The following is a 53,803-nucleotide window of genomic DNA, read 5'->3' as shown; positions in this document are numbered from 1 at the left end:
GCTGGTTGAGATGGTTCTGATCCCAACTCTTGTAGGCATGGGAGTTGAGTCGAATCCAAATCGGTTCGATCTGCAGCACCGAAAGACCCAGCGGATGCAGCAGGTTGAACTCGTACTGCTTGCCCAGCGGCATGATGTTGAGAATGCCAATACGCAGGGGCCGGATGTCCTGGCGTTCGGCCTGTTCAGGCTCAATCCAGGAGATCCGGTTGCGTTCAACCTCCGCGATTTTGTGGTAGCTGCGAGGAAGGATCAGCGCCATGGGGGCTGTGTTGGCATTCAGCTGAGAACGGCGAGGGCCTGCTCGAAGTCGGCCTTGATGTCGTCGATGTGTTCGAGTCCGACGGAGACCCGCACCATCGTGGGCGTGACGCCAGCAGAGGCCTGTTCAGCCTCACTGAGTTGCTGGTGGGTTGTGGACGCGGGATGAATCACCAGCGTTTTCGCATCGCCCACGTTGGCGAGGTGGCTGGCCAGCTTGAGGCTGTCGATGAAGCGCACGGCATCGTCATAGCCGCCGTTGAGGGAGAACATCAGCATGCATCCCATGCCCCGTCCTGTCAGGTATTTCTTGGCGGCAGCGTTGTAAGGATCGTGCGCCAGGCCGGGATAGCTCACATGGGTGATGGCGGGATGCGCATCCAGCCAAGTGGCCAAAGCCATGGCGTTTTCGGTGTGGCGCTCCACGCGCAGACTCAGGGTTTCCAGACCTTGCAACAGCAGGAAGCTGTTGAACGGACTGACGGCCGGGCCCCAATCCCGCAGACCTTCCACCCGGGCCCGCAGCGCGAAGGCGATGTTGCGGTCTTCCGGCAGGCCCAGCATCTTGCAGACGTCACTGCCGAAGCCAAACGCATCCCAATGCACCAAACCGTGATAAGCCGCACTGGGCTGGCTCATCAGGGGAAACTTGCCGTTGCCCCAATTGAAGGTGCCGGCATCCACGATCACGCCCCCCAGGCTGGTGCCGTGGCCCCCGATCCATTTGGTTGCACTCTCCACCACCACATCGGCGCCATGCTCAATCGGTCGCAGCAGAGCACCACAGGCTCCCAATGTGTTGTCAACGATCAGGGGGATACCTTTCTCTTTGGCGAGTGCTGAGAGACCCTCGAAATCAGGGATGTTGAAGCGGGGATTGCCCATCGCTTCGACATAAAGCGCTTTGGTGTTGTCGTCTATTTGTGCCGCAAAACTCGCGACGTCGTCGCCTTCTGCAAAACGCACGTTGATTCCCAGCCGCGGGAACTGCACCTTGAACTGGTTGTAAGTGCCGCCGTAGAGATAAGACGTTGAGACGAAGTTGTCTCCCGCCTGCATGCAGTTGGTGATAGCGAGAAACTGAGCCGACTGCCCTGAGGCGGTTGCTAGAGCTGCCACTCCGCCCTCGAGGGCGGCGACGCGTTTCTCAAACACGTCTGTGGTGGGATTCATCAGTCGGGTGTAGATGTTCCCGAATTCCTTCAGACCGAAAAGGTTGGCCCCATGTTCGGCGTCATTGAAGACGTACGAACTGGTCTGATAAATGGGAACCGCCCGCGCGTTGGTTGCACTATCGGGCGATTGCCCGGCATGAAGCTGCAGGGTCTCGAAGCGGTGAGACATCGTCCTCGGCGTTGGGCACTGCCCCTGTTCTAGTCGTCAGCGAGCTCAGGTTTGTCCGTTTCCGCCAGAGAAGGAAACGTGCTGCGAATGAAAGCCTGGATGTCGCGGTGGGCTTCGCTGCGGAATCCAGCCACGCCGTCGGCACTGAGCAGGGGGTAGGTGCGATCACTGGCATCCACCTCGCGTAGGTGCTTCCACCGGTTGCTGGTGTCTTCCGCTTTGAGTGCGATGAGGGGTGCCTGGAAGTCGTAGGCCTTGGTGTTGCCGAGGGCGGCCACCTGGGCTGTGAGCTTTTCACGCACTGGGCTGAGGGCTTTGGCCTTCAGCGTGTCCGGCAAGCCAAGCACAGGCTCGTAATGGTCGAGAAGACGGAGTTCGGCCTCCAGCAGCACGGGCCATGCACCGCGTTCGCCTTCGGCAAGGCCCATCGCCGCCTCGGCCTCGGTCATTGCCTCCAAATGGAAGCGCAGCCATCGGTAGTAGGTCTTGTCTTTGATTGGTTTCTTGGCCGCAGCTCTTCCAGACAAAATCGCCGGGAGAGCTTTTTCGGCCTTACGCAGGAAGAGACGATCCTCCCGTTCCAAATTCATGGCCCCCCAGCGCTGCCGGTATTCCCAGAGCTCGATGTAGCGAGCCACATCAATCTCGGACCATCCGAGACCTTTCAGTTCATCACCGCGATGGGAGGTTTCCTTGGACACCCGCTTCCTGGATCACGCCAGTTCTCAGCGTAGGTGTCGATGCTCACCGGTTTGGTGATCTGCTGGCGGGGTTGGTCTGCAGATACTCCTGAACACTGATGCGCTGCGGCTGGTTGTAGCCCACCGGCAACCAAAGATCACCGGCCGCAGCATTGAAGTGGATTTCCCAGTGATACAAACCGGTGTAGGCCGCGGGATCCTCCCTCATCAGCGAGGCATAGAGGAGCACCGCGCGGCCGTAGTAATCGCTGTTGTTGTAGCCCCAAAGGCCGCGGCGAATGTCCTGAAGTCCGCCCCGACGCACCAGATATCGCGCCGCAGCCTGGATGGCGTCGTGGGGATCGCGGATGCTCCCGGCGCCAATCCCCGGTTCTGCCCAGGTGGTGGGCAGAAACTGCATGGGCCCCTGGGCATTGGCCACGGAGACGCCATCGATCCGCCCCATGCCGGTTTCCACGAGGTTCACTGCAGCCAGCACCTCCCATTCAATTCCCGTAGCCGCCTCGGCCTTGCGGTAGTAGCTGAGCAGCTTGTCCGCTGCTTCGGGCTGAATGATCCGCCAGGCGGGGAGCATGGACGGTCCATGGCCACGGCTCATACGCACGAATTCGCGCCGTGCTGCGAGGTGCCTTTCTGCCACGCTGCGCCAGCGCGGAGGCAGGCCGTTGATGACCTCTTGGGCTCTGGGCTGGTCCGTGGACAGCACCCGGTAGATCACCTGTTGTTGATGCCCAAGATCTGGCAGTGCATCGGCCGGCGTGGCTGGGTCCCGTAACGCCTGTTCAACAGCTGCCAGCAGCGTTGCCAGTTCGGTTGTGTCGGCTGGCACAAGGGGGTATCGCCTGCCGTCTCGTGTTTTGGGTTGGGTCGCTTGGGCTGGAAGTGCTACCGGCACCGTCATCACTGCCGTAGTCACCACCGGTGCGGTCACTAACGCTTCTGCTTCGGCCCGTGGCTGTTTCGGTTTAAGCCAAAGCCCTCCAAGCAGGGTTGCCGTGAGAGCCGAGACAACCAGCACGTTGCGGCTGCGCATGGTGAGGCAGGGGCGCTGTGCTGACACTACCGGTGCGGTTCAGGCCGCAAGGAAGGTGCTGCGGTCGTGAAAATCCGGCTTGCGTCCGTGGCACAGAGCCCAATGGCTTAGCCCCTCGTGACCGCGATCGATCACAGCCGTCAATGCCAGGTCTGGGCAGCTCCCTTGCGTCCACCAGGGCTCCAAAGAAATCCGGGCGTCCAGCCGCAGTTGATGCGCCCCGCGTTGCAGCCGCACGGTTGGGGGTGTGCTGAGCTCTTGATGGGTCTGGCCACTGCGGTAATGATCGAAGCGATAAACCGCCCAATCACCATTGGGAGCCAAATTTATTTCCCAATAACCTTGCTCGCCAGGGGCGGCGAGAAACGCCTCGAAGCACGTGGTGGTCCAGAGATCATCCCTGCGTTGTCCCTGTTGTGACCCAGCATTCAGCCCCGTCGGCAGACGCAGCGCATTGATGCCTGTGGCCGCGCGGGCCAGGACTCCATAGCTGAGCTCCAGCCATCCCTCGCTCGTCCAGACGAGCTCGGCGCTGATCTGGAGTCCTGGAGGAATGGACCGTTCAAAGGGGATCAGGCGGCATGCCTGACGCAGCATCACTGCAGAACGCGCCATCTCAGTGGCTTGGACACTGCTGATGCTGCAGTCGCTTGACCAGGTCTTCCAAGGCGCTGAATTGTCGTTCCACCGCTTCGGTGAGTCGGAATTGCACCAGAGCCCGTTGCAAATTGTGCCCAGGCCGATCGCAGCGGAAATACACGTCGCCTTCCAGATGATCCGTGAGGAACCGCAGCCCCAGTTCCAGTGGAATCAGACGGATGCAGTGGGGCAGATAGTGCAGGTCCCAGTCATTCAGGAACCCACCAGCAACTGATAGGTAGCCCTTGAGAATGGCCTCACAGAGGTTCATATCGAATTCCACGTCGTCCAGGGTGAGGGTTTCTTCTCCAGCTGGATTGCAACAGGACCGTAAACAGTCGCCGATGTCGTAGTGGACGAGTCCCGGTTTGACTGTGTCCAGATCAATCAGTCCAATGGCCTGGCCGCTGGCCTCGTCAATCATCACGTTGTTGATCTTCGGGTCCCCGTGGATGGGACGGTGATGGAGTTCGCCGCGCGATAGAGCTGCTTCCAGAACATCCACGCCCTCGCGGCGCTGGTCTACAAACGCGCAGGCATCACGTTCGGCAGGGCCCAAGCGGCCCGTGGCCGTGGCGGCGACATCGAAGCGTTGGAGATAGGCCGGTGTGACATGGAAATTTTCCAGGGTGTCAGCCAGTTGATCGGTAGGCAGGTCACTGATCAGGTGGTGGAACATCCCGAGCCCGTACCCCACTTCCTTGGCGTGGGCGCTGTCCCTGATCACATCACTGGTGGTGGCTGCACCGATGTAGGTGATCGAGCGCCAGAACTCTCCGTTCTGTTCGATCCAGGGGGAGGCTTCTCTCCGACAGGGAACCACTCTGGGTACTTCCCAGCGGCGTCCCTTCAGTTGCGGCGGTGGAGACGCGAGGCGGCGTTCCATGTGGTCACCCAGGGCCTGCAGGTTCTGCATCACCAGGTCGGGACGATCGAACACGCTTGTGTTCAGGCGTTGCATGACAAAGGCACCGTCCTGTCCTTCGTGAGTCACAAGGAAGGTTTCGTTGACGTTGCCGGAGCCAAGGGAGCGGATGGCTTTGATCCCTTCGCGAGGATGGAAGCGATCAGCGATGGCTTCCAGGGCCTCAGTCATGAACGGTCGCATGGGTCTCAGGCCGCACCTTGCCGTTCTTCCGGTGCTCTGCCCCGTTCAGGTGTGCAGAACAGCAGCCGACTTAGGCCTCGAGCTGGCTTTCGATCACGTCCATCAATTGCAGGTAGGCCGGTGTTCCGGTCTCACCGTTCTCGTCGAGGGCCATCTTTCTGCGCATGGCCTGATTGGCATTGTCCGCAATCACGGCGTTCACCACGAGGTCGAGAGCTTTGGGGACATCCAGGTTTTGCAGAGCTTCTGCATACCGACGGCTATGGCTTGGTCGTACTGATTCCTGGCAGTAGCTGGAGAGTTCCCGGCTTTCCGTCATCACCTGATAGGCGGTTTCTTTTACGCCACCACGTCCATAAATCGCCATGTACAGCAGATTCACCATGGAAGCGTCGTGAGCTGGGATCGCGTATTTGCGGGCGATTTGAGGCCAATACCGTAGTGATTTCAAGCCCTCTAGTCCGCCTTTGCGCAGGCCTGCGGCTTCACACCACTGTTCCAGCTCCTCCATGGAATGGGGACAGCGGCCCTGATCGCGCATCTCCTTGGCCATCACTTGCCCGGCCTGGAAATTACGGGTTGGGCTGCCGGAGACGGGCAGCATCATGCTGCCGCGCACATCGGCCACCATGGCCGTGAGCTGGCTAAAGGTGTGGTCCCGTACCCGCTCGAAGTCGCCGTCACGCACCAGGGTGGATTCAATCCTTGGTACGGCGTAGCCCAGTTCTGTAAGAGGAAAGGGCTGACGGTGGTACAGCCGTTGCCGGTCGGGTCGTGCCATGGACACGGTGGCCGCTTGATCCAGACACTGGTTCAGCAGCAGGGTTAGGAGCGTTGGCAACACGCCTGGGTTGTCTTGATGGAAGCCGTAGCCGAACCCGGCGAACACCGACGCCATGTTTTTGGCGGCTTTGATGAACTGCCCTTCCACGTTGTGAACACCAGCGGAGACCTGGATGTTGGGGGACAGTTGGTCCATCAACTGGGCACCCAACATCGCTGTTAGGGCATTGGGATGGCAGAAGTTGGCCGTGAAGCTATCGAAAGGATTGCGTAGAGCTCCATGGCGGTGGAAGCCGGAGAAGAAGGCGAGCTCAGGTTGTTGTTCACAGAGCACATAGGCGCTGTTGCTGATCGGGTCATGGTTGAAGGATCCCGCCAAACAGGCCAGCACCACCTGCTCACGATTGAGCTCTTCCTTTAAACGACGGGCTTCGTGGAGGTCTTCCTCGATGTGATTGCTGTTGGCGCTAAGCACCACGAGCTCACAGCGCTCGATGAGATCGCTCAGGGTGTTGGCCACCAGTTCACCGCCGCTGCGATGGCCACCCATCTCAAGCACGGTCTCCACGTGCTCGTCATCCATGTTTGCAATCGTCTCTTGGGGGAAGGCTCCTAGGAGGTCCCGTCCAGGGCGGGGGGCGAGTAGCAGGCGCCCTTCCGTGTTCTGCATGGCGCAGTTGTACGCCAGTGAGGCGGGGTAGAGCCCGACGCTGTAGAAGCCGACCTTTCCGTTCGACAGCTCCTGCACACGCCGCCGTATCGCTCCGGCATCCAGGCTCTGGTCGAAGAAGGAGTTGCGCATCTGGCAAGACTAAGCAGCGCCCTGGGTGAAACTGCTCACAGCAGACAGATACTGTTTCCAATCACGATGAGGAGGTCTTTCGGCATCGTTTCTGGGTGGGATTGGGGTGATGAGTGACGGTAGAAGCGGGTTGGTTGAATTCACGCCAAAGACGATCAATAGAAGCTTTGACATTGGGTGATTCTCTTCGGAACTTTGGTAGATCCAAATTTTGGAATGTTTGAACGCAATCAATGATCTGACTGGAGTTTCAGGTGAATTCCTTGAGGGCGGCACCGTGCGCCTTTCTTTTGTTCTGTGCTTGGTTGGGCCCAGAGTCGGACATTGACGCCGATGACGTGCAGGTTGATGGGTCTGGTGTGGTCGGTCATCAGCTTTGAATTTGTTATAGAGCAATTTTGCAATCATGTGGATCTCATATTGCTTCTTAATCTTTAGGCTCTGGGGTGAATATTTTGCTGGTTTTGAAGTTTGAGTTTTGCTCCCTTGTTAACAAGTTAGCCTCAGATCAGGGTGGGTCAAAGGCCCATGATCAGTCTGTAATTTTGGTTGGAGCGTGTCCGCTCATTGAGGGACTGGATTTCTGGATAGGCTGAGAGATCTTCGTTGGGATAAAAAATGGGGAGGTAGCCGAGATATGCGTTGACTGCACAATCGGCGGCTGTCCAGCAATCCCCCACCAAAAACTTTTTCTTGCTGTAGAGGTCATTCAGTGTCGCCATCAGTCTTGGAAACTCCCGCTCCTTATTGGAGGGAACGAATAAAGCGATCGCCAGTGTGGAGTTGGCGAAAAGAATCCACTGGATGATGGAGGCGCGTGTTGCTGGGTCTTTGACTTCGTTGGTGTAATTCTCGGAGAGATACTGAAGAATGGCGCCTGACTCAAACAGCACTAATCCATTGCTGTCGTCTTTAAGGGCAGGTAGCTTGCCGAAAGGATTCACCTCCAAATAACTCGGCTCAAGATTTTGACGAGCTGCCAGGTCAATGTTGACGTAATTGTAGGAAATACCTTTTTCTGCCGCGTACCATTTCGGCATTGATACACGGGTCTTGGGGCCGCCGTAGAGATAAAGCGTCATCACTGGTTAGCGATCAAAACTATGCTAGCTCTTGTGATGCTCCCCGGCATTTTCATTGCCTAGCGGGTTGGTTTTTTTCGGGAGTCGTGATGGGTTTGCTGGGCAGGATTATGTTTAAAAGGGATTCAATTTTTAGTTTTAACCTGGCACTTCGAAGCCTTCAAAAGTTGCCCTTGTTTGATGGTTTTATGAATTTCTCTGTCGCCTGATTCCCCTTGATGTATCGATCGAGAGGTGGTGATGGCGTCTGGGCGGGCGTGTTCACTCCAAACACGTTGTAATGCGCTCAAGTCATTGTTCACATGCCTGTGTCCAGCCGTGATCTGCTGATGGCGTACCGCTGGCCTGCGGCGGTCGTCTTGTCCAGCCTGGTTTTGGCGGCCACGGCAGTCAAACTGCTGAGTAGGCCCATTCCTATCTCCATTGAAGGTGGGTTGCAGGTGGACAAACTTGTCCTTCCACCCAGCGTCACCATCCGCTCAGATACGCCTTTACCGGTGGTGGTGCAGGAGCAGGTGACCATCTCCGGAGATGTCCCTCTTGCGATTGAAGGCCCCGTGTCGGTGAAATCGATTGCGGGAGCTGTGACGGTGAATGCCGATGCACGGGTCAGCGGCCTTGACGGCGAGGTGTCCGTCAAGGCGGATCAACCGCTACCTGTGCGAGCCGATGTGTCTGTCGACAACAAAGTCACCATCGGCGGCAAGGTCGACATTCAGGGCAAGGTGAAGCCGACCTTGCTTCCTGTTCCAGGGCTCTGATCAGCGGTTGCGGGGGGGCTGGCCGTTGCCGACGGTCAGGCCCTGCTCCCAGCGGTTGAGTTGTCGCAGTCCTAAGGCCGACAGTGCAGCGGTCATCAAGCCGACGCTGCTCCAAATGTTGCCTTGTTCGATGCCCACAAGAACGGCGGAGCCCCAGAGCAGCGCCCAGGTCCATGGACGAGCCTTTTGAATGTTCGCCAAAGCTGCAGAGCAGCTGCGGCAATGGATGGTGTGGCTGAGGTACCGATCCATGAGCTCTGTTGTGCTTTGCCTGGGTGGTAGGCGTTGCCCTGCAAAGGGCTCGCCGCCGTTGGCGTTCAACCAGCGATGCAGGGCAGCGACGTAGACGTCTGAAGTTGTGGGCATAAAAAAGCTGCGCTCCACGGCGGAGCTACCGCCGGCCCGTTCCAGCACTCGTTCCTGCCAGTGCAGGAACACCTGATCGTCTTCCAACACTTTGTGGTTGCCGATGTGCTGCAACCATCGGGGACGTAATCCGATCAGCAAGCGGGGGATGGCTGATTGGAACTGGAAGGGGAAGCGGGCGAACAGGCGGCACTCGCCGCGTCGGATCGGGACGGCATACACAACGGTGAGGATGCGGCCGAACCCCTTGGCGGTGAGGTCGTGCCACATCAGTTGGGGCGCCCGAAAGCAGGTGGACTGGGCGCCGAGCTTGCCCCGGCGAGGCCCCTCCTCCCAGAACGCTTCGAAGCCATCAGCGTTTTCATGCGTGACGTTGGCTTCAACGGGGGCAGCGTTGTCCCGCTTGCCCACGGTTTTGTGGTGGGTGAAAGGAACGTGACTGACGTCGAGCACGTTTTCCAGCAGGGTCACCGCATCCATAGGGAGATCCCGGAACGTGTCCTGCACCGTCCAGCTTTCAGGGTTGTCTTCAAGAGCTGGAACCAGGGGGAGCTGACTTGGGTCTGCGGCATCGGGGGCACCCATCCAGACGAACAGCAGTCCCTGCCCTGTAGCTGTTGGCAAGCTGGCGCAGCGGGAGCGCCGGTTGTTGGGCTGGGTGTTCTCGAGCGCTTGCGGCACGCGCTTGCACTGGCCGCTGCCATCGAAACTCCAGCCGTGATAAGGACATTCGAGGAGCCCTTCGTCGTTGATCCGGCCTTCGCTGAGGGGAACCAGACGGTGGGGGCAGACATCGGGGAAGACGCGCCAGCTCGATTGGCCGAGATCCCACCAGATCACCAGATCCCGCTCTAGCAGGGTGAACCGACTCGGCTTCTTGGGGTCGAGGTCCTGCACATAGCTGATGGGCCACCACTGTTCGGTCCAGGTGGGGTGCATGGCGGGAGCTAGAGGAACGACATGTTCGCTAGCGGGGCGCTGGGGTGCGGTGTTTCGCTGCAGCGGGTGGCCATGGATCAGCCAAGCAAAGGGATTGTCGACTCCTCTGCCATCAGTTGTTCCCTGTCTCCGCCACTGGACTTCTCACTCGTTTGGAACTAAGGAGTTGCGCGAAGAAATTGCACTGTTGTGCATTCGTCTGAAGCGACATCTCTGAATCTCCATGCCCCGTCTGACGCCCGACCAGTTCCTGCAAGAGCTCACAGGTGCTGAAGACCTGTTGATCGTGCAGGACCTCGATGGCGTCTGCATGCAACTCGTGAAGGATCCACTGACACGGTGCATGGATCCTGCCTATGTGGAAGCAGTCGCTGCCCTGGATGGCCAATTCGCAGTGTTGACCAATGGTGAACATGAGGGCCGTCGCGGGGTGAACCGTCTTGTGGAACAGGCCCTTGCGGATCCTGATCTACCCAAACGCGTGGGCCGTTATCTGCCTGGTTTGGCGGCTGGAGGAGTGCAGTTGCAGGATCGCTTTGGCGACCTGAGCCATCCCGGCGTCTCGCAGGAGGAAATGACCTTCCTTGCTGAAGCCCCCAGCAGGATGGAATCCCTGCTGATGGAGCGGCTGCCGGCCCTGCTTCCGCAGCTGCATGGTGACGACCTGGCTCAGGTTGCCAAAGCCGCCGTGTTGGACACCCAGGTCTCACCGACGATCAATCTCAATGGGATTTTTGCTTTTGTCCCCGGTGATGTGACTTGTCAGCAGGCTCTTCAGGCGATGCTGTCGGAGCTGATGCATCAGTTGCTTGCCGAAGCTTCAGATCAGGGCTTGGAGGGGTCTTTCTTTCTACATGTGGCTCCCAACCTGGGCCGTGATGCACAAGGGGATGAACGGATCAAACCCGCTGCTTTCGGGGATGTCGGAACCACCGACATTCAATTCATGCTCACAGGCTCCATCAAGGAGGCTGGCCTTCTGGTGCTGCTCAATCAGCACATCAAGCGCCGTTGGGGTGAATCCCCCTTAGGTGATGCCTTCAATGTGAGAACGGCTCCCCACACCCCCGGTGCGCTGTTGGCCTTGGTGAAGGAGCGGATCCCCGCGGAACGGATGCCGTTGTTGGTGGGGGTGGGCGACACCGTTACCTCCACGGCATCAGCTGATGGCAAGGGTTGGCTGCGAGGCGGCAGTGATCGAGGGTTCCTCAACCTGTTGCAGGACCTCGGGGCCTGGTGTGGTCAACCCAACCGCGTTGTTCTCGTCGACAGCAGCCATGGCGAAGTGGATCGGCCCAGCCACGCCGATGGGAGCTTGCAAGGCATCACCGATCCAGAGGATTCCCTTCGGATTGACGTGCTGATGCCCGACGGTCCGGACCAGTACATCACCTGGTTCCGCCAGCTTTCCGCGCGTCGCTCTGCGGATCCTGTGCGCTAAATCACAACTGCGCTTGACCGGTGTCATCGGGGATCAACCCTGATTTGAGGAGGGTTGCTTCAGCACCAACTCACTTCTCATGTTTGCCAAAACCTGCGTTGTTCTCGCTGTCCTCAGCGGTACCGCCTTTCCGATCGTCGCCTTGTCGATTCATGCGGTGATGGAAGCTCAGATTGCCCCCTGCACTATTGATTTGCCAGCTTCAGAACCCATCTGTACGGATGCGGTTGCCGGCCTCAAGTTCGACCATCAGTTTCGCCGCAGTGGGATGTTCGCCTCCGCCGGTGAACGCAGCTGATTAAGAGAAGACCCGTTGATTGTGTCGACAAGCACCAACTCCACTCCGATCTGCTGTCTGGAAGAATCAGCGTTATCTGTTAGGTGCCGGTGACTGTCGTTGAGAGGGTTTTCCCGCCACTGAAGCGCGGACAGCTCACAACGTTGCAGGTCAATCTTGGGTACCGCTGCAACCAAAGCTGTGCCCATTGCCATGTGAATGCTGGGCCGACCCGCACCGAGATGATGACTGCGGATCTTCTGGCGTTGATTCCTCAGATTCTTGAGCGCCATGGGATCGCCTGCCTCGATCTCACGGGGGGAGCACCGGAGCTGCATCCGGGCTTTCGTGATTTGGTGCGGCAGGCACGATCACGCGGAACCGCGGTGATTGACCGCTGCAATCTCACAATCCTGAGTGAACCGGATCAGGAGGACCTGGCTGAATTCTTGGCGGATCAGGGTGTTTGCATCACAGCCTCCTTGCCCTGTTACAGCGCTGAGAATGTCGATCGCCAGAGAGGTGATGGCGTGTTTGAACGCAGCATCAGCGGCTTGCGGCAGCTCAATGCTCTGGGCTACGGAACGGGCGATCCCAATCGGCAGCTGGATCTCGTTTACAACCCCCTTGGCCCGGTTTTGCCTCCCCCCCAGCAGGCCTTGGAGGCTGATTACAAGACCGCATTGGCTGGGTTGGGGATCCGGTTTGATCGTCTACTGACGCTGGCCAACATGCCCATCCAACGGTTCGCCAGGCAATTGGAAATCAACAGCGAATTGCAGTCATATCAAGCCCTTCTGGAGGAAGCGCACAACCCCGAAAATCTGGAGTCTGTGATGTGCCGCCAGCTGATCAGTGTGGACTGGCAAGGCCATCTGTATGACTGCGATTTCAACCAGCAGCTCGGACTGCCCTGTCCCGGGGAGCTCCGTCACCTTCGTGATCTGATGCGCCTCTCAACCGTTCCAGCGGATCAGTCGATCCACACGGCTCAGCATTGTTTCGGCTGTACCGCTGGCGCAGGGTCAAGTTGTGGTGGAGCACTTCAGGGCTGATTCTCTCTTCATGGGCATAGTGGGGAGATATGTGTCGAGGCCATGCCGCTGAATCGCATTTGTTTCGCTGCAGTTGTTCTTCTGATGTCTGCGACGGGAGCCATGGCTGAGGCGCATGGCCAACCCAAACAGGCGATGTTCAGCACCAAAGCCGAAGCCGAAGCGGCTGCCCCAGGATTTGGTTGCACGGGTGCGCATCAGATGGGTGAGATGTGGATGGTTTGCGATAAGCACGGTGAGGCGGATCACCATGGAGCGCACTGATTCATGAGTGAAGGTGGGCACTGCGGCAGCAAGCCGAAGCGAATTGCGATCGGGGTAGCTCCTCTGGGCACCATCTCCATCGGCATCGTGCCGATGGGGGTCATCTGCATTGGGGTGGTGCCGATGGGGGTGGTTTCGATCGGTGTGGTGGCGATGGGCGTGATCAATGCAGCCATCGTTGGGATGGGATTGGTAGCGGTGGGTGTCAACACCATGGGTGTGATCACAGCAGGCCCGATGAGCATGGGGTTGATTCAGATTCGCTCCACGACCAACCCGCGCTATCTGGCCTATCCAAGTCGAGAGGAGGCGGAGGAGCAGGCACGCAAGTTGGGCTGCAAAGGAGTGCACCGCATGGGCGATCGCTACTGGATGCCCTGTAACGAGCACCCTCAGTAAGGCCGCCAAAGGAAGCTCCCCAAGGCTTCGCTTCACAAAAGCTTCGGAAGACTTCTGTTGCAGGCACCTTCTCAGAGGTCGTTCTGCTGGCTTCAGTGTGACAAAGAGGGGCGTACCCGATGTCATCGTCTCCACGTGAGCGTCTTCAATCCCTACTCAGTGCCCGATGGCTGGAGATGGGTGAGGTGTCGTTGATGCATCATCGCCAGGTTCAAGTGTTGTTGAACACCTTGAGGCGCGAAAAAGAGCTTGTTTCCGTGCAGCTCATTGACCTCCTTGTGACAGATCTCTACGACAGGGAATTTCGCGCTTAATGATCGGCTGTTAAGTGCTTATCCCTGGCACTTGGGGCAGATCGCGCGCACATTCAGGCTGGCTTCAATGAGTTGAAAGCCAACATGTTCTGCTGCAGCAGCCCCTGCTGCAAGAACGGATTCGCTTTCAAATTCTTCTGTCCGTCCGCAGCGGATGCAGACCACATGGTGATGTTGACGATGATCTTCGACGGCTAGCTCGAAGCGTCGTCCTCCCTCACTGAGTTCCAGTTCTTGGAGCAATCCCATGTCGGCCAGGAGGCGCAGGGTGCGATACACCGTGGCCAGGGATACCTTCATGTCGAGTGCCGCCAGCTGCTGGTGCACCTCCTCGGCACTGAGGTGACAACCGGATCCACAGTGTTCAAACAGTTCAAGAACACGTTTGCGCTGCGGGGTGAGTCGACGCCCGTCCTGATGCAGTCCCCGCTGCAAAGTTGTGTCAGTTGCGGCAGGCGCGGAGGACGATGTCACAGCTTCTCCTCGCTTGTTCTCAATAGTAGTCCTTAATGAGAGTGCCGTCTCGCCTCTATTTCATTGTCGTGATCTAATCCCATCGGTTGCCGATGAAGCAAGACGAATTCTGGTGATAACGTCCGCCAACGATGTCGTTCTGGTCGATGGAAACCCACGTCCTCACCTTCACGATCACCAAGTCATTTGCTGAATGGGTCGCCACCTATGACGCATCTCTGCCGCTTCAGAAAATCGCTGGTATTACTTCCCTCTACCGGGGAGTCAGTAAGGAGGACCCCACCAAGGTCTGCGCCGTGATGCAAGCCTCTCCCGGTGTGATGGAGCAATTCATCGCCGACAACACCGACATGATCGAGGCTTCAGGGCATGTGATTGAGAGCACCATCAGCCAGGTGTTCGTCGCCAGCTGATGGTTTGGCGTCCTGCGCGGGCCTGGACCAGCCAGAGCCCGGTTGCCGGTTATCGCCATTTCGAGTTGATCACGCAGGGTGGGAGCGGTGATCAGCGCTGGGTGGAATTGGCCGCTGTCCTGAAGCCATCCCATCGGGAGCGGGTGCTCTGGAGCGAGCTCAAAGATTCAAATCGCTGGAGCAGCGGCTGGCAGTCCATTCCTGAGGACGATGCGAATTCTCCAACTGAGTGATCCACACCTGGTGGCAGCTGATCAGGGTCTGGTGCGGGGAAGGCTGGCCCTCGCACGCCTGGAGCAAGCTCTGCGGGTTGGCTGCGCCATGGACCCCGATCTGGTTCTGGTCACGGGTGATCTGTGCCAGGACGAAAGCTGGGGTGGCTATGTCCGGCTGCGAACAGCCCTGACCAACCACGTGCGCTGCAAGGTTGCTCTGGTGCCCGGTAACCACGATCACCCGCTGTTGCTGGATGCGGTTTTTGGGAGGGCGTGCGTGACAGGCCCCGCTGATTTTGTGGTCAGAGGAGTGCGCTTGGTACTGCTGAACAGCCACAAGGTTTCTTCTGCAGCCGGTCAGCTCGGCTTGGCTCAGCTCCAGTGGCTGGAACGGCGTTTGCAGCATTCAGAGCGCCGTGATCTGCCCCTTGTGGTTGCTCTTCATCATCCTCCGATCGCCATCGGTGATGACGGCATGGATGCGATCCGGTTGCTTGATCAAGATTCTCTTGAGGCTGTGTTGCGTCCCCATCTCGCTCTGCGGGCGGTTTTGTTTGGCCATATTCATCAGCATTGGCTAGGCCACTGGGCGACGCGTCCTGATGTGTCACTCCTGGGCTGCCCTTCCACGCTTTGCAGTTTCAAGGCAGTGCAGGCTTGTCCCCTCGACCGAGCTGCTGATCCAGGCGGAAGGCTTCTCGACCTGTCGTCTGATGGAGATCTTCAGCATCAAGTGCTGCGTTGGTCTGACGTCAGCCCATCCCTTTCTGGGATGCGCGGAAGGCCTTGAGCTTGTCGATGTCTTTTTCTTCGTCGATGGAATAGTCCGTCAGGATCAAGGCCTTGCCAATGGTGCCCAGGGCATACTCGATCCGGTCGAGATCCCGACGTCCCTCTTGATCCAGCCTCGCTGAGCGAATCACTTCAGGGCGCAACTGATCGGCCAACTGCTCCAACGCCGATGCGATCGCTTTGGCCTGCTCGAGTGGCTCTGTTTGACCCATGAATCCTGAACAGATGCAACCAGTTGACTCTGGCAGCTCTTCTCAGAATCCCTTGGCGGTGGGGCGCTGACTCGAGAGGGAGACGTTGCCAAGGGGGTGCTGCTGGGCGGGCTGTTGCATTGCGGTTGGTGCAGCACCAGGTGCTGCCATGGCATTGAAAGCGAGGGACCAGCGCTCCCCTTCACCACGGAAGGGCATCACCGAATGGGGTTGCCAGGCCGGGAACACATAGAACTCTCCGGGGACGGGCAGCACGTAGTGCGCCATTCCGGTGCGGAACGATTGCAGATGCCAGTCTTCCGGACCGTGGAAGCAGAGTTGGCCATCAAAACTATTGGCATTGATCTGGGGTGGCACCTTTAGAAAGATCACCCCGGAAAAGCTGCCGCCATGGGTGTGGGTGGGGTTGTAGTCGCCTGCGGTCTGGCAATTGAGCCAGAGATCAATCATCTGCAAGCGGTATCGACCGGGAACCCAGGGGCCGCGACCTTGGGGAGGCTGACGGTCCATCACATGGCGGATCCAGCGATCACAGGCAGGCAGCAGGTGGTTGTTGCTGAGGTCCTGCACGCCTGGTTGGTCCGGCCGTAGTTCGCGTTGCTGACGCAGTTGACCGGCCAGCTTCGCTGATGCATCGGGGCTGGAATCAGGATTGGCGAGAACGCTTTCGCTTAGATCAATCAGCTGCTGGAGCAAAGGGTCCGGCAGGGTGCCCCGAAGGATGGAGCGTGGAAACAGATCGAGAACGTCCACCAATGACTGGTCTGCTGCAGGTCATCGTGGCAGCCCCAAAGTGGGTGGACTGTTCATGCCGATCGTGATGCTGCGCCACGCACTCCTGCTGCCTTTGGTGCTTGTGGGCTCCGTTGCTGTGGCGGCTCCTGATCTACTGGGGCAACAGGGGCCCACGACAGCCTTGCTGCAGGGAGGGACACTGCAGCTCAGTACCCGCCGAACTGCTGAGCGGTTCCCTGACGGCAACCGCATCTGGAAGGTTGAGCTGCATCGAGGCTCTCGACTCCTGGCCAGTTGGCCAGCAGCCAGTGGTGTTGCCGGGCGCCAAACCGCTGATCGCCGCTGGAGTCCCGGCAATGCTGCCCCCTTACCCGCCGGCGAGTACAGCTTGGGACGTCCCGAACCTTGGGGTAACGATCTTTGGTTTGACCTGACCCCTCGCTTCGACACCACTCGCAGTGCTCTGGGAATCCACCGCTGTTACCCCGGCATAGGGTGCATCTGCATTCCAAAGAGGGCTGACATCGATGCACTCGCAAGTTGGGTTAAGGCCTCGGGAATTCGCACTCTGAAGGTGGTGAACTGACTTTTTGCGGCCTTAATCAAAAATCGACTCTTGACGGGTCAACTCGGTTTTCAGCGAGATTGTTGAGCAATACAGACTGCTTCTTGAAACCAGCAGACGTATTGAATTCATCGTCACAGGGCTTTGGCTCATTTGAACAATGTCGTTGACTCATCGGAACGCCATCGAACATTTCACTGAGAGATATTCGTAGTGGACGCTTGGAGAAGCATCCAAATCGATGATTGATCGTGTCATCGGGCGCTGGTACACCAACTGACTTCTTCGTCGTAGGGGGAGTCGGTCCAGCGTTATCTCACCCTGATGAGTCGTCTTGCAACTTGCTCCCGTCTCATTTGGTCAAAGTCACTGCTTCATCGGAACGGTAATTGCCACTTTTCAAGGTCATCGTTGCTTTGAAGGGCAGCTTGACGGCGCCTCTTCACCCGATGATTCTGGCGAGCCATCGGGCGCTGGAGCAGAACTGACTCTTCTTCATGAGCGATGGAGAGTCAGTCCAGCGTTACCGCATTTGTCTTCGGCAGCTTTGAAACGAGACCTGGTTTCATTTGAGTGATGCCAACTTCTCATTTTTATGCAACGCCTGCGTGAGCCGGAGGCAAGATGAAATTTGAAGGTTCTCGCGAGGCACCTTCAATTCGATGACTTATCCGGGTCATCAAGCTGGGGTTACAGCTGACTCTTCTTCATGAGCGACGGAGAGTCAGTCCAGCCAATTTTGTTTTGATTGCAATTTTATTTTCATGGCTAAGAGCAAAGGTGTTCGAATTGTTGTCACTCTTGAATGTACAGAGTGCAGAACAGCTGCAACTTCCGAAAAACGCTCGCCAGGTGTATCCCGTTATACGACCACAAAAAATCGGAGAAATACTCCCGATAGGCTTGAGCTCATGAAGTTCTGCCCGCAGCTCAACAGAATGACATTGCATCGTGAAATCAAGTGATAAGAGAAAGAGTTTATCTGTGCTGGTTTTGGAATAATTGAATTGCTCAAAAGCTCTAATGTGAGATAGGAAGATGCACGCTTATAAGCAGTTTTATCTTCCTGATGTAACTTTGCCTAGGTGTCGCTGATGAGCTCCCATGAGCACAATTGGCGATGAGGGGATAGCGGATTCGATTCATGCCAGCGTGGCTCTTCTCTCTTGGTTCCAAGTGAATACCATGGCAATGCTCATTGTCAATGATTGGCGAATTATTGATTGATCAGCTCTTAGGCGTTTGAATGTTTTTGCGTATCAATACGATTGGCCATTGGTAGAATTTAAGACGACCCTTGAGCAGCAATCAGGCTAATTTCTAGGCAACTGCATTCTAGTCATGACAAACATCGAAGCATTTGCCCATATCATTGACTTGGCAAACCGAACCACTGATAAGACTACCTATGACTATTTAATGCAGGAGGCTCAGGAGATCATGAGAGATAAACAGACAGAAGATATAAGCTATTGTGATTTTGCGGAGTTGGTGAAAGAGCGGCTTGAAAATGAATCGCAAAGACTCAAGATTGACTGATTTTGACTCAACCCAAAAGGGATTGCGGCATCGGTGGATATGGTTGGGTGAAGCTAATGGCAGTCACTGAAGCGCATTGTGAGGGAACTGTTGTTGCTTCGGCTTGGCACTGACTCGTCAATCCTGTTCTTGGCAGACCAGCCAGTCAGGCTTCATGTTTAGGCGCTAGCCGAGAATGACTTGTGGATTCCATGGGAACCAGCCTGAGAACCCACTTGTGGTTTGTCACACCGTTCTCAAGCCTTGCCACTCCACCACCACTGATTCATGGAAGATCGAGAGAGTTGATCCCTCAGTCTGGGGTTGCATTGGTCACGTTGTCATTGCTCAAAGGAATCTCGCTGTAGCGGCATTGGAAGCACATCTTTCCAGGGAGCCAGCGAATATTTGTTTGAACAGTTCATTCCAGCCGGAGCTGTTCCTGCAATGGATTCGCTGCTGTCGAATTCATTGGCGTCGTCTGGCCCTTTTCCCCTCCAGGTTCAAGGGTCAGTCAGACGTGCACTAAAAACAGTATTAATGTCGGTGCTGATTGGGTTGCTTTTTGCGCTAATCAATCGCCTGCATGAGTCTTTCCCACTCTGGCCCTGCTCTCTGATGTCCCGTAAGACAACTCGTCTCACCAACCTTGATGCATCAGTTTTAGAAGCAGAGATGCGTTGTGGAACTGAATGGCCGATTGGTCTTATTGATGCTATTGCACAAGCCCATCAGACCACAGTTCGATGCGTTACTGAGCGGCGTCGAGTGTTGCGTCCCACCGTTTGGCATGATCCCTATAATCCACACTCCACCAGTAATTCGTAATGCTGATGTTTTGCTAGGTCTCAGGAGCAAAAAATAATAGGCAAAATATTGCTCCATTGTTTTGATGCCTTTTTTTGGCTTTGATATGAACGTTGGTGGAATTGCCCATAGTCTTCAATCTGGTGGTAAGGATGGTTCGAAGTCATCGCATATGCATTGCCTTCTGGATGGGCATCACTAAAGGTGTCGCTCTTCCTTTCGATCAATTGACTCGATCAACGTTTTAGATTTAACATGCTCTTGATGCGTTAATTACGTGGCTGTGCTGTCAAGTCTTGATAATAGTTAGGTCGCCCTTGGACGGGGTTCGGCAAAAACATAAGTGATTTACTCCTCGTCAATAATTTCGAGGGGTAGATCTCTTTTTTATTCTGTATTTAAAAGACAAGCCATGGGTGGATGAACCATGGCTCGCCTGAGCCTGCAAAACCCCTGCAGGCTCAGGCAAAATCTAAAGACTCTTCTTCTGTGCCTGCGCATTCATTTGATACTTCGAATGCTCTCAATTGCTTTTGTGATTTGTTGTGGATGCCGGTGGATTTTTGCAGCTAACAGGATCCAGCATGTTCTTGATTGATCCACTGCTTGCTACAATTAGTCTTTCCTGCTGTCTCCATTGATGCGGTCAAGGTTTAATTTGTGCAAATGATTCTTTTTCTGGTTAAATAAGACCTACCCCTAAAAAGTAATGTAAAAATAAGGCGAATTTGATCGGGCCAATTCTTAAGTTGCGAATGCCACATTTTTTTGAAAATGCAGTCTTATGGAAGTTCGTCAGTCAGTTATGACTGGTGGGCTGGAAACTCAGGCGTGGCTAAACGCAGCGGCTCTTTTATTGCAGCCCATGCAGCCCATGCAGGCTTGATCATGTTTTGGGCTGGTGCCTTCACCTTGTTTGAGTTGGCCCGTTATGACGGAACACTGCCAATGGGAGAACAAGGGCTGATTTTGATTCCACATCTTGCCGGCCTTGGCTTCGGCGTAGGAGAAGGTGCTGTAATCATTGACCAGCAACCCCTCATCGCGATCGCAGCATTCCATCTGGTTTCATCTGCTGTACTTGGAGCAGCTGGAATCTGGCATACGCTTCGAGCTCCCAAAGACCTTTCAGAAGCTGAGGGCCGCGCCCAAAAGTTTCACTTTGAATGGAGTGATGGCAAAAAGCTCACTTTCATCCTGGGTCATCACCTGATTTTTCTCGGCCTCGGAGTCATCGCCTTCGTTGAATGGGCAAAGCGCCATGGAATTTACGACAGCGCCATCGGATCTGTTCGACGGGTTGAACCAAACATTGACCTTGGCATGGTGTGGGGTTATCAGGCTAATTTTCTTTCCATCAGCAGTCTTGAGGACGTGATGGGTGGCCATGCTGTATTGGCCTTCATTCTCACGATTGGTGGTGTTTGGCATATCATCTCCAGCCCTTTCGGTCCCTTCAAAAAGGTCTTGATCTACAACGGGGAGTCAATTTTGTCTTACTCGCTTGCAGGTATAGCTCTGATGGGATTTGTGACCGCCATTTGGTGTGCTCAAAACACAACAATTTACCCCGTTGAGCTGTATGGCGATCCATTGAAATTGAATTTCGCTTTCTCTCCCTACTTCAGCGACGCAACTACTCTTGAAGGTGGTGCCCACTCAGCCCGGGCTTGGCTGGCCAATACGCACTTCTACCTTGCATTCTTCTTCCTGCAGGGGCATTTTTGGCATGCCTTGCGCGGCATGGGCTTTAACTTCAAGCGCGTTTCTGAGGCGCTTGACAACATGGGAAATTCCAAGATCAGTGCCTGATTGATCTGCCGTTTCTGATGTACCCCTCATCTCAGTGAGATGGGGGGATTTTTTTGTTTCGTGATTCGGCCGAACGTCCGCCTTGTCTGATTATTTCTGAAACCACATCATCCTTTTCCTGGATTATTTCGTCTTGTAGGTAACCTTTTAACGATATTTTTTCAGGCTGCTGTGCAGATATCCACTTCGTCATCATGAGACCCATCGACCGTCTCGCATCAAACATTTCAAGGGCTGAAGGAGTAATGCAAGGCCTTGTCGAGCTCCTGCCTGGCCTGTTGTGTATTGGATGGATTCTCTAGATGAGGACTTTTGTCTTTGTGTGTGTCGACAAAATGTCGCCCTATCGCCTGCGATTTTGTTCTTTGTGTCTCGTTTTGGTTGCCTCAATCCTTTGATCGCCGCTTTGGGTGATGCCTGCCAGCAGCTGGGATTTGCCCTTGGTTTTGGCTTGTGTCAATCCTCTTCGTCCCTTAAGAAATTTGGTGGGGTATCGGTAGACACGGATGTGTCCGTCAACGTATATCCGTGGTCGAATCGCTCCGGTGGTGCATCACCGTCGATCACACAACATTCATCGTCGATGCGCAGATTGCAGCGAACGGATCAGATGGCATCCGATGACGGGGTGGTCTGTAGCACCGACGTTCCTCTGGCAGAGCACTACAACGGAGTCAATCCAGCACCTTCATCGGTTTCATGGACGTCAGCTTCTGGATGATTGTCGGCTTTCTCCTTGCGGCGTACTCCGTCGTCGCGAACGACTCTCTTCAGACTCTCGGCACCTACATCTCGTCCAACAAAAAACGCACGCCAAAGCCGGTGCAGATGTTTTTCATCTGCACGGTGACAAGCGCGGTGTTGATGCTGGGCTGGGCTCTCTCAAACGGCGATCCCGCCTGGGGAAGGCTCAGTGTTCCCGGCAGAGAGTTCCCTTTGCCCGAACCTTTTTCCTGGGTGTATGTACTCCCACCCCTTGCGGTTTTGGCATTAACCCGATGGGGGGCGCCAGTGAGTACGTCGTTTTTGGTGTTGTCCTCCTTCCAACCGGCCAACATCGGCACCTTGATCAATAGCTCTCTGACGGGCTACGTCCTCGCCTTCTCCGTTGGCCTTGCCGCCTATGGCCTGGGCATGTGGTTGCTGGAGCGCTGGGTGTTCCGCTGCTCTGAGGAGGGCAAGGATCCCAGCAAAGTCTGGTACTTACTTCAGTGGTGCTCCACCGGTTTCCTCTGGAGCATGTGGTTGGTGCAGGACTTGGCCAATATCTTCGTGTTCCTGCCCCGTCAGCTTGGGTTCGTCCCGATGCTGATCTCCACGCTGGTGCTCTGCGTGGGCCTATGTGTTCTGGTAGCCACTGGGGGTGGACCTATTCAGGCTGTACTCCGCTCGAAGACCAACACGTCCGATCTTCGTTCGGCCACGGTGATCGACTTCTTTTTTGGCCTTTGTCTGCTCTACAAGGCGTTTCTTTCGACGTTCCCTTTGAGCACCACCTGGGTGTTTTTGGGGCTGCTCGGCGGTCGAGAGATTGCCCTGAGGATCAAGGAAAGGGAATTCGAGTACGTGTTCACCAACCAGGAAAGCGGCACTCTCGCCAAAATCATTGGTAGTGATCTTTGGAAAGCCGCCATCGGCGTGGTGGTGAGTCTGGTGATTGCCCTCAGCATCCAGCCTCTCGCTCAGTTCACTGCAGGTTGACCGCTTGATCTCATGGCAGTTCCCAGATCCACGTCCAGAGATTCCGGTGGTCGCTTTCAGGCCAGCAAGGAACCCAAGGCCAAGCCGGTGCAGGTTTGGTTGAAGCCTGATGTCTTGCAACGGCTCGACACCTACTGCGCCTTTTACGGCGTCGGTCGTGGTCGGGCCATTGGCCACCTTCTGCAGGGTGCTCTGCCTGACCCCAACTGGTTGCCCCCGGTGATTGATTTGCTGGAGGAAGCTGAGCCTGCTGCTGCACGTGGAAACGAGCCTGATCATTCACAACATGAACATGAACATGAACATGAACAGGGGCAGGCGTTGACGCCGATGCCTTGTTTTCATGTGGGTGATCGTGTGTGCAACAAGGCCAGCGGCCGTTGCGGTGTGATTGCTGATGAGCCCCTTCTTTGGGTCGAGCCGGGGCCATCTCCCACCGGAATGCGCGGTGAAGGGCATTGGAGTTACGCCGTGTCCTGGGACGGTCAGCTGGGATTAACGATCCGTTATGCGGAGTATCTGCTTGTCTCAGAGGGTGTGGCCTGAGTCGCCTGATCCTGTGGTCAGCCGATGAATCCATGGCTAGGGCAGAGAGGGATGAGGCTCTGCATGGGACGTTGTGTTCTCCTATCGCTTTTGCTTCCCTGGTTGATGGGAGGGTCGGTGCTTGCCAAGCCTGAGCCGCAGCTCAGTGCCAGACAGACCATCCTCGAGGCGAACCGCCATCTGATCGCCGATGGTTGGCGTCCTGCCCCTGAACAAATGCCAACGCCGGAAGAGCGGCGCTGGTCGTCTGTTGCACTCAAAAGTCTCTCTGCCTGTTCCGGCACAGGCGTTGGCTTCTGCCGTTTTGATTACCGACGTGATCTGCAGCGGTTGTCGGTGGTGACAGTACCCAGTAAACCGGGCCGCCCTTCTGTTGGTCGCGTCGATCGTTGGTGGTGATTAGGGGTTGAGCGATTGCTCCTGCCAGTGCGTTGCCGCGCTCCAACGCGTGCGTTGATGGGGATGAGGCCCCAGGTGGAGTCGCTCGACGGTCTCTATCTGCAACCGCAGCACCATGAAATGGCTCGGCAGTGGTGACGTTTCACTGAGTTGCTCGGGGAAAGCTGCTGAGGGATCCAGTGGATCGGCCGGTGTGGGCCAGCCCCAGACAGCACGCCCTGTATCGGAGAGCTGTTGCCAGCGCTGCTGACAGAGTTCAGCTTGTTCGGCAGGTGTGATCAGCTGCACCATGCCGCGAAGCCTGAACTGCTGGCGGGCTTTGGGGAACAGCCAGCACAGTTCTGCTGCTCCATCGTTGGAGAGTTCTTTCCCTTTCTCGCTGCGTTGATCTGTGAATAGTTCGAGCTGGTCCACATCGGGCCAGCCTCGGAACACCAACGTCCGCACTCGGGGCGTTCGATCGCGCCCCGTCGTGGCCAGTTGCACCCAGCGGGCGCTAACGGAGCGCCCCTCCCGCTGCAAGGCAGCGCGCAGCAGAGGTCTCCAGGGGGGCAAGGCCTCAGTCATGGCAGATCGAACAAGCGGGCTTGCTCGGCAGCGGCACGCACCACGATGGCGTGGCGCTGCACCAGCGGGGTGAGGGCGTCATAACCACCACCGATAACGGTCGCGGTTGGAATTCTGCGGCGCAGACAGGCATCGAGCACGAGTCGATCCCGCATCATTAATCCCGCATCGCTGAGTGCAAGTCGGCCGAGCCGATCATCGCGGTGGGGATCGACGCCGGCGTTGAAGAGAACCAGTTCCGGCGCGGTGTTGTCCAAGACGTCCGGCAATCGATCGGCAATGGCGGCGAGATAGTCGTCATCGCTGGTGTGATCGGCGAGGGCAATGTCGATATCCCCCTGCACTTTGCGCAAGGGGAAATTGCTTGCGGCGTGCACCGAGAGGGTGGTCACCCTGGGGTCGTGTTGAAAACAGGCTGCTGAACCATCTCCCTGGTGCACGTCGAGATCAATGATCAGAATCCGCTGCACTTCCCCTGTTGTCAGCAACACCCGTGCGGCGACAGCACAGTCGTTAAAGATGCAGAAGCCACTCCCGAAGTCGGGGTGGGCATGGTGGGTGCCGCCAGCCAGATGACATGCCAGGCCTCGCTGTAGAGCCAGGCGTGCCGTTAACAAGGTGCCGCCCACGGCGAGCCAGGTGCGCTGCACTAACGGGCGTGTGGCTGGGAGCCCAATGCGGCGTTGCGCCGGATGGGTCAGGCGGTCGCGGCTGAAGGCTTCGTGATAAGTGCGGGGATGCACATGTTCCAGATCCTTGCGGGCGATGCTCAAGGGCCGATGGACCTGGTTGGCCTGAATCACCCCCTGCTCCAGCAGAAGTTGATGCAGCAGCCGGAACTTCGCCATCGGAAAGCGATGGGTGCTCGGCAGCGGAGCGGAGTAGCACGGGTGGTAGACGACCGAAAGCGTCAAGGGGTTGTTCTCACCCAAGAGGTCTCAGGCCCATTCAAGGATCAGGCAGGCTGCTGGTGCAGCAACCAATCGTTGAAGCCACTGGTGTTGAGTTCGCTGATGCAGCTCTGAATTTTGCGCAGATGGCTCTGCTTGATCTGGGTGAGCCGTTGGCCCTCTTCGGATGATGCTCCGACGCGGATTCGCTGTTGGTTGAGGAGGTCCATTTCGCGATCCAGATGCTCCATCAGGTTGAGCAGTGCGTATCCCTGCTTGACCTCTTGCGCGCTCAGCTGCTTTGCGAAGTAACCCATGCAGCGCCCCCTTAAGGATCGCTTAATTATTTCATGATGAGACTCGCAGGTCTCTTGCATGGGCTCAATAAAAAGGCCCCCGGATTGAACGGAAGCCTTTGGCCCGCGTGTGAGGGGTGTCTCGCCCCCGAGCTGAGTGTGGTCTCAGCGTGCGGATTAAGGATGACCAGGCTGTGCCAAGGAAGTTTCCAAGTGTGACTCCCTCGGCATGGAGTGGGTTGAGCTGAAGTGCAAATCCGGGATTTCAAGTTTCTGCTGGGGCCAGATCAGGCTGGTCCCTGTGCTTGAGCTGATCCGTAAAACCCCATAGACAACTTCGCTTCCGAGATCGATGCGTGCATTGCAGCTGCGGGTTGTGATCCCGTCTTGGTGGCTCATCCGCCAGCGCCCCAGGCGCCTTGCTTGCAGCATGACATCGGGTTCAAGCTTCAGTTGAAGGCTGTTGTCGTCGAGCGTGACGCTACAGATAGCTTCTCTGGTGCCATTCCTGCAAACTGTCTGTTCAAGCTCAGTGGCCTTGGCTGCCTCTGGTTCGATGACAAATGCGGCGATAAGCGCTGCGAACAGCATCGGGAACGATCGCTGAAGCTGAATCACTTGCGGTCAGTTTGGGACAAGCTTGTCGGTAGAGACACACCGGGCCCAGCCGGTTGATGGCAGCTCAGGGTTGTCACGATCAGCAATTTTGTAGATCAGCTTGAACTGGCAGAAGCCAGCGGCATCTTTCTTTGGTGGAACATGAACACGTACTTCCGGCAGCTGCAGCAGAAGCTCTTGCTTGGCTTGAGGTTTGGAATAAAACGACGTGCCTGGTTTGACGGTGAAAACAGCTGCTTGCCCTGCAGGCAGCAGCGTGTAAAACAGAAATCCAGCCGTCAGAAATCCGCGCATTCGGCTGAAGTGGGTGGGGCAAAGCTAAGAAGCGTCGGTTCCACCGTCAACGTCAGGCCTGACTCTCCGATCAGCTCTCGTAGATCGAACTGGTTATGGTTTGTTGGGTTTGATTCATGGACATGGGTGACTACGGAACAGCGATCTGGGTCACCATCGGCTTAACAGTCATCATCACAGTTCCTGTCGTTTGGCAATTTCTTCAGCCAAACGACGATGATTTCGGAGACCTCACGCGTAGAAAGTGAGCCAACACGAAGCCGTCACCATCCGTTGCTGGCAATTGACGGGTGAAACAGCCCTCGAAGACATGGTTCTCGGTGTCGACGAACGTGCTGTTCGCGATGACATCAATGTTTTGTCCTCCGAAGATTTTGATGCCTGTTTGGCGATCGTTTTATGTCGTATGGGTCTGAATTTCTACGCACACCTTTCGCAAGTGGTGGGGCATTACAAGGGGGACCCCAATGGGATCTGGGACCGCAGTCGAGGCGGCGGTGCTCCCGAAGGAACGGCCTATGAAATCAGGCCGATCAGTCGTATTCATCGGGTTCCGGATGCTTTGATCGGTCCCGATTGCTCCGATGGAGTTGGGGTCGCCCATCGAGTTGCGGTGATGCACTATCTGCTCGACATGGGCTGACCTCTTCAACGGATAGATTTGATGTGGCCTTCAATGTCAGAACTGTGATCGAACAGTGTCGCTTTCTAGTGCCAATCATCGCCGTTAAGATTGCTTCTGAATGAGACAGGGATAGATCACATGCGACCCATTGAAAATGCTTCTGAATATCCCCGTCCCCCCTTGATTGAGCTGGTGTCGGGTTCTGTTGATATTTGGATTTTGGGAGAGTTGATTGCTCAAGATCAGCGCTATGTGCGTGTCTGTGAGACATTTCACCCTCCAACGATTTATCTTCATCCTTCGGCTTTTAAACCTGGCACGCTCCACCCTTCAACGGGGCGGCCGTCGTTTTGCGAATGGAAAGGAGTTGCTTCTTACTGGGATGTCAGCGCTGTTGATGGAACCAGTCGTCGTGTTCGTGCGGGGTGGAGCTATCCCGATCCAACCCAATCGTTTGCTCTCTTAGCCGGATGGATCAGTATTTATCCAAGAAGCGTTGATGGTTGCAGGTTGGAAGGGGAGACGGTTTTGGCACAGCCAGGTTTGTTCTACGGAGGCTGGATTACTCCGTGGATACGTGGTCCGTTTAAGGGGGATCCCAACCATCCGGAACTGATATGAACAGGACGTGTTCAGTTGGATGGAGCCATGGGATTGGGATCTGTATCCAACATGAATTGGTTGCTGAAGGTGTTCGTCAGAACCTCCCAAAAACCAGGTCGGCGAGCGAGTTCATGGCTCGCTTCCTGGATGGCTAAGTCTTTTTGAAGCTCCGTAAGGTCGAGACTCTGACTTAACTGATCGAATGCTTTGCGTTCTGCCGAGTTGACAGGAAACCCGTAGTCCTCTCGGCTGCAGGCAATCACCATATAAGCGAGCTTCGCGGCCAGAGGGCGATCGGCAATCGCAATATCCTGGGCGAGTTGCTTCAGATCCATTGGGTTTTTAAAAGCCTGATCCCAGCTATCGAGCTCTGACTTCTTGAGGTATTGCTTACCCAATCTCTCCAGCATCGAAAGCTCTTCTGGTGCAAGGACACCATCGGCCATCGCCATCAGCGCCAAGATCCGGAGCAATGCACCTGAAGAACGAAGATCCACAGCAACTTGTGATCAGCTTTTCATCTTCATCATGAACGCGCTGTCATGGATCGAAAATGCTTCTGCATGACCTTGACATCTGTTTGGGATGTCTAAGGCCTGGAGCGGTGGAATGGAGCTGCAGATGACTCAAGCTTGGCGTGAGCTTTGTGAGCTTTCTTCAGGATTTTCTGAGCTTCATCGCGGCTCAGGCACTCTTCAGCAGCAAGCTGGAGAGACTCGAGGCGTGAATGGGCGGTGCTTGTCTTCATCGCTTCTTAACCAATACATAACCTTCTAACGCAAAACGCCCATAACTTCAAGAGTCATTGCAACAAGTGGAGTCAAGGTTTACGAGTGCCTGGCTTCTCTTGTATGGGCGATTCGATGATCTGCAGCCCTATCGAAGGTTTTAGGGCTTGCCTGCAGATGTCGATGGGAGGCCGATTTGGACCTGGGGACCTCTGCTGAGATCTCCAGGAAGCCCCTGAACCGATCAGTTGCAGCCGAAAACCCCAAAGGTGATCTGACTGACGATCCCGTGTCCCGTCAGGGCCTCCGTCAGGACGCCCACAACAAAGCCAATCATTGCGGTGCGGCCATTGAGTAGTTCGGCTCGCTCAAAGCGCTCGTTGCGTATTTGTGCAGCGGCGGCGTTTTGGAACCAGTCGTCATTGGGGGTAGAAGAGGCCATGACTGTTCTGAAGATTTCAAAATGTTAAGTCCTACGTAACGGTTTGTAAAGCGCGAACTGAAGAGTCCTCTCGCTAAGGAGCGTCATCGAGTGCTGGCAAAGGGATTGGTTTGGATGCAGGCCGGAGGCAGCTCAAGCAGTCCCAGCGATGTCAGCCTCACGGAACCGAGCCCACGCACGCTTTTCGTCCCTCCGGATTGATCAGGAATTGCAGGGTGCCCAGGATGCCTTGATTGCTTTTGAGGGATTTGGCCCGACTGGCCCGATTCTCCATGCGTCGGTTTTGCAGCGGCCTGTCGCCCGACGTTCAGGAACCTGGTTCGACAGGGTCCTCAGCAAGTTGCATCAATTATTCGCCGGAGCCCGCTCTCGTGGTTGATGGTGCATGAAAAAAAGACACCTTCGCCAAAAGCAGGGGTGTGGAATTACCTTCCAAGAGCGTCACCTGCTAACCACTTCACTCTTTTATTAATTCTCATATTCTGATGTTGTAAAGGGTCTTGTTTGCATGATCTTATCTTTAGGTTTGGCCTGCTCTTGGGGTTGCTTGGATGCGCAAATGTGGTCCTAACCACAACGACGACTGGACCAGTGATGTGCCCTCTCCTGCGTTCGTCTGGCTTGAAGGTCGTTGATGAGTTCTCCATATCGCTGTACCAGTGGGCAGAAGTCTGTAAATGCTGGTTCGTTGATCTCCAACAGAGCAAACTGTTCGGCTCGCCCCAGGCAGCATTTGATTCCGCAAGATTGATCTATGTCACTGCATTCTCTCTGTGATGAATGGCCAGCCGGTGAGTGCAGAAAGTGGATCCTCTGAAATTCAGGTGAGTTCAACTATCACTTCCAGATCGTTAAGGAGAAGCGGCCAAGATGCGTCAGGGTGATCCGATCACTTGTGTTGATCCGTACGTACGCTTGACCTTGTTCCTTGGCGTTGAACTCATAGGCCTTGTCTCGACCATTGAGCCAAACCTGCACGTTGCCCTGCGCTTGCCTCCATCTGCAGTTAGTCGTGCGGTTGGTGCGTTTTTTGTAGTGGGTGAGCGTGCACTTTGTTTCGACAATTGCAGCGATAGAAGGCCAACCCAGCAGTGTGGTGAAGGCAAGCACTAGAAGCATGGTGCGGTTCATGATGTGCTCTGTGCATTGCCTGCGTTCAAGACATTCACACTTAGTCGAGGTGTCTGCAGCTTTCTTCCCGTTTCTTCTGTTGTTGGGACCCGATCGCCAAGTGATGAAGTTCTTCTGCATTCAAGGGGCGCAACGCAGAGATGAGTGCGTCGTCAGTCCAGTAGTCAGGACTGTCGAGAAGTCCTAAGTGCAATGGGCAGGATGGGCCAGCAATCATGGCTGCTTCCTTAAGGTTGTCTTCATCATGGCGCAGCATGATCCCGCGGCTGGGTTGGCTCTTTCCTCCAGATCTAGTGTCTCGCCAATCACAAACTTGGTGCACCGACAAACTCGGGCGATAGGCGTGACAATGCTGAGCTCCTGCTGCCACTAGATGCAGTCCAGCTCCTTGCCTGGTGCGGGTTCGTTACGCATATTCATCAGACTCTTAAGTGACTGTTGTCGTCTACTACATCTAGGGCCTGATGAGTATTATTTTTTCATTGCATCAAAATCTGGTGCAGATCGCCGGGTGATGGGGATTGCTACGGCTTTTGAAACCGCTCCAGAGATGGAGCGGTTTTTTGTCTGCACCGAACGATTTATAACCTCGGTCTCCCGTTGATCAAGCCTGTCGCGGCTGGATGCGGCCAGCTGTTGATCTGCACCTGCAACCCTTGCTTTGGTGAACTCCTGTTTCGTGCCGAAAGAGGTTGTGGCGCCTGATCAGGCTTGGATTGCTCTGCAGCTTCATCAGTGTGTTGATCTGAGACGCCCCCTGAATTGTTGCTTAGCTCCGCTGAAGGCTCAATGAAGTGGAGAAGGTCTTTCTCTTGAATGCCAGGCTCGTTAGGGCCATGGCGAAGGGAGGGGAGGCGGATGAATGCAACAACGCTCCGTCGAACAGGGTCGATTGGGTGGCGCAATGAGAGTGATGTCGTCCTCCCATGCCATGGTGTTGATGAATTCGTCACTGAGCCGGCTGAAGTCCAGAACTACGAAGGATTAGCGAGTGCCTGGGAAGTGTCGAAGAACCCAGCAAATCTAAAAAAGCACTATCGACCTCTCATGGCGGGACTTAATAGGTTTTGCATCATCCCTGTTGAAGGATCAAATAGGGACCCTCAGTGAAATGAATATATTAGTTTGGATGTTGAGTGTGACTTGATCAGACATGCTGATGACGTGGGACATTGCCAAGCAGGATATATGTTCTCAATAAGCCCAGGCCCAAAGCAAGGTATAGGCAAAGCTCAGCCCACTCCTGATCTATATTAATAATGAAATCAGTCCCCGATTCTGTCGCAACAAAATACGATAAAAATGCGGCACATAAGAATAGCGGCCAGAAGTATCTGGGCATAAAGAATGCTGTGGGCGAAGTCGACCCTCCGTTCAGTCGTTTTGAACGGATGAGGCCAAAAGTAGGTCGCCATATCACCAAGATCAGAATTAAGGTGGAAAACAAGAAAAGGTTTAAATCGAGATGGCTTTGGAAGAATTCGAGGTTATGAAATGTCGTTTGATTTTGAGCGTTAACAGCGGCAATGTTCTCTGGCGTCTTCCAGCCAAATAAGACTTGCCCCCAGGCAATTTCCTCTAGGCCAACGAAGACCATAGCGACAGAAAATATCCCGTACATCACTGCGTGTAAGCGCATGAATAGACGCTTCCAGAGATCCCTGGAAATCAACCAAGAAACCCAAGCTGATGTAAACAGGATTAGAGCTTGCAAATACTCCACAATTCCTCCCTCACCAAGCAGTCGTTTGTAACGCAAAACATCCTGAACTGATAGCTTGAGCACAACCACACAGCCCATGATGAAGAACGTAAGGGCAAGCATGAGCAGAGAGCGTTGAGTTCGAGCCGAAGGGCTGAATTCAGAAAGTAGTGACGTTAAAAATGTTGAGCTTCGAAAAGTTCTTCCTGTGACAACCAACATCAACCCAGCGCTACCCAGCAGCAGCTCCGGCCAGGGAGAGACATTGAGCCAGAATGCGTTAAAAAATTTATAAAGTGAAACCCCTAGTACAACCACTCCGAAAAAAACAAAGGCTTGGCCACATATCTGCTGCACAGTCGTTTGCCTCATCAAGCTCTCGGCTCGATCATCTCCAGAGGATCGCTGATCCTCAGAACGCGTCGTCAGGGAGCGATTCATGGGGCAGTGCTCTGCTGTTTAAGGGGAGGTTATGACGTGACGCTCTTCAATGGTGCAGGCTTATTGAGAGTGGGGCAGTGATGTATGCGAGCCCTGGCTCAGCAGACCTGCTGAGTTCTCTGATTCACCTTGGTCCGGTTCTCGGGCCCACGTGTCACAGCGCTGAATGGCAGGAGTCTGGCTTGATCCAATGCCGCTGAGGCGATCAGCCCTGCAATGGCCTGCAGGACGCTGAATTTCATCGGAGGATGGGGTGGATGCCTATAAGGAAAACCCTCAGATGAGGGCTCGACACTCAACCAGAAATCCTGGCTTGACGAATCGATTCAAAGTCGAATCCCATCACTTTGGTTAGATAAAAATAGGTACCCCAAGCGCCGATGTTGAGCGCCAGGGCCCAGATGTACAGCGTTCGTCTGGAATGCGTTGTCTCCTCCTCCATGGTTATTTCCTATTCAGCAAGCACCAAGCACCGTAGAAGGCCAAACCGAGCAGGATCCACGGAAAAATTGCACGCAGCAGGGTTAAACCGATCAAAACGACCACAAGCGTGATCGCGGATCGTTTGACCATGGCTTTGCTGCTGTCAGTCATGTACTGCCAGCGGGGAATTAAGGCCATAACGACAAGCACGTTGTCATGCGTTCTAGGGGACTTGGGCCGAACGCGCCAATCCCCCCTCAGAGCTGGTCAGTAGACCAATGGGAATTCTGCCAAGATCCTGCTATCGACTCGAGAGCTCCTGAAGAGCCGTGGCGACTCTGAGTGTTCCAGTGGGGTGACTTGAAATATCCATAGAGGCCCGTCAACGCACTTCACATTGGTGTGCTTTGCCTGGTGGATGCTTGATCGCTTGCAAGGGCTTAGCTGCAGTCTCAGCAGTCGTATTCGAGAGTTGATTTCTGCTCTCTCCAACTGGAATCTGTTTCTCTCATCTGCGATTCGTCGTATGCAAATTCACTGTAAATTGTTGATACTGAAAAGCTTTTTTTAAGACGGATAGCGGCAATGCGCTGACCAAGAAGATCGAAAGACCATTTGGCGGCGGAAAGAACCTTACCCATGACAACTCTTGTTAACTCATCCCTGGTAATAGCTCACTGCTACAGCTTGAACATTGGTGCATATACTTATTGCAGACTGGGCCAACTGCTCGATTCTTGTTCAGTTACCTCATGGCTACTGAGGATTCAATCTTCGGCTGCTCCATCGGTCACTTGTTTCAAGGCATGTTGGCGACGTATTGCTTCACAGTTCCGGCACTCTTTGCTGTCCAAGCCAAAGAAATTCAGGATTTTGATGTCTCCGCAGCTTGTGCACTGACGTCCCTCTGCAGGTGGGGCTTCAAAGGCCATGGTTGTTCAATCACGTACCTAACACCTAGCAACTGAAGCGCGGCTGTCGCAGCTGGCAGCAGCTGCCCCTTCCGTATAGGAACAGTTAGAGGAGCATGGCTGCCAGCCTTCTGTGGTCTGAGGGGGATAAAACCGGAAATCCTTGCTCCATCCACGAACAGTCGTAAATTCACAGTTTTGGTCCCCTCGCTGACTCAAACGGTATCAATCAAAAACCACAAGCCCCTGGTTATTTCTCAGAGGTTTGACGAGAGCTTCGGCACACTTTGGTTAGTAATGTGGCCACTTCTGATGCACTGCATTTGGCGGTAATCCCATCCGAGGAGTGCGATCCCTTTGGAAAGCACTGGCATGGGAGTCATCATCCGCTCTGTCTTCAGTTCAGATCGAGTCTGGCTAGCTCGTCCTTGTTTTGATCAGATCAGTACATGGCTGGTTTCCCCATATTTTTCTCTGTGCAGTTTCCCTAAAGCTGCTCAGATCGCCTTGTTTTAGGTTGCACTGAGGGCAGTCGATTCTCATGCTTGAGTGCATGTGACCACAGTGAGTACAACAAATGAGTGTCATAGTTGTCATTGCTGATGAACCATGCTGATCATTCTGGTCAAGGAATGCATCGGTGTTTCTCCCTAGTTTCGCCGTTAGGCATGTTCTCTAGTTTTGTTGCTATTGAGTTTCGAGTATCAGATATGAGTGATCAGGATTGATCAAAGATCTTTTGCAGGATGCTTTTTTCATTTTGGAGTGAATTTGCTCGCATCGGTTTGCCCAGGGGTCTTGGCTGTCGAGGGCGATGTAAAAAGACCTTGCTAAGCCACCAAATTTGGAGACCGACAAAAGCGATGGTGATCAGTGCCAGTTCTGTTGCTCCCTGCATCAGTAGTGCTTTCTCCGGTTGTCAATCGCATCTGCTTTAAAGCATTCCAGCTCTTCAGGTGAGTGCAACGGGGGCTTTTCCCGTTTGCCTACCAATCTCTGCAGCAGTCGCTGCAGTCGTTTCATTGTCCTATCTTGGTGAATCACACTCAGTTCTGCTCAGGCCATATCGGTGAAGGGTAAGCCTATCGATGTCCGCCCCTAGAGTTTAAAGCCATCGACGAAGGATGATGGAATCATGCAGTTATGGAACCATCCAAATCCCTCTCGGCACTAATTATGATACTGACGTTTAGAAGTAGCTGATTCCAATGACGTTCCAAGAGCTTGTTGCCAGTTTCAATCAACAACAAACAACATGGGAAGAGCTCTGCCTGGAAATCAGGTGCGAAAGCTGCTTCGCTTCGGTTTTTGATGAAGTCACCGAACAAATGGGTTCTGAAAGCCATGCGCTTGTTCTTCTTGCAGATGAATTCCCGAATCATTTCAAGAGTTATGCGAAGGAAAGAGGGCTTGATCAACCTTGATGAATTCTTTCCTGATCATCTGTTTGAAGATGCCGGTGTTCGCCTGCCGGTATTGTGGAATCTATTGCACTTTCTTTGAAGACTAGTCTCTTGATTGATGTAGATGACAATTCTCTCTTATGGATTCTCAGAGTTGAACTCAAGCTTCTTAAACGTTTTTCTGGCTTCGACGCTAATGAGGCTAAATGAAGTTTTTTCAATAACCTTCGGGCTTAAATCGCCATGTAATTGAAAAATACGATTGAAATGCTTGTATCCACCTCTGGAGCTGTAAGGTTCAAAAATATAATTCTTCTTGTATGTTGTTATTGTAAGCATCCCAGAGTTGAAGTGCTGCATTGTGCATGATTGCTTGCGTGGCTGTGAGTTTCCCTTCGTCCAGGTGCAGGTGCCCATCACGCTCTCTTGAGCGAGCGCGCTTGTGGGAATCATCGATAAAAATATAGAAACGACAACTAATCCGAATGAAGAGGCTCCGAAGTGGTCTTTTCTCAAGCTAAGAAGAGCAATGCTTCTTTATTGTTAGCAATTCATTTAAATTGTGCCAATTCTTTGCTGGTCTAGGCCTTGCACCCGATGATGTCACTTTGAGCGAGTGACTGCACTGCCCAGCGTTTGTGGGTGCCGTTGAGGAATCAAGCTGCTCTCTAGATGGAGCCACTGACTCCATTCTCGTTAAGGCATCGCAACGCACAGATCATGCATGCTTCCAAAATCCTTATCGTTTACCCCTCGCGGCCATCGAGTGCTCCATTGAGGTGTACCTGAATATCTCTAGTCATGCGCGGTTCAATCTGAAGCCACAAATGATCTGATGGCTTCACTCAAGGCTGAATCACCTTGTATTGGAAGACTGGAGTTGCTAAAGCACAACCAAGAAGCCATCCGTCCATGAAGAGAGCACTTTTCGCGCTGCTGCCTTTGGCACTTGCTTCAGCAATGCCTGCTGCAATGGCTCAAAAGGAGATTCCCAAAGCTCCGGGGCATGACCAGTGCCCGCTTGGTTACGTCAATACCTTGGGTACGACATGTGTGTCGCCCATCTACTACGAGGTGGCCCCCACTGCTGGCGAAGCTTGCCCGACGGGTTGGATGAATATTGGTGCCGGGTACTGCAAGAAGAAAAAGGGACCTCTCGGAATCCTCTGAGCTCTTCAAGGGGGCCACGTCTGGTTGGAGCAATCCCACCCCCACTCTGCAGGTGAGGCTAGGAGGTGGAACGTGGCTTGTGGACCCTGATCGAAAGGGGCTGGTGCAGTTCAACCAGATTTATCCACCAGCCAATGCTTCCTGTGGGCAGTGCTATGGAGGGGCTCTTTGCGGCAAATAATGAGTAATTGTGCTCTTCGAATGCATTCGTGTCCATGAAGCCTTGATGGTTGAAATATTAAAGGAATATAATTACTTATTTGCGTAATATAAAGCCTTTAGATTGTTCTAGCGGGTAAGTGCTTAAGTCGGTTTGTATTTTATGGAGGACACTATGCGCAGCCAGAAGAACTCCCCTGCGTGTTTTTTGCGTTGGTCTGTCAGCAAGGTTGCTGACAAGCTCTATGCGGTAGCTGCAACTGTTGATGGAAAGGAGTATGATTTTGTTGGTAATTTCAAAAGCGTTCGCGAAGCTCAAAAAGCAGGGCGTCAATATGCTCAAGATCTAGTTCATAATTCGATGGCTGGAGGTCGCTTGTCTCTTAAGCAACAGCCTTTGGCTGCATAGGCAATATGCTTTCGCTCAGTTGACCTCTTGTTAGTCATTGATCATTTGATCAAATGCTAATGGGCGTAATTTTCAAGAGGTATAAGAGCCTTGGGGTGTTCCACTCCAAGGTTTTTTATCGCTTATCAACCTTGCCGTTGATTTTCGACCGGGAATCGGTGCTGAATTGGACTCCCTGTGATCCGCTCACATGCTGCACCTCAATGCAGCTGTGCCGTTCATGACGCGCAAGAAAAGGAGTGAGAGAGATGGTAGGTCGTGACACCACCCACCAAATCGAGCAACCACGCCCGAAGTGGTCTCCCTCTCATATCAAGACGGTAGGTCTGCCCAGAGATTCAGACAGCGTGACGCTGATCCTCAGTCACAACGTCATTGAAGGCTGGAAGACGATGCAGCTTCAGTCTGTCGGCAATGGTGTGCTCCAGTGAGGCAGGAAACGCTGGTCTGACTCCCCACATCGCCAGAAGACAGTCAGTGCAGTGACCAGCGCCCAATGGTTAACGGACAAACCATCGGAAAGAAGGTGCCTTCGCTTGCGCCTTCTTTGGTCAGCCTGGCGCTTGCAAGACTTTTCGTGTCTGACTTATGAGCAGATTGCGCCGCTCAAAAGATCCTGACGCGGGTTCAGGATTGCCCAACGTCTGTCTGATTGACATAAAAAATAGCCTCCTAATAGATCGGTTGACGGATTCACTGGGTTTAATCTCTCTGGCAGGAAATAATTGTGCCACTAGTTTGGGATGTTAACTCGATAATCGCATGGGCTGCTTTTATATGTATTTGATGAAAGTTGCTCGGTAACGCTATTCCCTGCTGGAGGTCGAGAGACCGCGGAAGTAAAGGGGGGCATTGACTCAAAAAATAACTCTTTGAAATACCAGTTCAACAATCTGGCCTCGTGTTTGGAAGACGCATATGAAGTGGTTTCTTGGGGCTGATTAGGTTTAAACGTCGTTGTTGCTTGCCACTTGCATCTCGTGCATCCAGCGTTTAGGTAAGCAGATCAAGAGGACGCTTGATAGGAACCTCAGCTCTTCAGCATCATCCCAATGGACATCCTTCACTTCACGGCGTTGCAGCCATGATTCCCATTCGTTGACTGATCGCGATTCGAGCATTCCTATACTTCAGCATGTGACGAGACTGCGGTACTGCACTTGATACGCTTCAGCACACACACGGTTTCAGCCGCTCATGTTTGGAAGACAGCGCAGCCACCTTCATGTGTTGCCTGCCTGGGGGAGTGCAAGACCTAGGAGAGCCAGTGGTGTAGGTGCTGTTGATTGACTGTCTTAACTCATGCCTGACCGGTGAAGCACAAGGCAGGCTGCTGGGTTGGCACCTGTGGCTGAGCCACTAGTCCTTTCGGGGGATGTGACTGCCCCCAAATAACATAGAATGGGGGAGTTAATCCCCAGCTTGAAGCACAACTGACTGTTGTCATGTCTTCGCTTGAGTGGAAAATGCAATTTGAAAACATTCTTTCGGATAAATTTGAAAATCATTTAGATGGATATGACTCGCTTGAATGCGAGTGTGATGCTTGTCAAGAAAACTCTTCTCAAGCAACGCTTAGGCTAGGATTTCATCGGCAGCTTGAATCAAGCCAGTCAATTAATCATGACTACAGAGAATTGGTCTGGGATTATCAAGGATTGAAGAACAGATTAGGTGGCAGAAAAATAGTTGAATATAGTCTTTATAAAGGTTCTTGGGAGTTTGCAAAGACATATAACCATAGAGGGCATGAGTTGAGTGTCATGCGGCACTCATTGGAGCAAAGTCAATTCATAGAAAGTGTATTTTTTAGGTTAGATAATTTGATTGATCTAGACTTCGAGCAAGTGGAAAGTGATCAGACAGGCGATATAAGAATATATAGAGCTTATGATAATTCAGAATGGTCAAATGAGTTCAAGGATCCTAATGGCTTTGGCGGAGGAACAATGTATGGCCAGTCAGCTGGAATTGATCTTGAGTGGAGAGATATGTATTCAGAAGATGCATTCAATGTATACGAAAAATCAACTATTGTTCATGAAATAGGGCACTCGCTTGGGTTGTCACACCCCGGCGGTGTAGGAGCAAACCCTAACTGGGATGAGTGGGATTCAATCATGTCTTACAACGACAGGTCAGGGGTCAATGAGGAGCCAATCTGGTTTAGTGATCTAGATATTCAAGCGATGCAAAGTATTTGGGGTGTAGAGAATGACGCATCTCCTAAGTATATAAGAACAGACTTTATCATGGCAAGTACATGGTCGGCGCCAGTGAGAATTAACCGAGAGATAAATTTCGTGACAGGTGATGTTTTGCAAGCTGCTCAGGTTGAGAAAGGTGAGCAGCTTTCTGGATTTGTAGGGTCAATTATTAATGGTGACAACTCAAGCAATATTATTCGAGGATTGGCAGGATTTGATGTTTTGACAGGTAAAGCAGGAAATGATTTGATTCATGGAGGCAATGGTCGAGATATTATTGATGGTGGCAGTGGATCAGACGAACTGCATGGTGACTTTGGTTGGAACACCTTTAAGAACGAGCAAGATAGTTCGATAGACCTCATTGCTATCAAATCCGATCAATATCTGATTAACAGCTGGGACGAATCATCAGGTAACAATCCGAATGGAGAGAAAGCTGACTTTATTGAAGGTCTTGATAGCTACGATCAAATCAAGATTGTTGGTGTCTCCACTCAGCAACTCAACTTCAAGGAAAACGTCACTGCACGAGGTGTTAGTGGTATTGGCATCTATGCCCATGAAGCTCTTGAAGCCGTCTACACGGGAGGGAATCTGAGCATCGGTCAGATCATAGAGATGACTAATGGTGAAACCAACGTGATGTGGAGCTATTGGGGAGATAACACTATCCCCGAGTTGCTGGCTTGATCCAATGTCGAGAACCCTGATGCCTATTTTCTTTAGTTATACAAGACCCGAAAAGGACAAGTATGGGGCTTTGTGATTCTACTTATCCATCTCCCGAGAAAACCTCACTCATGACACCCCGCCATCAATGACTGGTTTTTTTGTTGCTCCTTTCTCGACGTGAGAAGAGAGGCGCTTTCGGCAACCGATCGATGCGTTCTCTCAGCATGAGTTCAATGATGCTGTGGATGTAGATGGCTTGGCGCATCCGATGCGGGACGGTTCATCGCTCGTTAGCTCGTAGGCATTGAGCAGGCGGGAAGGACTGTCGTGGTTTGGGACTCGGTCCATGGTGCTTACTTGTCTCTTCCATCACCATCTCCCTGGAGTTGCAACCAGGAGTTGAGTTGACTCAACCTTCCTGTGATGTTCTTCACTGGTGCTAAAGCCCGCCATGAACTGTTTTCGAAACACAAAGCTCGTTTTGTAACTCCTTTGATACTGTCGTCCAGTCGTGAGATCAACGCCCTCTAGGTTGATTTGAGTTCAGTTCAACGTTTTGAGCGGCAGCGAATTCATCGCAAAAACTTGGGAGTGGTTCCTGCTGTTTGTTGGCCTTACGCCATCAAGTGCTGACATTCCTCCCGCCTGGGATGATCCCCTGATGTGATCGTCCACAGTCCTTCTCGACGAGCGGTGAGCCTATGAGCATTGATCAACCCCTCGTATGACGTCAGATGCCTCCTCTGCGCTTGATCAGATCATTTCTTTGCGGCCAGCTTTGATCTTTTCCCTGCCTGTCACGATGCCATAGATCAGCAAGCCGAGATGCGCTGTGTCGATGCTAATCAAGAACATCGTGTCCCTGATCCTGGGGCGACTTGTTCCTTGATAGGCAATGAATGCAAGCCGGCCTATCCGTCAGAAGACTCCATTCAGGCCATGGATCGCCATCGATATCAGAATCAAGTGCTGGACCACCAGCGAGGGCGCTGATTGTGACTCCCATCAGTGGAGAAGATGGAAGTCACAAGCGCAGCACTGGATTGATTGGCATCATGCGCGGAATCTCTCCTTACCGATGCTCTGCCGTCTTTCCATCGGACTGTTGGCTTCTGCCATTGCCGTTGCCCCATTTCCCACAAAGGCGGCTGACGGCACTGCAAAAGACCTCGGCGATGTGATGAGCATCCACCTCCAGGATGCGGTCAAGTCAACCATTGCTGACCGATGCGCTCTGCAGGTTGTTAATGCCGGCTCCGGAATTTTTGTTTTGCCTGTTTATGCCAACACCAATGATCTAATAACCATTGGTGACAGCCTTTCCTATGACGAAGCCTTAGATACACGTTTTTCAGCAGATGTCACCTGGCGGTTCAACACCAATGGAGGTCATCGCAATGAGCAGAAACAAACTAATCCTGCGAAAGAATACTTGACATCAACGACAGGATATAGAGATGTGCGACTGCACGATCCCAATTCATGCCTTATTGGTATGACACCACCACCGACACTTCCGCCACTGCCCCTGCCGTCACTGAATGAGTAAATAAAAAAAGAAGCCATATGGATGGTCAAGTGAGCTCTTGTCGAATGTTGATAAGAGAACTGCATCTCATGGCCATACTCTCTGCCCACGAGCTGGTTCCTTCATTGCTTGGGAAAAGTAGGAGATACCTCGGAATTCATATCTGGCATGGATTCACTGGTTTTCGATCTCTCTTCTTCTAAAGTTTTGTCTATCTGTTTCTGGATGGTTTTGGCATTTTGATTGTTTTTCCAGGGAGACACAAATATAAAATCAATGCTTTTGAAGCCTATAATCTATAGGTACCAGTGAAGTTGATAACGTGGTATGCCTTGGCAAGCGAGTGATTGTTCAGTTTGATGCGGGAGTAGGTGAGCACTTCAGGCAGTGATGCCTTCTCCGTGAACGTGAATCATGTATTGCTCTGTTCGTATTGGGGTGGTTGTGGCATTGCTCACATGATTACGATCCAATGCACCAGAGGCCCTAAAGGCCTTCGGAAAATATTACTTTGTTGGGGTGAGTGAAAACCTACCTTGGAGATGCTTTGAATAAGCCTTGGGGACGCTTAGTTTTTTTGGTTTAGACGTTTGATAAACATCATCGTGATGTCATCGAATTGCTCGCAACCTCCCATGTATTGATCCAGCTCATGCAGTAATCCGTCCTGCATCTCATTGACCGTGTGATCTCCACGACGATCAAAATATTCTTTTACTCGATCGATTCTGTAACCTTCATCTCGTGGGTTTCTCGCATCAATTACTCCATCGGTATAGGCAAGCATTGTTTCTCCCTCAACAAAGCCTGTGGTGCAACTTGTGTAGTTTGCACCACTGAAAATCCCAAGTGCTGGACCTGTTGCGTCTAGTTCTTCAAAATCTCCAGCTCCTTTTCTGATCAAAACTGTTTCATGCCCTGCCGACACATAGCATAAATGTGAGTTGTCTTCATGGAGATGTCCAAAGAAAACGGTGGCGAAATATGTGGCGTCACCGTGATTGGTGCTCATGTATTCATTGACGTCAGTGATCACATCAACCATTGCGTGTTCCACATCGGAAACGTCTTTCTCTCTAAACCTATAGTTTGTGCTGTATCGGATTAGCGTGCGAAACACTGACATAAACAGTGCGGAGCCAACGCCTTTGTCACATACATCTGCAACGACGAAGAATGAATGTTTGCCAATGGTGAAGGTGTCATACCAGTCGCCTCCTACGTCGTAGGCAGGACGTGTCAATGCTGTGACTTCATAACTCAATCCCTTGGGGAATATTTTAGCTAGGAAGAACCTTTGGATTTCGGCTGCTGTGCTGAGCTGACGCTGTGTGATCGCATTCAGATACTCGATTCGTTTTTTTGCACTTATGATTTCAGATGTGCGCTCGTTGATGCTTGCTACCGATTCATTGATTTCGGTAATCGGAGATTGCTTGTAAAGCTCCTCGATATTATTTTCATTTTCGTCAGAGCTTTTCTTCGGAAGAATGGCTGCCCATTCATTGGTAAGTTTAGAGGCGATTAAATTACTCACAAGTAGTGAGATAACTACAACTTGCGTAAGAAGCTGAAGCTCTGTGTTTGTCGATTCTGCCAATTCGCGAACATACGCTTTAAGTGGCGTAAAAATCTGAATCCCTTTTAGATCTGAGTAATGATTGTCTGGATAGGTGTAGGCCCAATAGCCAGCTATCAACCGATCGAGTCTTGATCCCTTGCTTGGTGCCAGCACTTTAAGTTGATCACTGATCAACCAGTTATTCTCGAAGACCTCTAACTTTGGTAAATTATCTGTGAAGAATTCTGGTGTGTATTCAAGTGCTTTTTCATTCTGATTCGCCTTTAGCTTGAGCCATACTTCTTTCTCGCCCTCTGGTTTAACGAGAAAAACCCTGCCATCTCTTAGGTCTATGTCATATTCGTTGATTGCGTCTGCTTTTTGTCCGTTGCCTTTTTGTGTATTTGTATACGTGGGATCTGTGAATAACTCCTCAAGATCGCTTGAATTTTTAATTGGATTCGATCGATTGATTTGCTGAATTAATGAGGCTAGGCTCGCATTCCTCTGGATAATCATCAGCTGAGATCGGTCCGATGCAATTGTAAATTCTCTTCTGATGAAGCTGTAGCTCAGAAGAATGCACGTCAGCATCAGTACAACACTCGTGAGTGTTTTGAGAGATATCCTGTGGCGGCTTCCCTCTAATCTCCGGTTTCGCCTCAGTTCTATCCAGGAGTAGATGGCGTATGAAACTAAGACATTAACAATGCTTGTTATGAAATTTTTGTAGGACAGTGTTAATGCGATGTTATGTGGAGTTCCGAAGCTGTAAACCTCAGTAAAATAGAGAAATGGGCAGCCAATGAGCACTGCGAAAATAGCTACATCGCGAATAATGCGACCGCTTCTGATGGTTTGATCATTGCTACCTTTGCGATTTAGCCAAGTGATGACTCCAATCTCAGCTAGCAGCCGATATGCGGTAAGTGGGTTTCCAAACAGCCAGATTGTTGCCAATGCTGATGGAAGTGCAACGGCAAGCCCCCAATAGGAGCGGTATAGCAAGAAAGCGAGGAGTGAAAAGCATGGGGCAAGCAACAACCTCATGCCCAGTAAGGCGGTTGGGGCTGCAAGGGTAATGATCAACCCGCCGAGACTTAGTAACCCAAGCAAGATGAGGTCACTCTTGCTTAATTTATGCTTTTTCGACATTTTTATTTCCATGACTCAGTCATTCCTCACCCTATGATCACTTGGTTTGTAATTTTGCCTGATTGGTTTGTATGGCGTTTTGATTCGAAACACCATATAAGGTTGAACTCGCTTGTCTACTCCTTGGTGAAACTGTGACTGACGGTTCAGTTGATTGGCTGTGAAATAGAGATAACCATCATCTGCTAGTGCCATGCTGTCTGGCCAAATCGCTTTCGGGGAGTACATCAGTGTCCTCAGAGTTGAGACAGAACCTGTAAAACGGTGAATAGCATTGTGCTCATAGTCTGTGAGATAAATCCCGCCGCTTGAGTCGGACTCGAGTCCATCAGATGCTCCTGCTATTTGCCCGTGATCAACAACCATCTTTTGTAGGTTCATCTCGAGAATGTTTCTGTCGGTAAGTGCTTGCGTTGGCACGCTGTAGAGATGCCTGCTGGTTAGCGAACGGAAAAATAACGTCTGACCATCTGCTGAAACTGCAATTCCATCAGAACCAACATTGAAACGCTTTGCTCTTTGGCCAGGTTTACGGATCATCAACACCTCGGCTTCTGCATACGGCACAAAGCCAGGATCTGATCGTGTGAATCTGGTACCGCTCAAGCGCCGCCAGCTCTTACCAGTTGCAAGGTTCACAACAATGATTCCTCCTTCCGGCGATGAGTCGCTTATGAAGGCATAGCTTGTTGCCTTGGTATTGAATAAAAATCTCACGTCATTGAGATAGGTCTCAGGTTTTAGAGCTGTTGGCTCAATCAAGATCTTTCTTATGACCTTCTCGCTCTTCAGGTTGACCTGGATGAGCTTTGGCCCACCATGGGAAATTGGGCGTGGTCGTAGGCTTCCGGTATCAACAATCCATAGGTTGTTTCCACTTGGATCGATGACCACGCTTTGGGCCGAAACGATCCGATTCTCCTGAGTGGCTTTACTCCCCTCTTGGTTCCAAGCAGTGTTTGGGAACGCTTGAGGCTTGCCCTCCACAATTTCTGCAACCGTGAACGGAACGTCATCACCCCAGCGTGGGTAGTTGATGAATATGCGCCCTGATGTCGAGACTGCAACTCCTGTAGGCATTGCGCCATAAATCTCAGCAACCGTCTCGATCTCTCCGATGGGTTGTTGTTCTGGTATGGGTAGCGCTTTTACCAGTGAACACGTGGTTAGGCTGGTGACTAGCGCAACTACTTGCAGGCACTTTCTGATCAATGGCATGTGCCCAATATCAAATCTATTTCTAATTCTATAGCGCTCATCTCATGCTGTCTCAATCCTGAAATGATTCTGGCTTTATTCTGCTTTTGTGCGTCTTGTTATGTCCGGCCAAGCAATGCCGTCTTCGAGGATCAAAACATCTCCCTCCTTGTTCTCCCTCCGGCTGACGCTACACATCTCTTCCGCTGAGTCCTCTGGCTTATGGATGCGTCGGTTTTAAATTTCTCGAATGCAGTTGATGATCGGTGACGCACATCACCACAAGCTGCTTCAAAATTGACTGTCTTAGGCGCATTGATCAGACGCCGACAGAATTTTCAATAGCCAATGAGCCCTCAGAACGTTGGCCTTATGTCGTTGAACGAGTACAACAGACCACTGTTGATCGGATTGTTGACACTTGAGTGGAGACAGGGTTTAGCGCCTGGGCCAGAACCGTTGAGTAAGTGTCATCCGCTACGACTTGATAACGGGCGAGGTTGCACAGAATTTGTACAAACCTGCTGGCAGTCAATAAAAAACCGCCCCTTGCGGAGCGGCAGAGATGTCAGCTGGGGACTGACCTTTTCTGGCATCGGGGAGACAGGATTCGAACCTGCGGCATCTTGCTCCCAAAGCAAGCGCGCTACCAAACTGCGCCACTCCCCGGCGCCTTCAAAGGTTAGCGGTCAGCGTGCAGCTGTTCAGCCAGATTGACGCCGCTTCGAATAGCTCCTTCAGCTGTGCCGAAGCCAGGGCCTTCGATCCAGTCGCCGCAGAACCCCACTGCGCTGGTAGGGCACCACTGCAGTTCTCGTGGAAGTGGGTGGTTGAGGGGACGTGAGGCACCCCAGCGCATCACGCCCAGCGGCGTCGCCTGCTTCAACGCGGCTGAAACAACCGGTAGAGCCTTGAGCAGGTCGGGCAACAGCTTGACCAGACGCTTTTGCTCTTGGGCGAGCAGGCGAGCATTGCTTTGGGGCCTAATCGCTTCTCCGGAATCCAAGCCATGAACCACCAGCCCCCAGCGACCACTGCTTTGAGGCTGCAAAACGAGTCGTTCCACCTGCCAGCTGGCCTTGGCAGCGTCGTTCAGCCAGATCTGAGCCGGAAGGTTTTCACCGTTGAGCTCGAGCACGCCGAGGTCCACCATCAGGTTCCAACGCACATCGGCTTGGCTGCGTTGCAGTTGGGTTAGTACCGCATCGAGGTCGACGTCCACGCCCTCTTCAACGGCTGATCGCAAGGGAACGTCGTCCCACGCCAGCATCTTCAGGGAGCGTGGATGGGCCAGCAGGGTTCCACTAAGTACCAGTCGCTGGGCCCTGAGGCCCCAGCTCTGATCCTCGTTTTTCAGCAGCCAATGATTGTTGCTTCGCTCCAGCCAGCGCACGCGAGTCTCGAACTGACGGCTCACTTGCTCTGCTCCCGCACCATCAAGCAGCTCTTCGCAGATGCGGGCCATACAGGGAACGCCATGCCACCACCCGCCCTCCGGGCAGGCCTCAGGGCTTGTGGCGGCAGACAAGGCTGCGTCTGCGTCCAGCGAAAGCACGGGACGCTTGTTGCGCTGAAGCACTCCTGCCGACTGCAACGGTGAAAGCAGTTTTTCCATCCCCTTGGATAGAGGGTTTTTGAGAGCAAAGCCAGGTGCTCCGTGGTCGAGCAACCAGCCGCTTTGATCTCTCCTGCGACGGCTGGCAGCCCTGCCCCCCGGCCCCCGGCCGGCTTCAATCAGCGCAATGTTCAGATTGGATTGCAACTGGAGGAATCGACCGATCAGACTGCATCCGGACAGCCCAGCTCCGACGACGGCGAGATCAACCTCAGCCATGTTCGCTGCAGCCACCGCTCCTGATCACATCCAATAACGTTCGGCAGCGACCCTGGAAAACAGTCCGCCCAGCAGAGCCAGAAGAATCGTGACGCCAAAGAACGCGAAATACGCCATCTGAACCGTAGGCCTGATCAAGGATTCAGGGCTTTCTAACAGCCGCCGCACTGATGGCCAGCCTGAGTCACGAGACGACATCAAAGCGTTGATATGGGTCGCCTGAGATTCGAACTCAGGACCAGCCGGTTAAAAGCCGGATGCTCTACCGCTGAGCTAGCGACCCGTGCCCGCTTGGGCATGCCGTTTACGGCACCAGGTGAGGTTATCACTCAGGTCGCCGGAGAGACTGGTGGCTGCCGAACCATGGTCATGACTGGATCGAAGCCGTGGGCCGATCCCCAGATCGACCCTGATGCTTGGGTCGCCGATTCCGCCGTCGTCATTGGCAATGTCCGAATGGAAGAGGGCAGCAGCCTCTGGCCTACGGCAGTGGCTCGCGGTGATTTGGAACAGATCAGCATCGGCGCAGGGAGCAATGTTCAGGATGGTGCCGTGCTCCATGGCGATCCGGGGCAGCCGGTGCGTATCGGTGTCAACGTCACCATTGGTCACCGAGCCGTTATCCATGGCGCCACGCTGGAGGATGGGTGCCTGGTGGGGATTGGTGCCATCGTTTTGAATGGCGTCACCGTCGGTGCAGGTGCTCTGGTCGCCGCAGGATCAGTCGTCACCAGGGATGTGTCCCCTGGGACCCTGGTGATGGGCGCCCCGGCCGTTGTGAAACGGGACCTCTCTCCGGAATCGATCGATGAGCAGCGCCGCCATGCCCAGCGCTATGCGCGACTGGCGGCCTCCCACGCCCAAATCAATCCTTGAACTCAACCCCCTGATTGCTGCGAATTTGATCAGCTTTCAAGGATGGTCGTGGGATCCACGTAGAAGTCCGTAAGATCGGCGATACTGATTTCTGTTTTCAAGAATGGTCCGAGTTGCCATCGGTCTGGTCCTCATCCTGGTGATCGTCGGTTACTCGGCCTTCAGCGTGATCACCACGGGCCAAGTGCTGGGCATCGATGCCCGTCTTTTCCTTGTGGTCGCTCCGATCCTCGCCGCCATCAGCTGGGCTGCCTTCAACATTGGCCGTGCTGCTGTCGGTCAGTTGCAGCTGATGCTCAAGCGCAGTCGCGCTTGATTCCGAGGCGAGCAAGCTTCGTAGGCTGAAGGCTGCTTGATTCAGCTGGTTGTCTCAATCTCCCCGTGTCACTGTTCTGGGTGCCGGTCTTGCCGGTACAGAAGCGGCTTGGCAAGTCGCCCGTGCTGGGGTTGCGGTCACTCTTGTGGAGATGCGTCCGATTCGACGCTCTCCGGCGCACCACAGCAGTGACTTCGCGGAGTTGGTCTGCAGCAACAGCTTTGGCGCCCTGAGCAGCGACCGTGCAGCGGGTTTACTGCAGGAGGAGCTGCGTCGGCTGGGATCCCTCGTGATCGGAACGGCTGACACCCATGCTGTTCCGGCAGGTGGGGCTTTAGCGGTGGATCGCGGTCGCTACAGCGCCGCCCTCACAGAAGCACTTGATCAGCATCCTCTGGTCTCGATTGAACGACGCGAGCAGCAAACCCTGCCGCCGGCTGATGCGATCACAGTTCTGGCGACAGGGCCGCTTACCAGTGAACCCTTGGCGGAGGATCTGCGCCGTTTCACCGGACGCGCCGACTGCCATTTCTTTGATGCGGCGAGCCCGATCGTTCATGGCGACAGCATTGATCTGACGATTGCCTTCCGCGCCAGCCGCTACGACAAGGGTGATGCGGATTACATCAACTGCCCCATGGACAAGGAGCAGTACCTGGCCTTCCGCAAGGCCCTGCTCGAGGCGGAACAAGCCGAACTCAAGGACTTTGATCAGAACGACGCCATCTTTTTTGAGGGCTGTCTTCCGATTGAGGAGTTGGCGCGTCGGGGTGAAGACACCATGCGCTACGGCCCGTTGAAGCCGATCGGGCTCTGGGATCCCCGGTGGGGTGATGTGAATGATCGAGACGTGCGTCGGGCCAAGCGGGCCTACGCGGTGGTTCAGCTTCGCCAGGAAGACAAGGACGGTCGTCTGTGGAATCTCGTGGGCTTCCAGACCAATCTCAAATGGGGAGAGCAGAAGCGTGTTCTTCAGATGATTCCTGGGTTGGGGCAGGCGGAATTCGTGCGGTTTGGTGTGATGCACCGCAACACCTTTCTTGAATCGCCGCAGCTGCTGAAGCCCACGCTGCAATTTCGTCAGCGACCCACCCTCTTGGCTGCTGGCCAGATCACAGGTACTGAGGGCTATGCCGCCGCTGTGGCCGGTGGCTGGTTGGCCGGAACCAACGCGGCTCGCTTGGCCCGCGGGTTGGAGCCCATCGACCTGCCAGGGACCTGCATGAGTGGAGCCCTGACCCACTTCGTCAGCGAGGCGCCTACTGCCAAGTTTCAGCCGATGCCCCCCAATTTCGGCCTTTTGCCGGATCTACCTGAGCGGATCCGCGACAAGCGAGCCCGCTATGGCGCCTACCGCGATCGGGCCCTGCACGACCTTGAGCCGGTCCAGACCCTTCAACCCGAGACCCTGACGGTATGAACACCCCTGCGAAGGCTCGCCGGATCGAACAGCGCTCGCTGCGCTTTGGGGTCGGAGCCAATGCAGTGATGGCGCTAGCCGGGTTTTCCGCCCATGTGCTGACCGGTTCGTCGGCTTTGCTGTTGGACGGCCTCTATTCCGGTGTGCTGGTGGGCTCATCGTTGATTGCCAGCCGCATCAGCATGAATGTTGTGCGTCCCCCGGATCGGGCTTGGCCCTATGGCTACGAGGGGCAGGAGGCCTTGTATGTGTTGTTCCGCTCTCTGGTGCTGCTGGGGGTGATCGGCTTTGGCGTCGGCAGCGCCGCCTCCACCCTGATCGACTGGTGGCGGGGCTCCAGCATTGCGCCGCTGCATCTGGAACCGGTGGCGCTCTACACCGTTCTGATGACAGCGCTTTGCGGGCTGCTGGCCTGGCGACACCGCCGGGACTGGCGCCGCACCGGTGGCGTGTCCCAGTTGCTGTTGACCGAGGCTCGAAATGCTCGGATCGATGCTGTGATCACCCTTGCTACCGGCCTGGCCTTGTTGGCGTCTCCTTTGTTGCTGGGAACGCCCCTGGCCGCTGTGGCGCCAATCACCGACGCCCTGCTGGTGCTGGCTGTCAGCCTGGCTTTGTTGCGCGAACCGCTGGCGGCACTGCGCGATGCCATGGCCCAGGCCGCCGGCTGCGCGGCTGACCCAGATGTGCTTCAGCGCACACGGGTCGTGTTGATGCAGGAACTGGTGGGTCTGCAGCTGCAGATGATGGACTTCACCGTGCAGCAGTTGGGCCGTACGGCCTTTGTTGTGGTCTACATCAACCCTCTGCAGCCCCAGGAAAGTCGCGTGATCGATGGACTTCGCCATCACATCGATGCCCGTTGCAGTGCAGAGCTCGGGCGTCCTGTGCGTTCCGAGGTCATCCTCACGGTGATGCCACCGATTCATCGCCCGGATCCAAGGCCGCAGACGGCCCCCTAGCGTCACCTCCAAAGAGGCGATGCCATGAGCGAGAACCAGCAGTGGGATGCCGTTGTGATCGGTTCAGGCATCGGTGGCTTGGTTACTGCCAGTCAGTTGGCGGCGAAAGGGGCCAAGACCCTTGTGTTGGAGCGGTATCTGATCCCCGGCGGCAGTGGGGGAGCCTTCAAGCGTGAGGGCTATACCTTCGACGTCGGGGCCTCGATGATCTTTGGCTTCGGGACGAAGGGATACACCAACCTGCTCACTCGGGCCTTGGCGGACGTGGGCGAGCACTGCGACACCATTCCCGACTCTGCCCAGCTGGAGTACCACATGCCCGGTGGCCTGCGCATCGCGGTGGATCGCGATTACGAGCAGTTCATCGCTGACCTCACGGCACGGTTTCCCCACGAGGCCGAGGGAATCCGCCGCTTTTACGACACCTGTTGGCAGGTGTTCAACTGCTTGGACGCCATGCCGCTGCTGTCCCTGGAGGATCCGGCCTATCTCACCAAGGTGTTCTTCAAAGCGCCACTGGCCTGCTTAGGCCTAGCTCGCTGGCTGCCGTTCAATGTCGGAGCGGTGGCTCGACATCACATCAAGGACGAGCAGCTGTTGAAGTTCATCGATATCGAGTGCTTCTGCTGGTCGGTGATGCCGGCGGATCGCACGCCGATGATCAACGCAGGCATGGTGTTTTCCGATCGGCATGCAGGGGGGATCAACTACCCCAAGGGAGGGGTCGGTGTCATTGCCGAAAAGCTCGTGAAGGGATTGCAACGCCACGGTGGCGCCATTCGCTACCGGGCACGGGTCACGGAGGTACTGATCGAGAACGATCAGGCGGTGGGCGTGAAACTGGCCGATGGCGAGATCATCCATGCCAAGCGGGTGATCTCCAATGCCACCCGATGGGACACCTTCTCGGGTGATGGTGATGAAAAGCGCCGCTCTGGCCAGGCCCTGGTGGATGCTGCCCACACGCCTGACAAGGAGCAGTTCTGGCGCAAGCGCTATGTGCCTTCGCCGTCCTTCCTCTCGCTGCATCTGGGCGTTCGGGCCGATCTGATTCCGGCCGGCACTCATTGCCACCACCTGCTTCTCGAAGACTGGAGCCGGATGGAGGACGAGCAGGGGGTCATCTTCGTGTCGATGCCTTCGCTTTTGGATCCGGATCTGGCCCCGGCTGGGCATCACATCGTCCACACCTTCACTCCCTCATCGATGGAGGCCTGGCAAGGGCTATCGCCCAGTCACTACCGGGAGAAAAAGGAAGCCGATGCCGCGCGATTGATCCAGCGCCTGGAGGCGATCCTGCCTGGTCTTGCCGATGCGATCACCCACAAGGAGATCGGCACCCCTCGCAGCCATCGGCGCTTTCTTGGTCGCTTTCAGGGCAGTTACGGCCCGATCCCCGCGATGCAGTTGCCTGGTCTTCTACCGATGCCGTTCAACCGCACCGGGCTGAAGAACCTGTATTGCGTGGGCGATTCCTGTTTCCCCGGCCAGGGCCTGAATGCTGTGGCCTTCAGTGGTTTTGCCTGTGCCCATCGGGTTGGGGCCGACCTCGGGCTTAACCCATGGGCGCTGCCGGCCTGATCTTCTGCCTAACTTGATTTGAATGAGGAGTAGAGATGCCGTCTGAGTTTCAGCCGTCTTCCGAAGATCTGGCTCACTACCTCGAGCAAAAGGGTGAGCTCACTAAGCCCTGGAATCTGCAGATGCTGCGGCTCAAGAAGCTCAAGGAAGCCAAGGCGTCGATGGACCCTCAGCTGTATCTCGAGAAGGTGCAGGAGGCCCACGCCGATCTGATGCGTCTGGGCCAGTTCTGGAAAGGTCGCGAGCTGGAGGTGTTTGGTGGCCAATACCAACCCTCAGAACTAATCGAACCGCTACCGGGGTCTCCTGAAGACCGATGAATGGCATCGAACGCTTCGGGCTGTCGCCTCTGATCCGCTTCACTCTGCTCAGCCTGTATGGGGCCTTGGTGCTGCCCTTGCCCTTGCTTGCGCCTGATGAGTCGCGTTGGTTGATGGTCGCTGGGCTGCTGCTGGGTTTGGTGTTGGTGATCGGTTTGTTGAGTGAGCAGGTGGAGACGGACGCTGAGGGAATCCAAGTTCGCTATCCGGTGTGGATTCGCTGGTTGCTGCGCCGGGGCTGGGCCATGCGTTGGCAGGACATCCGTGCCTTGGTTCCCGTCGGTACCAGTCAGGGGGGAACGGTGTACTACCTCAAGACAGCCGATCTACGCCATCAGCTCTTGCCGCAACGCATCGAGCGGTTTGATCGATTCCTGGCTCTGCTGGCGGCCAGCACCAATGTTTCAACCCAGGGCATTGGTCGCCTGACCCCACCCTGGACCTATCAGCTCTTGGCTGGCTTGGCCGTGATGATGATTGCCGGCGAACTGCTTGCTTCCCTGGCCCTGGCTCAAGGCTGGATCGCCTTGCCTGCAGGTTATCCAGGCTGACGAAAGCCCAGGATCGTGCTTCTTGGTGGTTTTTTGATTGATACAGACTTCAACACCACGGAACCCAAGGCTTATTTCTACCCATCCCCCGCTGCAGAAATCCGGCGAAGACCTCTGGCTCGTCAACACCAACTGCAACTGGTCTGTCAGTTCAATCAGATGCAGCGGCAGTTGATGCTCAGAGCGTGCCTTGCTGCAGGGGGCCAGCACATTTTTTCCAGCCCATCGATTTGAGCGTGTTCCATTTCTCCAAAGCCTCTTCGCGCGTCATCAGCTGACTGCCCTGGGGGATTGGGTCATCAGGTGGTCGCCAATGAAAATTGCGCAGGCAAATTAATTCATTTCGAGAGCCATCTCGATGGCTTGTGAATTGGCAGAACAGCTGCTGTGGCTCATTGCTTAGCCAAGCGCCTTCAGTTTTGTAGGAAAGATCTTCAGTAATGGTTTCGCTCCATATGAGCTTGCCTTGATTCGAAAACCAGCTGCTGCTTTTGGTATTGGAGCTGGCGGAGTTTCTCAATGTGCTGCGCGTGTTCTCCGCTGCTCCAGTGTTGAGGGAATGCAACTCGGGCCTGAAGCTCTGAGATTTCGTTATTGAGTGTTCGCGCTGGGTCCTCGGACCGAAGTACCCCTTCACTGTGAACCATCACAGCCATCTGTGCCGCAGACCCGCTTGGCGATGCCCAGGCAGAAGTCCGTCCATCGAGGATTTGGAGACAATGCTGAATCCAGCCAGGCCAACCCAATGAGCAAAGCCAGAGGCCTCATCAATGCTCACCTCGATCCCGTGCTGGCGACCTTTTTGGTGATCGATGGAGCCACGCAGATCGCACCGATTGCCAACAAAGCTCGGCACTTCAACCAATGCGCGAAACCATTGAGAACGTGACCGGGAAGCCTCTGAACAGCATTGGTGCTGTAGCCGTCTGTAATGGTCGCCCCTGGGCTGACGTTGTGATTGTCGACTGATTTCAGACAGGTATTTCTGCTTCGATCTCCCAGCCTTGATTGGCAAGCTCTTCCGACGTCTTGGAGGCGTCTTCAGAAACC

Annotated in this window: 63 protein-coding genes and 2 tRNA genes (2 of these 65 running past the window's edge); 34 read left to right on the top strand and 31 right to left on the bottom strand. The window is 54.2% G+C overall.

Translation table 11 applies throughout. The features are described from left to right. From FZZ88_RS10950 to FZZ88_RS10915, 8 genes are all read right to left on the bottom strand, one after another. A protein-coding gene (locus tag FZZ88_RS10950; RefSeq protein WP_166017176.1) for a homoserine O-succinyltransferase crosses the window boundary here: on the bottom strand, positions 1-262 show its start. Its footprint begins 632 nt before the window's first position; the window shows 262 of its 894 coding nt (coding positions 1-262); the start codon lies at positions 260-262; the stop codon falls past the left edge of the window. A gap of 17 nt (positions 263-279) precedes the next feature. After that, positions 280-1,605, bottom strand: coding sequence for an O-acetylhomoserine aminocarboxypropyltransferase/cysteine synthase family protein (locus FZZ88_RS10945; protein WP_166017175.1), 1,326 nt, complete (start codon positions 1,603-1,605; stop codon positions 280-282). Positions 1,606-1,634: 29 nt separating this feature from the next. Then, positions 1,635-2,306 (bottom strand): hypothetical protein, encoded by a 672-nt coding sequence (locus FZZ88_RS10940; RefSeq protein WP_166017174.1) that lies wholly within the window; start codon positions 2,304-2,306, stop codon positions 1,635-1,637. 43 nt (positions 2,307-2,349) lie between these two features. After that, a complete protein-coding gene (locus FZZ88_RS10935; RefSeq protein WP_166017361.1) occupies positions 2,350-3,339 on the bottom strand; it encodes a transglycosylase SLT domain-containing protein in 990 nt (329 codons plus the stop codon). Positions 3,340-3,378: 39 nt separating this feature from the next. Beyond that, positions 3,379-3,954, bottom strand: coding sequence for a DOMON-like domain-containing protein (locus FZZ88_RS10930; protein WP_166017173.1), 576 nt, complete (start codon positions 3,952-3,954; stop codon positions 3,379-3,381). Position 3,955: 1 nt separating this feature from the next. Further along, positions 3,956-5,074, bottom strand: coding sequence for a phosphotransferase enzyme family protein (locus tag FZZ88_RS10925; RefSeq protein ID WP_166017360.1), 1,119 nt, complete (start codon positions 5,072-5,074; stop codon positions 3,956-3,958). An 82-nt stretch (positions 5,075-5,156) separates the two neighbouring features. Continuing rightward, on the bottom strand, positions 5,157-6,671 hold the full coding sequence (locus FZZ88_RS10920; protein ID WP_166017172.1) for a hypothetical protein: 1,515 nt from the start codon (positions 6,669-6,671) through the stop codon (positions 5,157-5,159). A gap of 518 nt (positions 6,672-7,189) precedes the next feature. Then, the gene (locus FZZ88_RS10915) at positions 7,190-7,753 is read right to left on the bottom strand and encodes a glutathione S-transferase family protein (protein WP_166017171.1); all 564 of its coding nucleotides are present in this window, start codon (positions 7,751-7,753) and stop codon (positions 7,190-7,192) included. 302 nt (positions 7,754-8,055) lie between these two features. On the opposite strand from FZZ88_RS10915, the gene FZZ88_RS10910 reads away from it, so the two are divergent. Then, on the top strand, positions 8,056-8,514 hold the full coding sequence (locus FZZ88_RS10910; RefSeq protein ID WP_166017170.1) for a hypothetical protein: 459 nt from the start codon (positions 8,056-8,058) through the stop codon (positions 8,512-8,514). Here the strand turns inward: FZZ88_RS10910 and FZZ88_RS10905 are convergent, their stop codons facing one another. Further along, positions 8,515-9,819 carry a Rieske 2Fe-2S domain-containing protein gene (locus FZZ88_RS10905; RefSeq protein WP_166017169.1) on the bottom strand — a complete coding sequence of 435 codons (1,305 nt, stop codon included), beginning with the start codon at positions 9,817-9,819 and terminating at the stop codon, positions 8,515-8,517. Between the two features lie 223 nt (positions 9,820-10,042). Between FZZ88_RS10905 and stpA the strand changes: the two genes are divergently transcribed. From stpA to FZZ88_RS10875, 6 genes are all read left to right on the top strand, one after another. After that, positions 10,043-11,260: a glucosylglycerol 3-phosphatase gene (gene stpA, locus FZZ88_RS10900; RefSeq protein ID WP_166017168.1), complete on the top strand. Its 1,218-nt coding sequence runs from the start codon at positions 10,043-10,045 to the stop codon at positions 11,258-11,260. Positions 11,261-11,339: 79 nt separating this feature from the next. Next, positions 11,340-11,558, top strand: coding sequence for a hypothetical protein (locus FZZ88_RS10895; RefSeq protein ID WP_166017167.1), 219 nt, complete (start codon positions 11,340-11,342; stop codon positions 11,556-11,558). Positions 11,559-11,647: 89 nt separating this feature from the next. Beyond that, positions 11,648-12,592, top strand: coding sequence for an arsenosugar biosynthesis radical SAM (seleno)protein ArsS (gene arsS, locus FZZ88_RS10890; RefSeq protein ID WP_226423678.1), 945 nt, complete (start codon positions 11,648-11,650; stop codon positions 12,590-12,592). Positions 12,593-12,676: 84 nt separating this feature from the next. Next, positions 12,677-12,856 (top strand): DUF3721 domain-containing protein, encoded by a 180-nt coding sequence (locus FZZ88_RS10885; RefSeq protein ID WP_226423677.1) that lies wholly within the window; start codon positions 12,677-12,679, stop codon positions 12,854-12,856. A 3-nt stretch (positions 12,857-12,859) separates the two neighbouring features. Next, entirely contained in the window at positions 12,860-13,255 is a 396-nt protein-coding gene (locus tag FZZ88_RS10880; RefSeq protein WP_115025176.1) for a hypothetical protein, read from the top strand. 119 nt (positions 13,256-13,374) lie between these two features. Further along, complete coding sequence (locus FZZ88_RS10875) at positions 13,375-13,569, top strand: hypothetical protein (protein WP_115025175.1); 195 nt, start codon at positions 13,375-13,377, stop codon at positions 13,567-13,569. Positions 13,570-13,587: 18 nt separating this feature from the next. Here FZZ88_RS10875 and FZZ88_RS10870 read toward each other — a convergent pair whose 3' ends face one another. Next, positions 13,588-14,043 carry a Fur family transcriptional regulator gene (locus FZZ88_RS10870; protein ID WP_166017164.1) on the bottom strand — a complete coding sequence of 152 codons (456 nt, stop codon included), beginning with the start codon at positions 14,041-14,043 and terminating at the stop codon, positions 13,588-13,590. A 146-nt stretch (positions 14,044-14,189) separates the two neighbouring features. On the opposite strand from FZZ88_RS10870, the gene FZZ88_RS10865 reads away from it, so the two are divergent. Genes FZZ88_RS10865 through FZZ88_RS10855 form a run of 3 tightly spaced genes read left to right on the top strand, consistent with a single transcriptional unit; the run spans position 14,190 to position 15,461 of the window. Then, positions 14,190-14,456: a DUF3764 family protein gene (locus FZZ88_RS10865; protein ID WP_115025365.1), complete on the top strand. Its 267-nt coding sequence runs from the start codon at positions 14,190-14,192 to the stop codon at positions 14,454-14,456. Then, positions 14,456-14,689 (top strand): TIGR02450 family Trp-rich protein, encoded by a 234-nt coding sequence (locus tag FZZ88_RS10860; protein ID WP_166017163.1) that lies wholly within the window; start codon positions 14,456-14,458, stop codon positions 14,687-14,689. Before FZZ88_RS10865 ends, FZZ88_RS10860 begins: the two co-directional genes overlap by 1 nt. Then, positions 14,667-15,461 (top strand): metallophosphoesterase, encoded by a 795-nt coding sequence (locus FZZ88_RS10855; RefSeq protein ID WP_166017162.1) that lies wholly within the window; start codon positions 14,667-14,669, stop codon positions 15,459-15,461. The genes FZZ88_RS10860 and FZZ88_RS10855 overlap by 23 nt, the downstream gene beginning before the upstream one ends. Here the strand turns inward: FZZ88_RS10855 and FZZ88_RS10850 are convergent. Both FZZ88_RS10850 and FZZ88_RS10845 read right to left on the bottom strand, forming a co-directional pair. Next, positions 15,424-15,675 (bottom strand): hypothetical protein, encoded by a 252-nt coding sequence (locus FZZ88_RS10850; RefSeq protein ID WP_166017161.1) that lies wholly within the window; start codon positions 15,673-15,675, stop codon positions 15,424-15,426. The two genes, FZZ88_RS10855 and FZZ88_RS10850, sit on opposite strands and share 38 nt — an antisense overlap. Positions 15,676-15,717: 42 nt before the next feature. After that, complete coding sequence (locus FZZ88_RS10845; protein ID WP_166017160.1) at positions 15,718-16,428, bottom strand: putative 2OG-Fe(II) oxygenase; 711 nt, start codon at positions 16,426-16,428, stop codon at positions 15,718-15,720. 40 nt (positions 16,429-16,468) lie between these two features. On the opposite strand from FZZ88_RS10845, the gene FZZ88_RS10840 reads away from it, so the two are divergent. The 8 genes from FZZ88_RS10840 (at position 16,469) to FZZ88_RS10810 (ending at position 23,758) form a co-directional block, all read left to right on the top strand. After that, complete coding sequence (locus tag FZZ88_RS10840) at positions 16,469-16,996, top strand: hypothetical protein (RefSeq protein WP_370520007.1); 528 nt, start codon at positions 16,469-16,471, stop codon at positions 16,994-16,996. 743 nt (positions 16,997-17,739) lie between these two features. Beyond that, positions 17,740-17,940 (top strand): 50S ribosomal protein L33, encoded by a 201-nt coding sequence (gene rpmG / locus FZZ88_RS10835; protein WP_115025170.1) that lies wholly within the window; start codon positions 17,740-17,742, stop codon positions 17,938-17,940. Positions 17,941-18,079: 139 nt separating this feature from the next. Beyond that, positions 18,080-18,202, top strand: coding sequence for a hypothetical protein (locus FZZ88_RS12195; protein WP_255606288.1), 123 nt, complete (start codon positions 18,080-18,082; stop codon positions 18,200-18,202). A 114-nt stretch (positions 18,203-18,316) separates the two neighbouring features. Further along, positions 18,317-18,514, top strand: a complete 198-nt coding sequence (locus FZZ88_RS10830) for a hypothetical protein (protein ID WP_115025169.1) — start codon at positions 18,317-18,319, stop codon at positions 18,512-18,514. A gap of 1,560 nt (positions 18,515-20,074) precedes the next feature. Continuing rightward, on the top strand, positions 20,075-21,112 hold the full coding sequence (locus tag FZZ88_RS10825; protein WP_166017358.1) for a chlorophyll a/b binding light-harvesting protein: 1,038 nt from the start codon (positions 20,075-20,077) through the stop codon (positions 21,110-21,112). A gap of 699 nt (positions 21,113-21,811) precedes the next feature. Further along, entirely contained in the window at positions 21,812-22,813 is a 1,002-nt protein-coding gene (locus tag FZZ88_RS10820; RefSeq protein WP_166017159.1) for a hypothetical protein, read from the top strand. 12 nt (positions 22,814-22,825) lie between these two features. After that, positions 22,826-23,359, top strand: a complete 534-nt coding sequence (locus FZZ88_RS10815; protein WP_166017158.1) for a hypothetical protein — start codon at positions 22,826-22,828, stop codon at positions 23,357-23,359. A gap of 63 nt (positions 23,360-23,422) precedes the next feature. Further along, entirely contained in the window at positions 23,423-23,758 is a 336-nt protein-coding gene (locus tag FZZ88_RS10810) for a hypothetical protein (protein ID WP_115025165.1), read from the top strand. Here FZZ88_RS10810 and FZZ88_RS10805 read toward each other — a convergent pair whose 3' ends face one another. The 5 genes from FZZ88_RS10805 to FZZ88_RS10785 all read right to left on the bottom strand — a co-directional run bounded on the left by FZZ88_RS10805 (position 23,759) and on the right by FZZ88_RS10785 (position 26,423). Further along, positions 23,759-24,325: a pyridoxamine 5'-phosphate oxidase family protein gene (locus tag FZZ88_RS10805; RefSeq protein WP_166017157.1), complete on the bottom strand. Its 567-nt coding sequence runs from the start codon at positions 24,323-24,325 to the stop codon at positions 23,759-23,761. Continuing rightward, positions 24,322-25,239 (bottom strand): histone deacetylase, encoded by a 918-nt coding sequence (locus FZZ88_RS10800; RefSeq protein ID WP_166017156.1) that lies wholly within the window; start codon positions 25,237-25,239, stop codon positions 24,322-24,324. The genes FZZ88_RS10805 and FZZ88_RS10800 overlap by 4 nt, the downstream gene beginning before the upstream one ends. 41 nt (positions 25,240-25,280) lie before the next feature. Then, positions 25,281-25,532, bottom strand: a complete 252-nt coding sequence (locus FZZ88_RS10795; protein WP_115093540.1) for a hypothetical protein — start codon at positions 25,530-25,532, stop codon at positions 25,281-25,283. Between the two features lie 156 nt (positions 25,533-25,688). Continuing rightward, a complete protein-coding gene (locus FZZ88_RS10790) occupies positions 25,689-26,102 on the bottom strand; it encodes a hypothetical protein (protein ID WP_166017155.1) in 414 nt (137 codons plus the stop codon). 33 nt (positions 26,103-26,135) lie between these two features. Continuing rightward, positions 26,136-26,423 carry a hypothetical protein gene (locus FZZ88_RS10785; protein ID WP_166017154.1) on the bottom strand — a complete coding sequence of 96 codons (288 nt, stop codon included), beginning with the start codon at positions 26,421-26,423 and terminating at the stop codon, positions 26,136-26,138. 244 nt (positions 26,424-26,667) lie between these two features. Here FZZ88_RS10785 and FZZ88_RS10780 point away from each other — a divergent pair, with 244 nt between their 5' ends. After that, the gene (locus FZZ88_RS10780; RefSeq protein WP_166017153.1) at positions 26,668-27,066 is read left to right on the top strand and encodes a hypothetical protein; all 399 of its coding nucleotides are present in this window, start codon (positions 26,668-26,670) and stop codon (positions 27,064-27,066) included. A 120-nt stretch (positions 27,067-27,186) separates the two neighbouring features. Beyond that, on the top strand, positions 27,187-27,669 hold the full coding sequence (locus FZZ88_RS10775; RefSeq protein WP_166017152.1) for a DUF427 domain-containing protein: 483 nt from the start codon (positions 27,187-27,189) through the stop codon (positions 27,667-27,669). An 11-nt stretch (positions 27,670-27,680) separates the two neighbouring features. Here the strand turns inward: FZZ88_RS10775 and FZZ88_RS10770 are convergent, their stop codons facing one another. Next, entirely contained in the window at positions 27,681-28,103 is a 423-nt protein-coding gene (locus tag FZZ88_RS10770; RefSeq protein WP_230332883.1) for a hypothetical protein, read from the bottom strand. Positions 28,104-28,623: 520 nt separating this feature from the next. After that, positions 28,624-28,821 (bottom strand): chlorophyll a/b-binding protein, encoded by a 198-nt coding sequence (locus tag FZZ88_RS10765; RefSeq protein WP_115093545.1) that lies wholly within the window; start codon positions 28,819-28,821, stop codon positions 28,624-28,626. Between the two features lie 148 nt (positions 28,822-28,969). Here FZZ88_RS10765 and FZZ88_RS10760 point away from each other — a divergent pair, with 148 nt between their 5' ends. Further along, a complete protein-coding gene (locus FZZ88_RS10760; protein ID WP_166017150.1) occupies positions 28,970-29,200 on the top strand; it encodes a hypothetical protein in 231 nt (76 codons plus the stop codon). Between the two features lie 458 nt (positions 29,201-29,658). Here FZZ88_RS10760 and FZZ88_RS10755 read toward each other — a convergent pair whose 3' ends face one another. The 5 genes from FZZ88_RS10755 to FZZ88_RS10735 all read right to left on the bottom strand — a co-directional run bounded on the left by FZZ88_RS10755 (position 29,659) and on the right by FZZ88_RS10735 (position 34,327). After that, the gene (locus tag FZZ88_RS10755) at positions 29,659-29,940 is read right to left on the bottom strand and encodes a hypothetical protein (protein WP_230332877.1); all 282 of its coding nucleotides are present in this window, start codon (positions 29,938-29,940) and stop codon (positions 29,659-29,661) included. Between the two features lie 1,159 nt (positions 29,941-31,099). Beyond that, positions 31,100-32,095, bottom strand: a complete 996-nt coding sequence (locus tag FZZ88_RS10750; protein ID WP_166017148.1) for a pectate lyase — start codon at positions 32,093-32,095, stop codon at positions 31,100-31,102. Between the two features lie 444 nt (positions 32,096-32,539). Continuing rightward, positions 32,540-32,689, bottom strand: a complete 150-nt coding sequence (locus tag FZZ88_RS10745; protein WP_166016972.1) for a hypothetical protein — start codon at positions 32,687-32,689, stop codon at positions 32,540-32,542. A gap of 281 nt (positions 32,690-32,970) precedes the next feature. Next, positions 32,971-33,159, bottom strand: coding sequence for a hypothetical protein (locus tag FZZ88_RS10740; RefSeq protein ID WP_166017147.1), 189 nt, complete (start codon positions 33,157-33,159; stop codon positions 32,971-32,973). Positions 33,160-34,147: 988 nt separating this feature from the next. Continuing rightward, positions 34,148-34,327: a hypothetical protein gene (locus FZZ88_RS10735; RefSeq protein WP_226426195.1), complete on the bottom strand. Its 180-nt coding sequence runs from the start codon at positions 34,325-34,327 to the stop codon at positions 34,148-34,150. Positions 34,328-34,637: 310 nt separating this feature from the next. Between FZZ88_RS10735 and FZZ88_RS10730 the strand changes: the two genes are divergently transcribed. The 5 genes from FZZ88_RS10730 (at position 34,638) to FZZ88_RS10710 (ending at position 41,001) form a co-directional block, all read left to right on the top strand. After that, positions 34,638-34,853, top strand: coding sequence for a hypothetical protein (locus FZZ88_RS10730; RefSeq protein WP_166017146.1), 216 nt, complete (start codon positions 34,638-34,640; stop codon positions 34,851-34,853). A gap of 891 nt (positions 34,854-35,744) precedes the next feature. Next, the gene (locus FZZ88_RS10725) at positions 35,745-36,002 is read left to right on the top strand and encodes a hypothetical protein (RefSeq protein WP_166017145.1); all 258 of its coding nucleotides are present in this window, start codon (positions 35,745-35,747) and stop codon (positions 36,000-36,002) included. A gap of 334 nt (positions 36,003-36,336) precedes the next feature. Then, positions 36,337-36,570, top strand: coding sequence for a hypothetical protein (locus FZZ88_RS10720; RefSeq protein WP_166017144.1), 234 nt, complete (start codon positions 36,337-36,339; stop codon positions 36,568-36,570). Positions 36,571-38,015: 1,445 nt separating this feature from the next. After that, positions 38,016-39,470: a matrixin family metalloprotease gene (locus FZZ88_RS10715; protein ID WP_166017143.1), complete on the top strand. Its 1,455-nt coding sequence runs from the start codon at positions 38,016-38,018 to the stop codon at positions 39,468-39,470. Positions 39,471-40,530: 1,060 nt separating this feature from the next. Then, on the top strand, positions 40,531-41,001 hold the full coding sequence (locus FZZ88_RS10710) for a hypothetical protein (RefSeq protein ID WP_226426196.1): 471 nt from the start codon (positions 40,531-40,533) through the stop codon (positions 40,999-41,001). Between the two features lie 547 nt (positions 41,002-41,548). Here the strand turns inward: FZZ88_RS10710 and FZZ88_RS10705 are convergent. The 5 genes from FZZ88_RS10705 to FZZ88_RS10685 all read right to left on the bottom strand — a co-directional run bounded on the left by FZZ88_RS10705 (position 41,549) and on the right by FZZ88_RS10685 (position 47,010). Then, on the bottom strand, positions 41,549-43,696 hold the full coding sequence (locus FZZ88_RS10705; RefSeq protein WP_230332876.1) for a PP2C family protein-serine/threonine phosphatase: 2,148 nt from the start codon (positions 43,694-43,696) through the stop codon (positions 41,549-41,551). A 15-nt stretch (positions 43,697-43,711) separates the two neighbouring features. After that, complete coding sequence (locus tag FZZ88_RS10700; protein ID WP_166017140.1) at positions 43,712-44,914, bottom strand: L-dopachrome tautomerase-related protein; 1,203 nt, start codon at positions 44,912-44,914, stop codon at positions 43,712-43,714. A 574-nt stretch (positions 44,915-45,488) separates the two neighbouring features. Then, positions 45,489-45,562: transfer RNA gene (locus FZZ88_RS10695), tRNA-Pro, on the bottom strand. A gap of 13 nt (positions 45,563-45,575) precedes the next feature. Beyond that, positions 45,576-46,727, bottom strand: coding sequence for an NAD(P)-binding protein (locus FZZ88_RS10690; protein WP_166017139.1), 1,152 nt, complete (start codon positions 46,725-46,727; stop codon positions 45,576-45,578). 211 nt (positions 46,728-46,938) lie between these two features. Then, a tRNA-Lys gene (locus FZZ88_RS10685) sits at positions 46,939-47,010 on the bottom strand. Between the two features lie 86 nt (positions 47,011-47,096). Here FZZ88_RS10685 and FZZ88_RS10680 point away from each other — a divergent pair. The 7 genes from FZZ88_RS10680 (at position 47,097) to FZZ88_RS10650 (ending at position 52,753) form a co-directional block, all read left to right on the top strand. Further along, positions 47,097-47,603 carry a gamma carbonic anhydrase family protein gene (locus FZZ88_RS10680; protein ID WP_226423676.1) on the top strand — a complete coding sequence of 169 codons (507 nt, stop codon included), beginning with the start codon at positions 47,097-47,099 and terminating at the stop codon, positions 47,601-47,603. A gap of 193 nt (positions 47,604-47,796) precedes the next feature. Continuing rightward, entirely contained in the window at positions 47,797-47,919 is a 123-nt protein-coding gene (locus tag FZZ88_RS10675) for a photosystem II protein Y (RefSeq protein ID WP_166017357.1), read from the top strand. A gap of 49 nt (positions 47,920-47,968) precedes the next feature. Further along, a complete protein-coding gene (trmFO, locus tag FZZ88_RS10670; RefSeq protein WP_166017137.1) occupies positions 47,969-49,339 on the top strand; it encodes an FADH(2)-oxidizing methylenetetrahydrofolate--tRNA-(uracil(54)-C(5))-methyltransferase TrmFO in 1,371 nt (456 codons plus the stop codon). After that, complete coding sequence (locus FZZ88_RS10665; protein ID WP_166017136.1) at positions 49,336-50,301, top strand: cation transporter; 966 nt, start codon at positions 49,336-49,338, stop codon at positions 50,299-50,301. The genes trmFO and FZZ88_RS10665 overlap by 4 nt, the downstream gene beginning before the upstream one ends. A 24-nt stretch (positions 50,302-50,325) precedes the next feature. After that, positions 50,326-51,882 carry a carotenoid isomerase gene (gene crtH / locus FZZ88_RS10660; RefSeq protein ID WP_166017135.1) on the top strand — a complete coding sequence of 519 codons (1,557 nt, stop codon included), beginning with the start codon at positions 50,326-50,328 and terminating at the stop codon, positions 51,880-51,882. Positions 51,883-51,917: 35 nt separating this feature from the next. Then, entirely contained in the window at positions 51,918-52,202 is a 285-nt protein-coding gene (locus FZZ88_RS10655; protein WP_166017134.1) for a hypothetical protein, read from the top strand. After that, positions 52,199-52,753, top strand: a complete 555-nt coding sequence (locus tag FZZ88_RS10650; protein WP_166017133.1) for a hypothetical protein — start codon at positions 52,199-52,201, stop codon at positions 52,751-52,753. Before FZZ88_RS10655 ends, FZZ88_RS10650 begins: the two co-directional genes overlap by 4 nt. A gap of 178 nt (positions 52,754-52,931) precedes the next feature. Here FZZ88_RS10650 and FZZ88_RS10645 read toward each other — a convergent pair whose 3' ends face one another. After that, positions 52,932-53,318: a hypothetical protein gene (locus FZZ88_RS10645; RefSeq protein WP_226423675.1), complete on the bottom strand. Its 387-nt coding sequence runs from the start codon at positions 53,316-53,318 to the stop codon at positions 52,932-52,934. 180 nt (positions 53,319-53,498) lie between these two features. On the opposite strand from FZZ88_RS10645, the gene FZZ88_RS10640 reads away from it, so the two are divergent. Further along, positions 53,499-53,642 carry a hypothetical protein gene (locus FZZ88_RS10640; protein ID WP_166017132.1) on the top strand — a complete coding sequence of 48 codons (144 nt, stop codon included), beginning with the start codon at positions 53,499-53,501 and terminating at the stop codon, positions 53,640-53,642. 82 nt (positions 53,643-53,724) lie between these two features. Here the strand turns inward: FZZ88_RS10640 and FZZ88_RS10635 are convergent, their stop codons facing one another. After that, positions 53,725-53,803 carry the 3' portion of a hypothetical protein gene (locus FZZ88_RS10635; RefSeq protein WP_166017131.1) on the bottom strand. It continues 59 nt past the right edge of the window, so 79 of the gene's 138 nt are visible here — the last part of the coding sequence; its start codon lies beyond the right edge, outside the window; the stop codon is at positions 53,725-53,727.

The organism is Synechococcus sp. PH41509 (assembly GCF_020514285.1).
Taxonomy (GTDB): domain Bacteria; phylum Cyanobacteriota; class Cyanobacteriia; order PCC-6307; family Cyanobiaceae; genus Parasynechococcus.
The sequence above is the reverse complement of the archived record's forward strand: the minus strand, read 5'-3'. Positions and strand labels throughout refer to the sequence as shown.

Coding starts and splice junctions, on each gene's coding strand:
- FZZ88_RS10730 (WP_166017146.1), top strand. CDS start 34,638: ATGACGTTCCAAGAGCTTGTTGCCAGTTTCAATCAACAACAAACAACA.
- FZZ88_RS10850 (WP_166017161.1), bottom strand. CDS start 15,675: ATGGGTCAAACAGAGCCACTCGAGCAGGCCAAAGCGATCGCATCGGCG.
- FZZ88_RS10895 (WP_166017167.1), top strand. CDS start 11,340: ATGTTTGCCAAAACCTGCGTTGTTCTCGCTGTCCTCAGCGGTACCGCC.
- FZZ88_RS10885 (WP_226423677.1), top strand. CDS start 12,677: ATGTCTGCGACGGGAGCCATGGCTGAGGCGCATGGCCAACCCAAACAG.
- FZZ88_RS10665 (WP_166017136.1), top strand. CDS start 49,336: ATGAACACCCCTGCGAAGGCTCGCCGGATCGAACAGCGCTCGCTGCGC.
- FZZ88_RS10880 (WP_115025176.1), top strand. CDS start 12,860: ATGAGTGAAGGTGGGCACTGCGGCAGCAAGCCGAAGCGAATTGCGATC.
- FZZ88_RS10760 (WP_166017150.1), top strand. CDS start 28,970: ATGTCAGCCTCACGGAACCGAGCCCACGCACGCTTTTCGTCCCTCCGG.
- FZZ88_RS10790 (WP_166017155.1), bottom strand. CDS start 26,102: ATGCTGTTCGCAGCGCTTATCGCCGCATTTGTCATCGAACCAGAGGCA.
- FZZ88_RS10740 (WP_166017147.1), bottom strand. CDS start 33,159: ATGGGTAAGGTTCTTTCCGCCGCCAAATGGTCTTTCGATCTTCTTGGT.
- FZZ88_RS10765 (WP_115093545.1), bottom strand. CDS start 28,821: ATGGCCTCTTCTACCCCCAATGACGACTGGTTCCAAAACGCCGCCGCT.
- FZZ88_RS10945 (WP_166017175.1), bottom strand. CDS start 1,605: ATGTCTCACCGCTTCGAGACCCTGCAGCTTCATGCCGGGCAATCGCCC.
- FZZ88_RS10865 (WP_115025365.1), top strand. CDS start 14,190: ATGGAAACCCACGTCCTCACCTTCACGATCACCAAGTCATTTGCTGAA.
- FZZ88_RS10750 (WP_166017148.1), bottom strand. CDS start 32,095: ATGAATCGCTCCCTGACGACGCGTTCTGAGGATCAGCGATCCTCTGGA.
- FZZ88_RS12195 (WP_255606288.1), top strand. CDS start 18,080: ATGAGCACAATTGGCGATGAGGGGATAGCGGATTCGATTCATGCCAGC.
- FZZ88_RS10815 (WP_166017158.1), top strand. CDS start 22,826: ATGGCAGTTCCCAGATCCACGTCCAGAGATTCCGGTGGTCGCTTTCAG.
- FZZ88_RS10775 (WP_166017152.1), top strand. CDS start 27,187: ATGCGACCCATTGAAAATGCTTCTGAATATCCCCGTCCCCCCTTGATT.
- FZZ88_RS10830 (WP_115025169.1), top strand. CDS start 18,317: ATGACAAACATCGAAGCATTTGCCCATATCATTGACTTGGCAAACCGA.
- FZZ88_RS10770 (WP_230332883.1), bottom strand. CDS start 28,103: ATGGCGATGGCCGATGGTGTCCTTGCACCAGAAGAGCTTTCGATGCTG.
- FZZ88_RS10690 (WP_166017139.1), bottom strand. CDS start 46,727: ATGGCTGAGGTTGATCTCGCCGTCGTCGGAGCTGGGCTGTCCGGATGC.
- FZZ88_RS10855 (WP_166017162.1), top strand. CDS start 14,667: ATGCGAATTCTCCAACTGAGTGATCCACACCTGGTGGCAGCTGATCAG.
- crtH (WP_166017135.1), top strand. CDS start 50,326: ATGAGCGAGAACCAGCAGTGGGATGCCGTTGTGATCGGTTCAGGCATC.
- FZZ88_RS10725 (WP_166017145.1), top strand. CDS start 35,745: ATGAAGAGAGCACTTTTCGCGCTGCTGCCTTTGGCACTTGCTTCAGCA.
- FZZ88_RS10735 (WP_226426195.1), bottom strand. CDS start 34,327: ATGCAGGGAGCAACAGAACTGGCACTGATCACCATCGCTTTTGTCGGT.
- FZZ88_RS10925 (WP_166017360.1), bottom strand. CDS start 5,074: ATGACTGAGGCCCTGGAAGCCATCGCTGATCGCTTCCATCCTCGCGAA.
- FZZ88_RS10755 (WP_230332877.1), bottom strand. CDS start 29,940: ATGCTTCTAGTGCTTGCCTTCACCACACTGCTGGGTTGGCCTTCTATC.
- FZZ88_RS10825 (WP_166017358.1), top strand. CDS start 20,075: ATGCAGTCTTATGGAAGTTCGTCAGTCAGTTATGACTGGTGGGCTGGA.
- FZZ88_RS10655 (WP_166017134.1), top strand. CDS start 51,918: ATGCCGTCTGAGTTTCAGCCGTCTTCCGAAGATCTGGCTCACTACCTC.
- FZZ88_RS10820 (WP_166017159.1), top strand. CDS start 21,812: ATGGACGTCAGCTTCTGGATGATTGTCGGCTTTCTCCTTGCGGCGTAC.
- FZZ88_RS10915 (WP_166017171.1), bottom strand. CDS start 7,753: ATGACGCTTTATCTCTACGGCGGCCCCAAGACCCGTGTATCAATGCCG.
- FZZ88_RS10720 (WP_166017144.1), top strand. CDS start 36,337: ATGCGCAGCCAGAAGAACTCCCCTGCGTGTTTTTTGCGTTGGTCTGTC.
- FZZ88_RS10705 (WP_230332876.1), bottom strand. CDS start 43,696: ATGTCGAAAAAGCATAAATTAAGCAAGAGTGACCTCATCTTGCTTGGG.
- rpmG (WP_115025170.1), top strand. CDS start 17,740: ATGGCTAAGAGCAAAGGTGTTCGAATTGTTGTCACTCTTGAATGTACA.
- FZZ88_RS10930 (WP_166017173.1), bottom strand. CDS start 3,954: ATGGCGCGTTCTGCAGTGATGCTGCGTCAGGCATGCCGCCTGATCCCC.
- FZZ88_RS10810 (WP_115025165.1), top strand. CDS start 23,423: ATGGGACGTTGTGTTCTCCTATCGCTTTTGCTTCCCTGGTTGATGGGA.
- stpA (WP_166017168.1), top strand. CDS start 10,043: ATGCCCCGTCTGACGCCCGACCAGTTCCTGCAAGAGCTCACAGGTGCT.
- FZZ88_RS10805 (WP_166017157.1), bottom strand. CDS start 24,325: ATGACTGAGGCCTTGCCCCCCTGGAGACCTCTGCTGCGCGCTGCCTTG.
- FZZ88_RS10910 (WP_166017170.1), top strand. CDS start 8,056: ATGCCTGTGTCCAGCCGTGATCTGCTGATGGCGTACCGCTGGCCTGCG.
- FZZ88_RS10785 (WP_166017154.1), bottom strand. CDS start 26,423: ATGCGCGGATTTCTGACGGCTGGATTTCTGTTTTACACGCTGCTGCCT.
- FZZ88_RS10935 (WP_166017361.1), bottom strand. CDS start 3,339: ATGCGCAGCCGCAACGTGCTGGTTGTCTCGGCTCTCACGGCAACCCTG.
- FZZ88_RS10745 (WP_166016972.1), bottom strand. CDS start 32,689: ATGACTGACAGCAGCAAAGCCATGGTCAAACGATCCGCGATCACGCTT.
- FZZ88_RS10650 (WP_166017133.1), top strand. CDS start 52,199: ATGAATGGCATCGAACGCTTCGGGCTGTCGCCTCTGATCCGCTTCACT.
- FZZ88_RS10715 (WP_166017143.1), top strand. CDS start 38,016: ATGTCTTCGCTTGAGTGGAAAATGCAATTTGAAAACATTCTTTCGGAT.
- FZZ88_RS10920 (WP_166017172.1), bottom strand. CDS start 6,671: ATGCGCAACTCCTTCTTCGACCAGAGCCTGGATGCCGGAGCGATACGG.
- FZZ88_RS10875 (WP_115025175.1), top strand. CDS start 13,375: ATGTCATCGTCTCCACGTGAGCGTCTTCAATCCCTACTCAGTGCCCGA.
- FZZ88_RS10710 (WP_226426196.1), top strand. CDS start 40,531: ATGCTCTGCCGTCTTTCCATCGGACTGTTGGCTTCTGCCATTGCCGTT.
- FZZ88_RS10795 (WP_115093540.1), bottom strand. CDS start 25,532: ATGGGTTACTTCGCAAAGCAGCTGAGCGCGCAAGAGGTCAAGCAGGGA.
- FZZ88_RS10860 (WP_166017163.1), top strand. CDS start 14,456: ATGGTTTGGCGTCCTGCGCGGGCCTGGACCAGCCAGAGCCCGGTTGCC.
- FZZ88_RS10640 (WP_166017132.1), top strand. CDS start 53,499: ATGAGCAAAGCCAGAGGCCTCATCAATGCTCACCTCGATCCCGTGCTG.
- FZZ88_RS10905 (WP_166017169.1), bottom strand. CDS start 9,819: ATGCACCCCACCTGGACCGAACAGTGGTGGCCCATCAGCTATGTGCAG.
- FZZ88_RS10700 (WP_166017140.1), bottom strand. CDS start 44,914: ATGCCATTGATCAGAAAGTGCCTGCAAGTAGTTGCGCTAGTCACCAGC.
- FZZ88_RS10680 (WP_226423676.1), top strand. CDS start 47,097: ATGACTGGATCGAAGCCGTGGGCCGATCCCCAGATCGACCCTGATGCT.